This window comes from Lysinibacillus sp. GW821-FHT14F06 (assembly GCF_058803665.1).
In genome coordinates this window covers 1-57,671 of sequence record NZ_JBXAPF010000018.1, presented here as the reverse complement: position 1 = coordinate 57,671, position 57,671 = coordinate 1, and the positions used below count along the sequence as shown (strand labels likewise).

Sequence of the window (57,671 nt, the reverse complement as noted above, 5' to 3'; positions counted from 1 at the left end):
AATTTCAGCACTACCAGAAAATAGTAAAAGGATTTTTTATATGCTTATTTTTTGCATCACGATTATTGTAATAATTATCGGCGTATTCGTTGTTTCAACAACAATACACATTAGGAAAAAACGTCAAGAAAAAAAGAAAGTATTAGAAGAGCGTCTTAAACACCTTCTGCTCACCAATATTGTAAAGCCTAAAAAATAGTTTGCTTCTCACGTTACGTTAGCTTTTACAATAAAGGTAACATGTAATAGGGAGGTAAAATAATGTCCACTCAATATTCAATTGGAGAGTTTGCAAAAAAAACAGGCATGACCATTCGAACTTTGCATTATTACGATGAAATTGATTTATTAAAACCATCCTTTATCTCTACAACTGGCAGAAGATTTTACTCAGATGAAAATATTATACAGCTTCAAAAAGTCGTATCCTTGAAATTTTTAGGCTATCCATTAGAAAAAATTCATGCATTAATCCATTTAAAAGAATGGGATTTAAAAGAATCACTTGAATTTCAAAAGCAAGAAATGCTTCAAAAAAAGGAACATCTTCAACAAGTCATTCGTGCCCTAGACCATGCCTTATATATAACGGAAGATCAAGGCACTATGGACGCTAATATCTTTATGATGCTTATTCATAATATACATAAGGAAGAGGAACAGAAAGAATGGCTGTCCAATTATTTTCCAAAAGAAATGGTCGAGAACATGTTTAAAGTCCCTGAGATAAAGCTTAAGGAGCTAAACCTTGAAATGGCTGAGCTTTTTAGTCAGCTGAAGGCAGCATATGGTCAGGATCCAGCTAATCCAAACGTTCAGGCGCTATTGGAACAGTATTTTGATCTATCTCTTGAGTTATACCCAGGTGCTATTGAGCTTGTCGAAAATGTAAATGATGAAGATATTAAAATAGAGCAGGATATACAACTCTTCCCCTCGCCTCTATCACCTGAGGAGGAAATATGGCTTGGTCAGGCTATGCAAATTTATTGGAACAATAAGGCTATTAATCTCCATGAATAGCTGATTCAAATACTAAAAAGGTCGATTTACAACACATTTTTTGTGGCAAATCGACCTTTTCTTTCTAATCAATGAGATTTTTCTAATGCTAGTTTAATACCAAAGCCAATTAACACAATGCCAGTTAATCCTTCTATGACAGCCTTTGTAGTTGGCTTTTTCATAAATGCACTAATTTTATCCAACAAGTAAACATAGAACACAAACCAAATTCCTGTTAAAGCAGTGTATATTAGCCCCATTATAAGAAACGGCATGAATGTACCGCTCGTGCCATCTACAAATTGAGGTAAAAATGTTAGGAAAAATACGGCCACCTTAGGATTAGTAACATTTGTAAGAAAGCCTTGCTTAAAGCAAGATTGCTGTGCGTATTTATGATCAATTGCCGTTTCATCTTGAACTACAGGAGATTGCGTGCGGATTGTCCGTAAAGTCCATAATGTTTTGACACCTAAATAGCATAAATACACCGCCCCAACATACTTCAAAATGGAAAACACATAGGCGGACTTCACAATAATGGCGGACAAGCCAATCACCGCTGCAAAGGTATGAATTAATAATCCACAACAGGAACCAAGTAAAGTTTGTAAGCCTCCCTTTCGACTTACAGTAAGTGTATTTTTCGTGGCTATTGCCGTATCTGGACCTGGTAAGATAATTAATAAAATACACATTATCAAAAAGACTGATATGTTCATCATTTCAAGCCCTCCTCTTTCGTCTGAAAATTATAAAAATAATTCTACCATAAGGACAATATTATAGAAAAGGTCATTTATTATGAAATCCAATCCATTTTTCTATTGTAAAGTAAAAGGATATACATTCAATGGTACACTTTGAATCTAGTCAACATGATTATTCATAAGCAATTTAAATAGAGCAAATAAATTAAGTATCCATTTTTGAAAAGATGCGAATCATATTAAAAGGATGTTCCATAAATCAATTGACATACAACCATAAGGTGTTATATATTTATAACACCTTATGGTTGTATTTTTAAAAAGGAGTTATGTGGAAATGACTGAAAAGCTAGAAAATATTGTGAAGATAATTAAACTTAATGCACCAATTGAAAAGGTGTGGGAGTCAGTTACAGATGCTGAAAAGATAGCTACGTGGCTAATGCCAAATGATTTTAAGCCAACTGAAGGGCATGAATTTACGATTCAATCTCCATTTGGTCCTTCACCATGTAAAGTGGAGCAAGTGAATGCTCCCTATTTTGTACGTTTCGTTTGGGATACTGATGGCTGGTTTGTTACATTTGAGCTAAAAGAGCTTGGTGAGCAAACAGAATTTACGTTAACACACGGTGGCTGGAAGGAAGCATCACATATTATTCCAAAAGCGAATATACCAGCTGAAGCTGTTCGTAAAAATATGGATGGTGGCTGGACAATGATTGTTAATCAAAAATTAAAAGAAACTGTAGAATCACAATGACGCAGCCTGCAGTAAAGTATGATGTCTTTCAAGCAATCGCTGATCCGACAAGACGTCATGTCCTTCAGCTGCTTGCCTTAAGTAATAAACCGATCTCACTAATTGCTGAAAATTTTACGATTAGTCGTACCGCTGTCGTTAAGCATTTAACTATTTTAGAGCAAGCGGAGCTCGTATCGTCTCAGAAAAAGGGACGAGAAAAAATTTATACACTGCATGTTGAGAAGCTGAAGGAGCTAGAGGATTGGTTACAGTACTTTGATTTATTCTGGGATAATAAACTGGCACAGCTACAAAACATGGTGGAAGAATAAAGTAGTACGGAGCTGTCTACTCTATTTAGACAGCTCTTACTCAATATAGATAAAATAACCCACCATTAATGATTTCTATTTTAATCTTTGTCTCATATTGTTCCTCTAACGCTTTTACTTCTATAGCATAGCATTCTGGCTTGTCATCAATATCCTCGTAAAAATAATCTAAAACTCGTTGATCACGCTGCCATCTCTTTTTTGCTTCTGAAGCCCATGAATGATCATCTTGTTCTATGAGTGCATCAATGGCTGCATCTAGTCTTTGCAATGCTCGAATCGGCTTAATAATGTGTTGCACATGAAAAACATTATCTCCTGGAGCTGTATCTAGCGCCGTTTTACATAAGGCTTCTTGAAAATTCTTTTTAATAACCCCTGTTAAGAGATTTATGCCAAAGGAGTAGAGCATTTCCTTAGTTCGATCACAGCAATATGATACTTTATAATTTATGCCTAACCACGGTGTTAAGATAGCCTGCCCGATTGTCGGATCAACCACCTCATACATCTCCACATAAGCCCCTAGCTCTCTAGTTGCTTGAAAAACCTGATTGAGTCTTGGAGAACCGAAATGAATGGCCTCACCATATAGATTCGTAGCAGATGTTGTTTGATTTGTGATAAATGTTACTTGTGCAGGATTTGGCTCACTATTTGTCGCCTCTATATATTGCCAATAAAAAGGCCTGTTCATAATTTTTTTATCAATATCTACTGTTAATTGAACAGTAAGATAATGACGATCCTCATTCAAAATAGTACAATCATTCTCGGTAAAAAACTCTCGTAAGTAACTATGAACTTGCTGTGGATACATAGCTTTTCCTCCTACATCAGACAGATTCTTTAAAGTTTGTTAAAATGGCATCTAAATCCCCTACTACTTTTTCAAAAACATCAATTTTCGTATGCAATAATGCTAAGATATTTTCTTCAATCGTATTTTCAATAGCAAGATTATAAATATGCACATCATGCTCCTGTCCTAAACGATGAACTCGGCCAATACGTTGCTCTAATTTCATAGGATTCCATGGCAAATCATAATTAATGACATGATGACAGAATTGCAGGTTTATCCCCTCACCACCTGCCTCTGTTGCAATAAGAACCTGCGCTCTTTCTTTAAATAAATGCTTCATATAATCACGTTTACTTTTATTAAATTTCCCATTAAATAGTACGCTCGTGATTCCCTTAGAATGTAAATACCACTGCAAATACAGCTGCGAAGCTCTATATTCTGTAAAGATAATTACTTTCCCCTGTGCTTGTTCAATAATTTCTAGTGCTTTCTCCGCCTTCGTATTTACTTCTAAAGCCATCAATTTTGCCAGAATACCTTCAATTTTTGATGACTCCGGGTGGTCTTCAAGCATTTTCGATAACGTTAATGCTGTTGCCTCTTTACTACTACACATTTCTTTCTGTAACGTAATTTTAGTGAACGAGCCAGTATTTTGAAGTGTTCCGAGCAAATCATATACTTCCTTCTCTTCCTTCGTAAATTGGATCGGCACTATTTGAACTTGACGTTGTGTCCATTCGATGCCAGTGTCTTCCCGCCTATTCCTCACCATCACCTGATTCACTAATTCTTTTAAATAATCATCATGCTCTAAATCATGCTTACTAGCCGAGAAGGCAGATTGGAATGTTTCATAGCTGCCTAGATGACCAGGCTTTAATAATGAAATAAGATAATATAATTCAAAAACATCATTTTGAATGGGTGTAGCCGTTAATAATAGACAAAACTTTTTCTTTAAGCTTTGTACAAATTCATATATTTGTGTTTTATGATTTTTTAATTTATGTGCCTCGTCAATAATAATCATGTCATAATCCTGCTCATATATGCGCTCTCTGTGTGGGCTCTTCTTTGCCGTATCCATACTCATAATAAGTACATCATAGCGCTCTATTGGACAATTTTTTTTATAGGCTATAGCTGGAATATGAAACTTACTATTTAACTCTTCCACCCATTGATTAATTAGAGAGGCTGGTGCTAATATAAGTGCTCTTTTGACAAGTCCCCGAATAAGATATTCCTTTAAAATCAATCCTGCTTCAATTGTTTTACCAAGTCCCACCTCATCACCTAGAATTGCTTTCCCATTCATGCGTTCAATTACTGTTTTAGCCGCTTCTAGTTGATGAGTCAGTGGTTTTAAATTAGGTAAATATTTTGTTGCCTGTAATCCTGTAAATTCAGGAATCAATTTCATTTGCACAATGTCATAATTCATCTTATATAATGTCCAGCTATCCCATTTCTCAAGATGATTTAATCGATTGATGAAGCCATCTTCCCATTCGGACGATTTCTCGATTTTCATAGCCATCACCTCATACCATTTTTTCTAACTTAGGTTGTCCCAAAAAGTAAAAGCTATGTTTTTTTATGCAAAAAACATCTGACGAAAATTAATTTTCATCAGATGCTTGTTATTTCATATGCATACGAAATTCAGTAGGTGATAAACCCGTAACCTTTTTAAAGACACGACTAAAATAAAAATAATCTGTGTACCCCACCTTTTCAGAGATTTCCGATAGCGATAAATCCGAGGTTCTTAATAAAAGCTTGGATTTTCGAATACGTAAATCTGTTAAATAGGTTGTTGGACTGACACCCATTCTTTTTTCAAATACATATGTAAACTTACGGCGCTCTATATTAAAGTGATTAGCAATATCAGGAACAGTCATATTATTTGCATAGTTTTCCTGCATATACTCAATAATAGATGACATCTTTTCTTTTTTATCTTGATAGTCCAATAATTTTACTGATAACACAATTTCCTCTAAGATATTTAAGAAAAGAGCCTTCGATTGAAGAAAGGACAGGTTACTACGCATAAAATAATTTTGTATTAATTGCTGTAGCATACTCATTAGTTTCATATTATCGCCAATTTTAAACGTAAAATGCCCATTATAAAGAGGATACATCGCCCTTGCTTCATCTGGTAGCTTAAAATGAATAACCGCATACTCTTGCTTTGCATTATTAGTAACAATACGCTCAATAGGCAAATTAGGACCAGCATGAATAATATATCCCTTTTCTAAAACATAAACTGTCCCATCAATTCTTACTTCAAATTCACCATTTATCGGAAACATCAATCCTCCTACATGACTCATTGTCTTATATTTTGTAAGGACTGTTTCAGATGATATTTTTTCTGTTATGACATCAATAAATGTTAATGGTGCCATTGTATATAAATGAATAACTTCATGCATCTCCACTGCTTTTTTATCCTTTCTTTCTTAAATTGAAAAAATAAAAAGGAACACTAAATAGCTATTAGTGCTCCCATGATGTATACTCGCCTACTTTTAAAATAATACATTTATCGCTTTAAGCTTTCCTTAAAGAGCAAACGATTACGTTGTTTGAAAATATCATTATGTGAGGAAACAATGCCACCCTCTGAGGCATCTGGTTGAATGTATTTTTTCGCACTATTTACTGCATGAAGGGCATCATGGAAAGTAGCTGCAATTAAATGAATTTTACCATCATGCTGCAAAATATCTCCAGCAGCATAAAGACCAGGAATAGAGGATTCACTATGAATCGTTCCAGCAATAAAATAATCATTTTTTCGCTCAATATCTAATGGACTATTATCCAATAGCTCCTTATCTCTAACATAGCCGTGACTAATGACTACTTCATCAACTGGAATTTCATTCACTTGCCCTGTTTCATAATTTGTTAGGGAAACAGCTTTAATCATGCCCTCTTCATCGTCTGCAATAAGCTTCGTAATTTCAGAATTAAAATGACATTCTATTGTGCTAGTTAATAGCTCAGTAATTTGAGCCTCATGTGCAGAAAGTGTATCCTTGCGATACGTTAAATATACTTTAGAGGCAACTTCCATTAATTCCAGTGCCCAATCTACTGCCGTATTGCCACCACCTGAAATAATAACAGCCTTATCCTTAAATTTTTCATAGGATTTAATCGTATAATTTAAATTGTATACCTCAAATCGCTCTGCTCCCTCAATCTCTATTCGTTGAGGATTTAAAATGCCACCACCGATAGCGACTATTACTGTCTTTGAATAATGAATATTGCCAGATTCGGCAGTAATAACGAAATTTCCTTCTTCATTTTTAGAAATGGTAGTTACTTTCTCATTTGTGTACACAGAAGGATTGAAGGTCATTGCCTGTTCGATTAATTGTTCAATTAACTGTCCTCCTGTAATTGGTGTTACGCCACCAACGTCCCAAATCATTTTTTCTGGATAGACATGAATTTTCCCACCAAGCTGAGGCTGTGATTCAATAAGCTTTGTTTTCATCTCACGTAAACCACTATAAAATGCTGAATATAAACCCGCTGGACCACCGCCAATTATAGTTACATCAAATAATTCTTGTTCTAACAATTACGTACACCCTTTCCTCTGTGTCACAACATATTTCGATAAATGAAATATGCTAACTTATTTTCCTTACTATCTATTTTCAATTTCTTTAATGAATACAAGCACCCTTTGCCAATTTCTCTAAAGATGCTATAAATCCTCTATATTACTCATTATACGATAATGATAATCATTATCAAATAAAATGATAGCAAATCTTTATTTTAGAGTACATGTATTTTTTGCTATTCTTTTTATATTTTTTTGTTCATCAGTCGTAAAAAATCCATAATTAAATTTTTATCCATTGTCTGATGTGATTAAATAAAAGGTCCAAAGTAGTATGCTAATGATCAGCATACTACTTTGGACCTTTTATTTATTCTTTTTTAAATTGTTTATAATTCACTAGACCTTAAAGTGCTAGTTATTTAAGAAAGGCAACCGCTCTAACTGGTGAGGCTGTTGCATTTTTTAATTTAAGTGGTAATGCCATAAAAGTAAAATGATCATGTAAAGGTAGTTGCTCAAGATTGACTAGGTTTTCTACTATATATATAGGTACACTTAACAGCTTTAAATGGACCTCACGTTTCATATTATCATGTACATCAATATTGGCTAAATCCAGACCAATACATTTCACCTGCTTCTCAAGCAACCAATCACCTGCCCAGGTTGCGAATGCATGCTCTGCAAAAAAGTCCCCCTCTCCCCATTTTTCAGTTCGAGTACGCACAATAACAATATCACCGGGATTTACAGAAATACCCTGTGTTACTTCCGCATGTTTTAACAACTCTGCTGTTACTGGCTCATATGGCTTTTTAATAGTTGATACATCTAATAGGACTGCTTCACCGAATGTCTTGGTTAAGTCCATCTCAGCGGTCGACTCACCGTTTCTAATAAAGTGTATCGGTGCATCAATATGTGTTCCACTATGGTCCGACATACGTAAAAAGCGTGATTCGAAGCCCTCACATGGTTCTATATAACGGTGACCGGAGTTTTCAAAGGTAGATTCCTCTTGAATAGCAATTGGTGGATGGGATGTGTATGAAACTAAGCCGTCATAAATTTCTAAAGTTAAATCAACAATCTTCATCTATATCTCCTCCTTAAACTCAATCACGACCTTGCCACTTACCTTATTTAACGCACTTTCAAAACCCTGTATGCTGTCTTTAAATGGTACCGTACAAGCAACCAATTGTTGGAATGGGAAGTTCGGATTTGCTGCCATCTGCAATATAGCTTCGTAATTCTCCTGTGTAATGCCATAGCTTCCTTTAATCATAATCTCACCACGTACAATTTGATCCATGGGCACAGAAAACTCAACTGAATTAATACCTACAAGTACAAGTTGTCCACCTCGCTTGAGTAAACGGATTGCCTCAGTAGGAATAGTTGGGTGACCTGAACAATCAATAATCGCATCATAACCAGAAAACATATCATCAATAAATTCATTTGAAGAGGTGAACGTTGCTTGTACCCCTATATTTTTCGCTAATTGTAGGCGGCTTTGATCCTCTAGTATGCCTAGCATATGAACTTCTTTATTTCCTGACCCAACTAATATAGCTGCTGCACCTAATCCTATCGGTCCTGGTCCAACTACCAGTATGGATTTCTTCTCAAACTCTGGAATCTTTAGCACTGCGGTATAACTTACTGCCAATGCTTCTGAGATTGCTGCTACCTGATCGGATACTGCATCACCTATAACAATAATGTTATGGCTATCTACTACCATATATTCTGCCATACCGCCATCTTCACGGAATCCATAACGCAATGCCTCAGAGGGTGTTTTTACAAATTTATAGTTATTAAAGTCGCAACAATTTGTGTCACCGTTCTTACAAAAGTCACAAACACCACAGCTTTTATAAGGATTAACAACTACTCTTTTATTTAAGAGAGATGATTTAACATCATCACCTAGTTTCATAACCACGCCTGTTACTTCATGTCCTAGTACTAATGGATAATTGACCCATTCATATCCACCATGGCCATCATACATATGAAGATCACTACCACATACTCCTACCGCATTTACCTTTAATAAACACTCATTGTGTTTTAATTCTGGAACTTTATATGTTTTAAATTGAACATCCTTTTTCTCTGATGTACATTTTACTAATGCTTGATATTCCATATCTTCAGGTCACACCCTATTCTACTTTTAACAGCTACTACTGAATTAGATTAATTATATCCCTCAATGTCTTTTCCTTTTTTGCTAAGTATTGTTGTTTATCAATGGATGACCAATTATAAAAACCCTGCTCTGTTTTCATACCTAATTGCTTCGCATTGATTTTATCTTGATGGATTGTTAAAGGCTCTGTCCCATTCTCCAACGTTGGGTAAACGTAATTGACAATAGCATAATGTGTATCTAATCCGTTAATGTCTCGTTGCTCGAGTGGTCCCGTATCCGCTAGGCGAACGCCTAAGCTCATTTTAGCGATAAAATCTAACTCCTCGGCAGAAACGATTCCTCTCTCAACTAATGACATTGCCTCTCGTGCAAGTGCACTTTGTAAACGGTTCGCTACAAAACCTTCAATTTCTCGTTTTAGTAGTACTGGTTTCTTCTTGGTACTTTGTAAAAACAGCATTATATCATTTGCTATTTCCATTGCTGTATAAGGGCTAGGAATGACCTCTACTAAAGGCGTAATATGAGCCGGTGAAAAGAAATGTGTTCCTATCAAACGCTCTTTATGCACCATTTTTTCTGCAACGTCACTAATAAGATAACTCGATGTATTGGTACAAAACGTTATATCTTTTGAAAAGAATGAATCTAATTGTTCGAATAAAGTTTGTTTGACCTGTAAATTTTCTATAATGGCTTCTATGACATAATTTAAGCCATCTATTTTTTCAAGTTTATGCAGAAAAGTAATGTTTTGTAATTCAGGCTGTTTCTTTAACTGTTGTAATCTTTCTACATCTGGCTCATATAGGAATACGCTTACATTATTTTGTTCTAAATATCTTGCGACTGCAGAGCCCATAAAGCCCCCACCAATGATTAGAACTCGTTTCATGGTTAAATCCCCTTTTTAAGCTTTTCTATCAGTATCATTCCAAATGGCTTTTAAACCAACTGCATAAATACATAGTGCTTTGATCTCGTCAAACATAGCTGCATTTGCTCCAAGTACTAAGGCATTTGTTTTATGGATTGAAATCCCCTTGTCATATGCATCACAAACATTAATGGCATATAATAATAATTCCTTTAACAAACGTGATACTGCCCCATCACGTAGAGAAGTCGTACGAAGATTGCTATACTTCAACAATATATCTGGTGCATATTCAATTAAATATTGAATCCAATTCGGCACAACCTCAAACTCTGATTGATAGTAGTTTATACATTCCAGTTGTGAAGAAAATGTAGTCACATCACCCTTACCCTCTAGAGGGATTGTGCTTTCATCTGAAAGACTAATTGCATAGGCAATCGCCTCTATACCAGACAACCAAGTTGGAATACCTCTTGAAATGATAGCTGATGCAATAAGCTCCGCAATTTCAACAACGCTATTCCCTGCTTCAACTGCTAACTCTACACAATACATCATTTCCCTTTCTTCACGTCTAGCTGCAAATAACCCTACCATTATTAATGCTTTATTCTTTTTTGTTAAAGCCCCTTCTACTAAGATGGCTTGATACATGATAGACATTCGTACTCCCCCTTGTTTGGAGAGCCTTCAAATAAAGGCTCTCTGTCTACTAGAATAAGTATGACCAAGCTAAAGTTGCAATAATATAGATGATTCCAACAAAGAACATAATCATGACAAGGAAGCCCATAATATCTTTTAGCTTTAAACGAGATAGTGCTAGTGCTGGTAATATCCAGAACGGCTGTACTAGATCGTTCCAAGCATTCCCTAACATAACAGACATGGACGTTTCTGCTAAAGATGTTCCTAATTCTTTTGCCGCATCAATCATAAATGGTCCTTGAACCGCCCAGTGTCCACCAGCAGATGGTGCAAAGAAATTTATAAAGAAGGAACTAATTAAGCCCCAAAACGGTAATGTTTGTTCATTTGATAAATCAACAAATACCTTGGCAATCGTATCTACTAAACCAGAAGCAGCCATAATAGCCATGATACCTGCATAGAATGGGAATTGAAGTACAATCCCTGAAATCGTTTTAATACCATCTGCTAAATGCTCAACATATCTTGCAGGTGTACCTAGTAAAATAATTCCCACGAATAAAATAATGAAGTTTAATATATTTAAATTTAGCGAACTGCCATTTGTAAAATAAATAACAATGTAAATGAGTCCAAGAATACCTATTGCATATGCTAAAATACGGCTATTATTTAATTTATTAGCCAGTGTATTCTCTTCTAATAGATTTAACTTTGCTTTAGGCTGATCCGCATATAATTCAGGATCAATTTCAATCACATTACTTGGATCTTTAGGATGTAGCATCGCATTAAATAAAGGTAATGTAATTAAGAGAACAATTGTAGTTAAAATCATCGGTACACTGAAAATAGTCTCAGAAAGTGTAACTAGGCCCATTGAATCCTCTAAAAAATGCCCTGGTGTTGAAATGAGGATTGGGATAGAAGCTGATAAACCTAATCCATAAAAAGTAAAGCCAGAGTATGCTGCGGCAATAATTAACGGATAATGAACTCCCTTAACCTGTAATGCTAATTTTTTCGCAATAATCCCACCAATTACTAAACCAAAACCCCAGTTTAAATAACTACCAATACCGCCTACAAGTGTTGCCACGATAATTGCAGTTTTAGGCGTATGAACCATACTAGCAATTTTATTTAAAAATTTATCAGTGATGGGAGCTGTAGCTAGTACATAACCCATAGCCAGAATAACGGCCATTTGTGTTGTGAATGCTAGTAAATCCCAAAATCCTCCACCCCAAGCAGTCGTTAAATCTACAAAGCTAATATCCTCAACAACTAATGCTAAAATAAATGTTACTAATGTTAACCCAATTGCAAATACAAAAGGATCCGGCAAATATTTCCTCATGATGTTTGTGAAAAAATTCGTTAACTTTTCCATACTATTCTCCCCCTTGTTGTGTACGACTAAGTAATTTTTGGGAAGTGGCTCATAAACGATAAAAGATGATAAACTATAATCACAATCTATCCATTTTGGAGGTCATTTCCTTGCAAAAACTAACTAGTATTTTAGTGACTGCTTATGCAAAAGCTCCCCAAGGCACATCCATGTATGAAATGTACAAACATGCTGGCATTGTGTTAGAAATTGATAAAGAAACTCATCAGATTATTAATGCAGAATTTACATTTATCACTGGACTTGCCCAAGATTTCTTTAAACGTATGTTAATTGGCTTTAATCTTACAGCCAATATTGACGAGTTAATTGCTCGTGTAGATGAACACTATTATGCTCCGTCAAGCGGCTCTGTTGTAGTGGCACTAAAATCTGCTCAAAAACGATACCTAGAAAAAATACAAAAGGATCACTAAATATCTAGCACCGAGTCAAAATTACTCGGTGTTTATTTATAGCTGGCAATTTTCAACAATAGTTGTTATACCAAGGCCCCCAGCTATACATAATGTGACAAGCCCATATCGTTTACCTGTTCTTTCTAGCTCATGAATAAGCTTTGTCATTAGAATGGCACCTGTTGCACCAATTGGGTGTCCCATTGCAATTGCACCACCATTGGGATTAACACAATTGATATCTAATCCAAGTTCCTTAATTACTGCGATTGATTGGGCAGCGAATGCTTCATTTAATTCAATGACATCAATATCCTGAATGGTTAAGTTCGCCTGCTTTAAAGCTTTGATGGTTGATGGGACTGGACCAATTCCCATGATTGCTGGGTCTACACCCGCAGCAGCCTGGGCAAGAATTTTAACCTTTGGTCGATATCCTAGCTCTAATGCTTTCTCTTTGGACATTAGTAACAATGCAGATGCACCGTCATTACGTCCACTACTATTTCCAGCAGTAACAGATCCCCCTTTGCGGAAAACAGGCTTTAGTGTACTTAACTTCTCTTCACTTGTTAAAAATGGATGCTCGTCTACGTTAAAAATCTCCACTAATTTTCGTTTTTTCACTTCATATGGAACAATTTGTTCTGTAAAATATCCTTCTTGCTGAGCATAAGCTGTTCGCTCCTGACTTCGATGAGCAAAGGTATCTTGTTCATTACGGGTAATAGCATATTTCTCGGCTAAATTTTCTGCTGTTTCGCCCATTGTAGTAATACCATATACTTCAAAGGGCTGAGACCCTGGCTGACTTTCTGTATTCGGATCTAAAATCGAAGCATTTCCTACACCATAACCATAACGAGCATTACGTAAATAATATGGCGCTGTACTCATTGATTCTGTCCCACCAGCAATAATGATGTCACTGTAGCCAAGGGCAATCTGTTGGGCAGCATTATTAATGGACTGTAACCCAGATCCACATTGACGATGTACTGTATATCCCGGTACAGTGATTGGTAAATCAGCTCTTAATGAAGCGACACGTGCCACATTCGATTGATCAGCACTTTGCTTGGCTTGTCCCAAAATTACCTCATCAATAATGGCTGAATCTAATTTTGTTCGTTCTAGTAGACCACGAATCACTTTTTCAGCAAGATGATCTGCTGTTTCATTGACTAATGAACCACCCAATTTACCAATAGCTGTACGAACGCCATCTATAATAACAACTTCTCTCATGTTTCCTCCCCCTATTTCAAAGCAATTACAAAACTTGCTTCTGTACTTTTTTGCACTTGCTCTAATGTAACACCTGGCATTAATTCGACTAAATGTAATTGTCCTTCAATAAACTTAAAAACAGCTAGCTCAGTAATAATGGTATCCACGCTTCTTGTTGATGTGATTGGGAATGTACAATTCTTTAATATTTTACTTTTCCCATCTTTTGAAGTATGGGACATCGTGACAATGACCTTTTTAGCTCCGATTAATAAATCCATTGCACCACCAACACCAATAATATTTTTTCCTGGAACTGCCCAGTTTGCGATATGTGCCTGTTCATCTACCTGAAGCACTCCTAATATTGCGACATCAACATGACCTCCACGGATCATGCCAAATGACTCAGCACTATCGAAAAAGGAAGAACCAATTGCCTCTCCAACAGGCATTTTTCCTGCATTCACGATATTGGGATCAACATCCTCCTCATCCACACCTACTACGCCAAGCATTCCATTTTCTGTATGGAAGAAGACGTTGTTATTGTCAACGTACTTAGCCACCAATGTAGGAATACCAATACCTAGATTTATAATTTGTCCATCCTGTACTTCTTTTGCCGCTCTTTGTGCTATTTGCTCTTGAATTGGATTAATCATTTTCTACTACACCCTCCCTCGTTAAAACCTTTTTCGCTAAAATAATGCGATCTATAAATAAATGCGGAGTTATAATTTCATCACTATTTAATTCACCAGGCTCTACTAATTCATCCACTTCAACAATTACAGTGCTAGCAGCTGTCGCCATTAAAGGATTAAAGTTTCGTGCAGTTTTGTAGTATACTAAGTTTCCTAACTTATCTGCCTTATGAGCACGAATAATAGCTACATCTGCCTTCAGCGCTCTTTCAAATACATACTCCTCACCATCAATCATTTTTGTTTCTTTGCCCTTTGCTAAGTCAGTCCCTACGGAAGTTTTGGTATAGTAACCACCAATCCCCGCACCACCAGCTCGGATTGATTCAGCTAAAGTGCCCTGAGGTAGTAAATCAATTTCTATTTCACCTCGTTGGAACGCCTCACCGACATCCCGATTCCCAGTAAAATAAGAGCCAATAGCCTTTTTAACCTTCTTTTGCTCTAATAATTTACCGAGACCCTTTCCTTTTTCCCCTAGATTATTGCTGATAATAGTTAAATTATTTACATCCAATTCCACAAGAGCATCAATTAATGTTAGAGGACCTCCCACTAGACCAAATCCACCAACCATAATTGTTTGCCCACTTTTCACGCATGTTAATGCTTGCTCTACAGAATCATAAATTTTCATTGTACTCACTCCGTTATTTTTGAATAAGGGCATCACTTAGCTCAAACCAAGAAGGTATGCCCGCTGTCAGTAGGCAAATATAGCCTAGCTCTGCTAATTCAGCTTCCACTACACCTACATCCCTCGATTTTTTAGCCCAATCATCTGTTTCTTTATTTTGTAGTGTAGCTGTATAAATCCCTGTCATTAGGATGAATTTCATTTGAGTTGATACCACATTACTGTTAAGAAGTTCTTGCTTTAAAGCGTTTTCATCATTTGCTGTCAAGAAAGACAGTAATTTTTCAAAATATGCTTCACTTTTCTCTGTTGAAGCGAATGTACTGTAGTAACGTACAATATCAATGGCTGATGCTTCATGAGAAATCTTGTCTGCATCCATATTTGTTAGCTCTAAGGCATATTCAAAGGATTGCAAGCCAAGTTGTAATGCTCTTTCTCCACCATAGTTAAAGGCTACAAGTAAATACTCAATTAGCTCTTCTAATGTAGCTCCACCATCTACAGCCCCCTTTGTGTGATATACCATGCTCCGTGCATAATATCTTGCGGCATTTATACCAACTAGCAGAATATCCTTCTCTTTCACTGAAAGAGCTCCTGGTGCCATCGCTGCACCTCGAAGCGCAGTATAATGATCAAGCATTGCTGGATTATAATCGTGCATTTTTTGTACCCATCCAGGTACAACACCATAAACTTTTTTAAAATACGCTAAGCCTGTTGTCATCTAGTAACTCTCCTTTTAAGGTTGAATAAAAAAAGGCCACACTTACCTAAAGCACGGACTTACCCGCACATTTAGAAAAAGTGTAGCCAACAGTCAAGCAGGGAAAATAAAAAAAGGTCATTTTTCTATAGCTGCTCGATAGGCATTTATTTTAGTTATTTAATTATTTGCACAAAATTTAAAAATCTGCAATAGTTTTTTATAAATTCTCTAAAAAACATTGAATAACTGGATTGACATCTTTTCTTTCTTCAAAGACTAATGTGTAATGATTGCTGCTAGATGTGTATTTCCAAATATTTTTTGCATTTTTCAATGTTTCAGTATAGGATTCTGCTAAAAATAATGCCGGCATAGTGCCAATTTCACCTGTAGAATGTATTAAAAGAACTGGGCACATTATATTTTTGAAAACTTCCTCTGGTTTATAGGCATAAAAACTTTGAAAATCTTGACGTATTTTCTCTTCATCAGATTTATTTTCCCAATGACCATCTTTTTCTGCAATCTCATAACGACCTACATTTTCTAAATGATCAGTCCACTCAACACCAAGTCGACCATAGATTTCTTTAATTTCTTGAATATATGCATTGGCATTTTCATAATGCTTACTAATACGACCAAGTGAAGGTTCAACAATTTTACGCTGGTGATCCGTACAGGTTGCTGCCCCATCAAGTAAAACTACCCCTTTGACATCGGTACGTTTACTAGCAACATTCGCCATGATAAATGCTCCCATTGAATAACCCATTAAAATTGGTTGTTCAATGTTCAATGCGTCTATTAAAGCTAAAACATCCTGTGTATGTAACTCTATTCCTGTGTTTACCGCAGCAGGAGCACTTTTGCCACGCCCCTTTAAATCTATCGATATAAAACGATATTCATCTTTTAGCAGTTCTGCATAATAATGCATTTGCATGTGATTACCTGTGAGACCATGTACCGCGATAATTGTACCTTTCTCTCCTGGGTAATCAGCAAAATGTAACTCACTACCATTCACATTTATTGATTGATATTTCACTCCACTCATCCTCCTTGTAAAAGATAAAGCTAGTTTTACCACCCAAAATAAAAAAAGTCAAAAAATTTTTTATTTTTCCAGAGCTTGTATATTTAATTTTTACCCCAAAATAATTTTTCTACAATAATAAATACAAGCCTAAAATTTTCTAAAATATACACTATAATTTCTTTTTGGTACACTATTATAAAAAGTCAAAATGAGGTCAAAATGAAGAGAAAAGTATTTATTCTACATGAAATATATGGCATTAATGCTTTTATAAAAATGCAAGCTAAAGCATATGAAAACTCTAGCACTAAGGTTGAGTGTATTTCTTTATATCCAGAAAATAAAACATTTACCTACAAACAAGAACAAGAGGCATATGTACATTTCATCAATAATGTTGGGTTTGAAGCTCCACTTAAACTACTTACTCACAAATTGCTAGAATCGAAGAAGCAATATGATGAGGTTGTGCTAATAGGATATAGTGTCGGAGCAACATTAGCTTGGAGGCTATCCTCTCTCTCCTTACATAGAGTCATTTGTGTCTATGGATCACGTATTCGTCAATATCTTGATGTCATACCTGCTTGTCCAACACTTGTTATTTTCCCTAGTAATGAGAGCAGCTTTAATGTACATGAAATAAAGGAAACGCTTAAGCAATTACCAGCAGTTGAAACGAAGCAATTTATTGGTCTACATGGTTTTATGGATTGTTATAATCCGAACTATTGTCATGAAAGCTATTTGCAAGCGCATTTCGATATCATCCAATTTTTAGAAAACCAACAATATCAAGGGGGACAACAAAATGAAGCAAAATGAGGAAATAATGATTGACCCTTATATTGAAGGAGGCAATGTTATCTATCCAAGTTTCCGTCTCTCCCTACAATCTGATAGTATTATAGGTATTTATACAGATGTTTCTAAAATACATACTTTAATGAATTGGTTTATGAAACACAATGAAGCTTTTACACATTTTCGTGAATGTGCTTTGTATGAGCGACTTACAGTTCAAGAATACATCCGATTTTGCATAAAGCTTTTTAATGCTCCTTCTAAAAAAACAGAAGATTTATTAGGGTTGTTTGCTTTAGTGGAGCAAAAAAACAAAAGAATTGACAAGCTTTCAAATGGAGAAAAGCAGCGTTTAAAACTAATTCATACATTTCTCCATCCAGCACGAATACAAGTGTTAGAAGAGCCATTTCAAAATCTTGATGAATTTTCTAAGCAAAATGTTCAGCAATTATTGGATGCTCTTCAAAAACAGCAGAAAAAAATTATTTTGCTATCAAATAACATGGAAAATTTAATTATTTCGAGTACAGAAATATATAGATTAGATACAAATGGCTTACATGCATTAGATGTAAAAGATGATGAATCTGAAACGATTGTTCCTTCAATTGAAAATACACCAATTCGACTTGATAAAATTCCAACAAAAAAGAATGATAAGATCATTTTATTTAATCCTCCAGAAATTGATTACATAGAAAGTGTTGAAGGGTCTGTTTCTGTATATGTTGCAGGTGAAGCTTATCCATGTACATTATCCTTAAATGAACTTGAACGGAAACTGACACCATTCGGCTTCTTCAGAAGTCATCGTTCATATATTGTCAATTTACAAAAGGTGCGTGAAATCATTACATGGACGCGTAATAGCTACAGTCTTTCCCTTCACAGCACTGAAAAAACAGTAGTACCATTGTCGAAAAATAAACTAGCAGATTTAAAGGAAATACTCGGAATTTAGGAGATTTCCCAGGAAATAAACGACTCCTGTCAGATGAAGTATCTCTCCACTAAAGATCATTTTTCTGCCTTTCACCTTTAATTTACTGCTGTGCTTTTGATTGTTGTTTATAGTGTAGACATCAACAACACACAGGAGGTTAACACATGAACACAGTGATTGAAGTTCAACATTTAAAAAAGATATTTCATAAGGAAACAGCATTACAGGATGTTTCCTTTAAGATTCAAAAAGGAGAAATCTTTGGATTCCTAGGACCAAGTGGCTCTGGAAAAACAACTACTATTAAAATACTAACTGCACAAACTGATAAAACAGATGGCAATGTATTATTATTTGGTCGTCCAGCAAATGAAATGAAAAAAAGCCAAAATCGTAAACGCTTTGGCATTTTAACAGATAATAGTGGTTTGTATACTAGGTTATCAATCGAGGAGAACTTACTTCTATATAGTGATTTATACCAATTATCTAAAACAGCTGTAAAAGAGGCTTTGGAGTTTGTTAATTTATACACTGAGCGTAAAAAGAAGGTTAGTCAGCTTTCTAAAGGCATGATTCAACGAGTAACACTTGCACGAGCAATCATGCATAAACCCGATTTATTATTTTTAGATGAACCAACTTCCGCACTCGACCCTGTTAATACACAGCATATTTATAATGGATTACGTAAATTAAATGAAATGGGTACTACAATCTTTTTAACAACACACGATATGAGTGAAGCAGAAATACTTTGTGATCGTGTAGCCTTCTTACACAAAGGGAAAATTCGTGCAATGGGCTCACCAAAAGAATTGAAAAAGGAATTCGGCGATGAATCCATCACAGTCGAATTAAAAAATGGTGAGGTTGCCGTTATTCAAAATGGCTCAGAAGATGCATCAAAATTGTATAAATGGATGCAATCTAACGAAGTTTCTCGTATTTATACAAACGAACCTACACTGGGTGATATTTTTATGCAAATAACAGGGAGTGATTTAGTATGAACATTTCAATGACACGTATTCAGGCTATTTTTATGAAGGATTATAAGGAGTTTTCACGGAACTATGCAGTATCTCTTATGATATTTGTACCATTTGTTTTAGCATTTTTTTATAACAAAACTGGAGTCACTTCTATTAGTGAGTATTTTCTACCAATTAATATAGGTTTTTCTATGGTTACTGCCTATGTACAATGCTGTTTAATTGCTGAAGAGAAAGAAAAAAATACGCTTCGTAATTTAATGCTTTCCCCTGCTTCACTTGGAGATATTTTAATTGGTAAAAGCTTGTTTGTCTTTATTGTTACACTGATAGTAGTGGGAATCACTATTTTTCTTGTGGGCTATAATCCTGCCAACATATTCATCATAGCTATTGCTTTAATGCTTTCATCTGTGTTCTATATTGCACTTGGAACATTGTGTGGATTATTTGCGAAGTCTATTATGGAAGGATCTATAATTATTCTACCTGTTATTCTAATTTTCCCATTAGGCTCTTATGCTTCACCATTATCAACAATTTACCCAGCTTTGAAATTTATGGAGTGGTTACCAAGCTCCCAGTTGGTACTATTAGCAGAGGCTTTAGAGGGAAGCTATTCAACAACAGATGTGATTATCCCGATTGTTACAATCATTGTATGGTCAATTTTTGCTTGGATAATCACAGCATTTATCTATAAAAAAAGAATGGTCGACTAACGACCATTCTTTTTCTAATATAATATTTCTTGTTCATATGTTTCAATTTTCTCTAAAGTATCAGCATACCAGATTCCCACAAATCTCGATTCAACAGACTCAGAAAAATAGTCTCCATCATAGAAGGATAATGGAAATAGGACACCTTGTGCTATGAATTTTTTGATCGTTTGATAAAAGGATTCATTTTGTCGAGGATTTTTTGCTACATAGGAGGCAAATTTATTTATGGGCTTGCCTAGTGCATCATGAAACATTAGCATAGAGGTTGAGCCGTTCTGCCTGAAATTCAAGTCAATTGCCTGAACGTCTCCAGCCTCGGTAACTATTAAATCAAAGCCTGCTATTCCTACAAAGCCTTCCGCTACCCCTCTTTCCATAATATGTCGTCCCACTTCGATAACCTTATTCGGTACTTTATCAATGATGATATTTCCTTCATAGATACCATTATCATCTGTTATTTGCTGAGAGGCTCCTAAAAACTGAATACCTAGCTCTTCCGAATAAACAAACTGACAGCTATAGTTATCCTTTGTCTGTAATAGCTCCTCAATAATAACGCTCTCCGTACCTGTCATACGAAACTGTCGTAACCCATCTGTGAGCTCATTTTTATTCTGGCAAATAATGACCCCATACCCTCCGGAAGTGGGAGAATCATCACCCGGCTTCAAAACGACAGGTGGCTGCCAATTTTTAATAGCATCTGAAAGTCTATACGTTTCCACATTTAAGCGACTGGGGACAAATTTGCTATCTATTAAGTGATCAATATATGCTTTTGTATTTAGCTCATTAAATTTCTCCGCGTCCATCCAATAACAATCCCGATTCATATGCTCTGTATCATGAATATATTGACAGACAATTGTCTTCCCTTCTTCACACCAAGATTGAACCTGTGCAATATATTCCTCTTGCGTTTCATAACTATAAGGCTGTTCCACCCACGGTATCCCTGCTAATTCATGAAGCTCTTGTGCTTTTGCTGTTTGCGTGGCACGATGTACTAACACAGGTATATCCGCGATTGCCACTTCCCTAGATGTTAAGGCATCTAGTTTATGTGGATCATCCATCATCCAGGGATTATCACTGTATGGCGTTCTTGGTGTATACACAGCATGATTACCGTAAATTTGCCTTAGTGTCAATTTTGGTTTCAAGTAGATTACCCTCTTTCAAGTTTTAGGTATTCTACCCTTCCATTTTATTTTCAACACTTTTTAAGATAAAAATAGATATATAGCGTAATTAAATACTATATTTTACCTAATTAATAGGAGATTAATCCAATAATTGCTGTAATTTCATTTTAACCTCTGGCCAATCCTCCTTTGTTATACTGTACATAACTGTATGGCGAATCGTACCGTCTTTACGAATCATATGATTACGTAAAACCCCCTCTTTTATTGCTCCAATGCGCTCAATTGCCTTTTGAGAACGGTAATTTTCATGGTCTGTTTTAATTTGTACACGTTGAAAATTTAAAATCTCAAAACAATATTGTAATAACAAATATTTACAATTCGTATTAATAGCAGTCCTCCAATAAGCGGGTATCAGCCATGTTGTACCTATTTCGAGCCGTTTATGTTTATCATCTATATCCATAAATCTAGTTGAACCGATAATCTGTCCAGATTCCTTATCCACTATGACGAATGGAAATTCTGTTTTCTTCTCTTTTATCGCTAAGGCATTATCCACAAAGCCATTCACATCCTCTATATTTTCCATAGCAGTAGACATGTGCAGCCATATTTCTGGAAAATTGACAGCCTCTAAAATACCCTGTACATCCACTTTATCCAGTGGTCTTAGTAATACTGTTTCATTTTCTAATGCTATAAAATGCATGTGACCTCACTCCTTTTTTTACTATTAAACGGCAATTTTGATATGATAGACAGAACCAAATATCAAAAAATACACCATACCAGGGAGAGGTGCATGATGGAGCTTTCCATTTCATTTACTAAAGATATAGCAAAATATGTTCAAATTTATGAAGAAATCAAAGTAGCTATCATCAACAAAAAGCTTTGTGCGCAGGATAAGCTCCCTTCCAAGCGAGCTCTTGCTAAAACATTGAATGTTAGTATCCATACGGTACAGGAGGCCTATGAGCAATTGCTAGCTGAAGGCTATATCTATAGTAAGGAACGCTTAGGCTATTTTATTGCTCCCTTTGAATTTGAATGGGATCAGCATTTACAGAAACACACCTCCCCAGCCTCATCAGCTATTTCACATACGATTAATTATGACTTTCACAACGGGCATGTGGATAAAACGGCTTTCCCTTTTACCAGCTGGCATAAGTTGTTGAAAAAACACTTGAATATGGGAAATTTAACGACTAGTCCGTGGCAAGGTGAATGGACATTGCGTGAAGAGATTGCAAGTTATGTGGCACGTTCAAGAGGCGTGCAATGTGAGGCATCTCAAGTGTTTGTGTATAGTGGTACACAAAATCAACTTCAGGCATTATGCCATTTCTTTGGCTCAAAAACACATGTAGGCATTGAAGACCCTGGCTTTAAACGGGTATGTTCAACAGTACAGCAATGTGGATTGTTCGCCCATGCTATTCCTGTTGATAAATCGGGTGTTACAATCCCTACTGAATCTCTACACTTGTTATACACAACGCCTGCACATCAGTTTCCACTTGGAATGGTCATGCCTATTGAGCGCCGCGCTGCTATTCTGCAATGGGCTACATCTAAAGGGGCCTTTATTATTGAAGATGATTATGATTCAGAATTTCGCTTTAAGGGACTTCCCATTCCCTCTTTAGCGAAAATGGATCAGCTTCAGCGTGTTATCTATTTTGGCACATTTTCTAAAACTCTTATCCCATCACTGCGTATAAGTTATATGATTTTACCTCATTCTTTAGTAGATGATTATCAGCTTTTTCATCAAGATCAAAAATCGGTTGTATCAAAAATCGATCAGCTTGTTTTAGCCGAGTTTATTGGACAGGGATTATTCGATAAGCATCTAGCTAAAATGCGTACGATTTATCGTAAAAAGCAACAGACCTTGCTAGCAGCTATACATGCGCATTTTTCAGAGGAGTTCAAGATAATTGGTGAAAAGTCAGGGCTTCATATTGTTATCAAATTACCCTCATGGCTTTCCGAGCAAAGAGCCATACAACTAGCCATACAAGTAGGAATTGCTGTCTATCCATGCTCAGCCTCATATCAACAGAGTTCTCAACATGCAATGGTCATTATAGGCTATGGTGGGCTAACACTTGAACAGATCACTGAAGGTATTGCTTTGCTTGCAGCCACCTGGAAAGCAGGCTGCACCTAAAGAGGCATATGAATCACTGGTGTGTAACTGTTATCAAAGAGTTCTCTGGAGTAAGATAGGAACCATTTGCTACCGAAATATCTGACTGATGCCTATCAATTTCAGAGTATAGAACAATCTTCTCTTTGTTCACATAAATAATTAAATAAATATCATCACTGGTCTCTATTCTGCTATCACCTATAAATTTCAAACCTAGCGTATTATTTATGCTATCCTTCGAAGTATACGGCGAAAAAAGATATGCTTTTTCCCAATCAAATTTTGCAATTTCATTCAAATCTATAACTGTATTATTTTTATTATTTATCATTGTATGAAAAGACTCTTGTAATTCTGTATTTAACAAATCTGTATTTGAGCTACACCCATCTAAAACAACTATTAATAAGATAATAACCATTATTTTCTTCAATGATAACATCCTCTTTTTATACTATATTTTCCGTTCGACGCTTTTTGATTTATTAAGTTCCTTATCTTAAAAGTTTTTCTACCATTTTAGTAAGCAAGCTTCTACTTCAAATGTAAAGCTATTTAAAATTTAACAAAACTATCGAAACCTTTTACCAAATTTCCTCGTATTGTAAATAAAGAGGACTTCATTCAGTAAGGATTTTCCTCATCCCTACTGAATGGTAGTTAAACAAATCGAGCTATCACTGGCAGTTCATCTCTTAATTTTTGAAGTGGTGGTCTTACTGTCCGTTTTATGCAGGATAATGCATACCAAAGGGGAATCGACAAAATGGAAAATCGAGAGCAATTAGAAAAGCATTTGCAAGAAATTCAAGCTTGGGAAAAGGATCAAAAGGATTTATGGTTTTGGGAGAAGCTAGGACGTATTCCATTTAAAATTTTAGACAAGATGACTCCTTCTTTTCTTCAAAATAAGATAGCCTTACTTGTCGATGAATTAGGGAGCTATGTTCAATCAGGCGGTAAATATTTAATTAATGAACAGGCAATGATGCAAAAAATTCGTAGCACTTCTTCGTTTCAGCATATTTTTGATATTTCCGATATTGGACAAATGCCTTTAGAGGATATGATTGCTCTTAGTGATAAATTACAGGAAGAACGTGTGAAATTAGCAACAGTGCAAGGTGCTTCTACTGGCTTTGGTGGTATCTTTACATTAGCCATTGATATCCCATTTATTTTAGGAATGGCTTTAAAAACCTTACAAGAAATAGCCATTATTCATGGCTATGATCCAAATGATAAAATGGAGCGTATTTTTATTGTTAAATGCCTACAATTTACTTCTGCTGATATCGTGGGCAAGGAGGCCATATTAAAGGAGCTGTCTTCTATGCATGATACTAATCATGCATCTGAAAACATGGTTTCACAGCTTCAAGGCTGGCAGGAAGTATTTTTTACGTATCGAGATCAGCTAGGCTGGAAGAAGCTATTTCAGATGATTCCTATTGCTGGAATGATTTTCGGTGCCTATGCTAATAAGGGGATGATGCAAGATGTATCTGAAACAGGAATTATGCTCTATCGCAAGCGAAGAATCGTTGAAAAACTTAATACACTGAATGATATATGAAAGTTCTTTTACCTTCAAAATACGATCAAGGAGTGAAATCATGACCACAAAATTGACATTAGACGAAGCTATCCGATTTTTTAATGAGCATTTCCCTGAAGGCTGTTGCTATAATGAAAATTATTCACAAGTAGCTGCCATTCGTTCTGGAAGTAATGGTCAAGAAGTAAATCTTCGCTTTCAGCGTTTGGGCAATCAATTACAGTTTTTAGCAAGCTTATATGATAAAATTCCTTCCTCTTCCATAAAGGAACAGGTGAAAATAGCAGTTTTAGCTACCTTAACGGCTATGGAGGGATTACAGAATAACTCTGGCCAATCGCTTTTATTCAGCAATGCTACTTTAGGAGGCTCTCCATCTGGTGGTATTGTGTTAGCAGGCTTAGTAATAGCTTACGAGCGAGTTTACAATGATTTGGATACTATCGACCAAAACCGTCTACTGCTTGCAACAGAATCTTTAGCCAATCAAATTGCCTCTTGGATGGATAGCATAACAAATCCAAGTTTCAATGCTTTAGAAGATACTGTTGATTGCTGGAGAAATCAAAAATTTGCTAATTTCGCTGTCAATGGTCCTATTCTGCATGTTGGTGGACTTGGTTTATATTTAGATGTTTTGTCAAGTCATGCTTCCGCTACAGATTATCCAAAATATGACGTTTTATATAAATACGGAACATATGTAATGGACAGATGGTCAACCTTGGACTCCTCAGAAACAATGGCCTCTGTAGCTATAGGTGGCTTAGTAACTATAAATTCCGGTCGCAAGTTTTTCCCTTCGTCAGGATATAATGCATATGTTGGTATGGGCTTGGCTTGGTTAGCTCATGGAATTTCCTATACTGGTTCTACTGGAGTCATGCCTGATTGTCGCTTAATCAATGACTCACAGAAAATAAATAATTTTTATAGAAGTACTTTTGATTCTCAGCCTGATATGAAGGCTTATGAAATAAGTGAGCCGGCAGATTTTACAGGTGAGCAATTAAAAGAGGATACCATTCTAGCAGTTGTAGAACAAGGTTATACTAGAACAGAAATTGATCAATTGCGCTCAGGTCATCTTGATAGCTCTACAGGTTATTTATATACCCTTGCTTGGAATGGCGATGCGGCTTTTCTAATAGCTTTGGACAAGGCTGTTAGAACTACAGGTGAAACTGTCTTTTTAGCAAATGAGGCGAATGACGGCTCATCCGTAATTGTCGCTTATGCACGTGTAGGTGAGGCAGCAGCACATAGAGCTATGGCTGGATTTGCCGGTATGCTTCAATGCGGCATCTTGACCGTCACTGACGGAAAATAAAAACAATTAACCCTCTGTACAATCATCTTACAGAGGGTTGAATATTTTATATTTTTATTAAAATCTTTCCCTGATGCTGACGACTTTCCATTAACCTATGTGCTTCTTGCATATCCTCTAATGCGAAAACTTTAGCAACTGGTACTTGAAAGCTCTTATTCTTTAATAGAGTAAAAATATTTTGGGCAACCTGTTGTAATAACTCAGGCTTAAGCTTTCGGGTTGTTCCTAGACTAAATCCCTTGATATTACGGCAGCTACTATGTAAATCTGAGGTCATGATTTGCCCCGCTTTACCACCGCTATTCCCAAATTGCACAAGGGTACCATATGAGGCTAAACAGCTTAAGCTTTCTTCCGTTACATTGCCTGCAATGGAATCAAAAATGATGTTTACACCATGTCCATCTGTATAGTCATTAACTTGCGTACTAAAGTTCTCATAGGTCACTACATGATGCGCACCAAGCTCATAAACAATACTCGCTTTCTCTATATTGCTAACCGTTCCAATAATTTTTCTTGCCCCTAGATTTTTGGCCATTTGAATAAGCATTGTCCCTACTCCTCCAGAGGCAGCATGAATTAATACATCTTCATTTTCTGGAATGGGCGCAATTTGGTGTGTCAGCAGATAGGATAAAAATAAAACTGTTGGTGCTGCAGCTGCTTTCTCCACTGGGACATCATTAGGAATACGAAATACAAGCTGCTCCTTTGCCACTACATATTCTGCGTAAGCTCCATTTTTCGGAAATGCAATAACTAGATCTCCTTTTTTAAACATACTATTCTCATCAAATACATCTTCAACTACACCCGCTACATCTAAACCTAAAATCATTGGAAAATTTGCTTTAGCCTTATTCCCTGTTCTGTTTTTAATATCAGCAAAATTTACACTTGTGTAGGTTGTACGTATTAATACCTCCCCAGAACTTATACTAGGAATTGGACATTCTACATACTGCAAAACATCAGCAGAGCCAAACTCATTCATAATAATAGCCTTCATAAATGTTCTCCTCCTTGTTATGGTAACATTATAAAAGAGAATAATTTGTATAAAAAGAGACAAAAGGAGATAGTAAATGTCCACCTTTCTATCAAAAAATAAAACACTTTTCCATTTACTTTCACTGTATTGCCACAAAAAAAACGGTACTTTCAATCAACAGCAATTAGCTGCTTTATTACATATTAGTACGAAGCAATTAAATCGTTATCTTAAATTATTTCAGCAGCACAATTGGCTAAGTTATCAGGCTGGAAATGGGCGCGGGCACTTATCCAAAATTCAATGGCACCAAGATATTGAAAAAATGATTGTAGATGCAATGAAACCTCATATTTCAGTAATGACGATGATGGATTGGGAAGAGTTATTTGCATTTCCCCATATAACAGATTCTCTAGCTATAAGCTTAAAGCAACTATATCAACAAAACATTACAAATAACATCGTATATAATGAACGATTGATAGTGCCAATCTACCACCCTATTTATAATCTTCAACCCGATCAAGTGAATGATGCTTATAGTGCTGCACTTTTATCCAATATTACAAATCGTTTGGTCGAAGCAGATACTGTTGGTACTATTATTCCGTCTCTCGCCCATCACTGGAAAATGAACGATCAAAAATTGCGTCTTTATTTGCGAAAAAATGTTACTTTCCACAATGGTGATTTACTAACAGCAAAAGACGTCGTTTGGTGTTTACGTCAATTACTTCACCTTCCTCTATGGAAGCCTATCCAAGAAATTAAAATTGTGGATATGTGGACAATAGATATTATTCTTTCGGAATCTTGCACATACGTGCTATACTTGCTGACCGATATTCAATCAAGTATCTACAAAACTGTAGATACTATCATTTATGGAACAGGTTCATTTGCAATTTCAACATATACGACCAATCAAATTGTTTTAAAAGCTTATGATAATTATTTTGGCATGCAGGCTTTATTGCAAACAGTGGAACTGAACTTACTACCAAAATCACTAAATTCATTTTTTCAAACAAATTTTTTAACTTCTATTCATCATAAAAAAATGAATATCCAAAATGGGATTTGTGCCATCATATTAAATAAAAATACAGAGGTTTGTTCAACTAAAATTAAAAGACAGCACATAAAAAACATTATACATAAGCATTTATGTAGATTCCTTCAAAGTAATCCATCATTAAAGAATCATTTAAGGGATTTTAATAGTAGTATTCCACCACTAGGTACAAATGAAAATTTTAAAATTGCTGTATCTAAAGGAAAGAGCAATTTGAACCAGCACTTAGTTTCAGCTTTTAAACAATATGGTTATCAACCACAAGTGGATACATTAACACTATCTCAATATATTAAATATAGTCTACAACAACTTCATCATGATGTACTTGTGTATACGAATGTTATATCTATACCTACAGCCTTTAATAAATTACAGGCTATGTTTAGCCCAGACTCTCCAATTTATAAAGTCTGCAAAGATGATATATATTTTAACAATCTACTTAACCAATTCAAATGTACTTCAAAATCTGAATGGCCATTACTGTATGATGCACTATACGACTATTTAATGGAAGAAGCTATTTTGATACCACTATTTACACATCTCGATGATATACCGTTTGCTCATGATATATTAGAATTAAGCTTTAATTACTTAGGGTATATTGATTTTTCAACGATTTGGTATGATGAGGAGGAATTTTTGTGAAAATTAAACAAATAAAAGCACAACACAATAATATCCCATACAATTTTTTTGATAATACGAGCAGCAAAGTATGCTTTATGTTCTCTGGCACAGGTTATACCTATGAAAAGCCACTCCTTTATTATTCTACTCAGCTAATGCTAGAGCTAGGCTATGATATTGTACAGGTGTGCTATGCATTTGAGCAGCAGCAGTTTGAGCAGGACCCAAAAGCTATATCAGAAATGGTTTATCAGGTAGCAGATCCTATTGTAGAATATATTTTACATACAAAACCTTATCAGGAGGTTGTATACATAGGTAAATCACTTGGAACATTACCGATTATCGATTTTTATATGCAGCAATGTCCAGCTGTATTTTCTCGTTATGTTATTCTCACACCATTATTGTCATTCGAGCACATTGGACAAAACCTTGTAGAAAAAAATGCATTTCTAGCAATTGGTACAGCTGATCCTCATTATTCGAAGGAAAGGGTCGAGCCACTATCCTCCCATCATCTTTCTATTATAGAAAATGCGAATCATTCTCTTGAAATAACAAACAACACTGTAGAATCCATAATTATATGCCAAGCAATATTAACAGAGCTTAAGAAATACCTACAGAAAACTAGCAATTTACTAGAATTATAGACTTATGCATACAATGAAGAGAAGAGTAAATAAGGCTGTTCTTCCCAGAGAGCTCGGGATGCTGAAAACGAGTAAGAACGAATTATTGAAACAAGTCTCGGAGTAACGCATTGTATTTCTGCATGAATGATGATGCGACGGGAGCTCCCGAAGGATTGTAAGTAACAGGCAACAGTAATTCAAAACTGAAATATCACTCTTTTGATGAAAAAAATTAACCATCTAATGTCGGCTTAATATTGACACTAGATGGTTATTAAAAAGTTTTTATATATATCCTAATTCATGTGATAGTTGCTGTGCCGTTTTAATGACTTCTTGAGCTATACTCTCTAATTTTTCAGCATCTGTATCATATTCAAAACACTCTGCACTAATGGCTGCAATGGGTTGTTTATTTGAATCAAATATAGGTGCTGCTATGGATACTGTTCCCTTTGTTTTTTCCCCGAAGCTTATGGCAAAGCCTTTTTCTCTCACACCATTGAGGTCCCCAATCAATTCTTCTTTCTCTCGTTCCTCAAGTTGTTTCAAAAATTGCTGCTGTAGATCACTTTTAGAAAATGCAAGCAATACTTTATTAGGAGCTCCAATAGGATATGGGATTTTCTCGCCAATCATATCAATAATCCGAACATTTTTAGGACTATCAATTCTATCAATAATAATGGATGCGAACTGCTTGGCAATACTTAAGTAGATGGTTTCACGAACATTATAGGCAAGGTTTTCTAAGAGAGGATGCGCTTTTTCTCTAATATCCGTCTCGTGATACATTTTCATGCCAAGTTGCAACCATGTATAGCCCAGTCGAAATTCCTTTTTATTATCATTTCTCTCTACTAAATCAAAATTTTCTAATGTATATAATATTCTGTAAATTGTGCTAGTTGGTAATTCTGTTTCATTAAAAATTTCCTGCACAGAAAAAAAACGTTTTGGATGTCTTGCCAGCATATTTATGACTACCATTGCTCTTTCTATTGATTGAATCATTTCATTTTCTCCCTTCCTTTATCCTATATGACCTCTATCTTAAAGTTTTTATAGATTCAATGCTTTTAGGGGAATCATTATTATTCATGCAAATTATCAAATTTTTATGTACCTACAATTATTTTCATGTAGCCCCTGCTTTTGAATGTAGTTTCATTTATTTTAACTAATTTTTAAGTATATAAATAGATGCTAGATGAAATATGTGCATAGGATCCACTCAATTAGTACGGAAAATTACAAGTATTCATAAAAATTAAAATTGACAATTTTATATTTTCCCTTTACGATAATTTATATTCCATTATGCAGATTAAATTTCGTATAGTGGAATATTTAGTAATCAAAAATATCTTGCTTAATGATTAATATCTAAAAAATTCACAGTTTACTATAAAAGGAGCAATATAATGAATACTTATATGTGGAATACACCTGAAAAACTACGTGCCCTACTATGTGAAATTGTTAGCTGGGAAAGCAGAACTTTAACAAAGGGAGAAAATGAATTTGCCTATAAATTAAAAGATAAATTGTTAACGCTTCCATACTATAAAAAACATCCTAAGTTCATTGAGTTACACGATGCAGGACTTGGAAGAAATGCTGTTACAGCATTCTACAAACATCCAACTGCAACAGAAACTATTGTGTTAATTAGTCACTTTGATACAGTGCATACGGAGGAATATGGAGAACTTGAGCCATTAGCATTTTATCCTGAAGAATTAACCAAAAAGCTAATGGAGCCTAAGTACAAAGAAGATTTACCAGAAGCGGCTCGCATTGATTTGGAATCAGGGAATTATTTATTTGGACGCGGCACAATGGATATGAAAATGGGTCTTGCGTTACACATGCAGTTGATTGAAAAGGCAAGCTTTGAACAATGGCCCATTAATTTGATTTTAACTACCGTTCCTGATGAGGAAGTCAACTCAGCTGGAATGAGAGCAGCAGTGGTGGAGCTTGTGAGACTTCGTGAACAACATGGTTTAACCTATAAATTGTTTTTAAATAGTGAACCTTCCTTTTCGCAAGGGCCATCTGATACGAATGAATATATCTATTCAGGGACAATTGGTAAAATCATGCCTGCTGCATTGTTCTATGGAAAAGAGACACATGTGGGTGAACCATTAAAAGGGATGACGGCTAACTTTATTGCTTCCTATATGACACAGCATATGGAGTGGAACCCACTTTTCCGTGAAACAGATCTAGGCGAAAGCACGCCACTACCAGTATCTCTACAATTAAAAGATTTGAAAATGGAGTATTCTACACAAACACCTTATCGAGCTGCGGCACTTTACAATGTCTTTTTGTTAAAGCGTACGGCTGCAGAAGTCATGGCTATTTTTGAGCAAGTCGCGTTACAAGCTATGGCTGCTTGCAATGAACAATATCAACACATTTGTACACGAGAAAAAGTACAGGGTGTAGGCAAAGTAAAGGTATTACGTTACGAGGCACTTTTGGAGCATGCCATCGATAAATTAGGTGCTGAAGAAGTACAATCTATTAAACAGCAGGTTCTTCAACATAGTGCATGGGATGATCGTGAAAAATCAATTCGTATTGTGGATCAGCTCATGATTCGCTGTCAGGAATTAGCACCCGCGACGGTACTGTTATATGCACCACCATACTACCCTGCGATTAATTCATCCAATCATCCACTAGTGAAACAGTCGATTGAATTGATGAAGAAAACGGCTCGAACATTTGATATTGAGGTGGAGCAGATCCATTACTTTAACGGAATTTGTGATTTAAGCTATGTTAACTATTCAGATGAATCCAATGAGTGGCTAGTATTTGAACGGAACACACCAGTATGGGGCGATACGTATAGTATTCCATTTAAAGAAATGACTGCATTACAAGGCCCTGTATTAAATGTTGGTCCATTTGGCAAAGATGCACATCAAAAAACAGAAAGATTGCATGTGGATAGCGCTTTTAAAGAAATGCCTATCATGATTGATACATTAATTAAAAGTTTATTTTAAATAAAGAGGAACTTCATTCAAAATGGGGTTTTCAAATCCTCCAATTTCAATTGTTACCTACTAATTTTAGAAAGACACATAACAAAATAGAAAGAGGTTGTTATATGGATTTTGCCGCTTTAACAGGAAAAATAGCTGGAATTATATGGAGTAATGCTTTAGTTTATCTTTGTTTAGGAGCGGGAGTTTACTTTTCGCTTCTCATGAAGTTTCCACAGCTGCGTCTCTTCAAAGATATGATTAAACAATTATTTAATAGAAAAACTTCAGCAAATGGCGTTTCATCTTTTCAAAGCTTTGCTATGGCATTAGGTGGACGTGTCGGTATTGGGAATATCGCAGGTGTAGCTACAGCTATTTATTTTGGAGGACCAGGGGCTATCTTTTGGATGTGGGTCATCGCCTTTTTAGGAGCTGGTGCTGCCTATATAGAGTCAGCGTTAGCACAGGTTTGGAAACAAGAAATCGCAGGAGAGTATCGTGGAGGACCGGCATACTATATCGAAAAAGGGTTAAAAAATAAGCCATTTGCTATACTTTTCGCCATCGCTACTATTTTAGCAACGGGTTTCACTGGCTCTGGTGTCCAAGCCTTTAACATTGCAGATTCTACAAAAAATGCATTCGGTATTTCACCAATAATCACAGGTATTATTGTTTCTGCAATATTTGGATTTGCAATTTTTGGCGGTATTAAAAGAGTTGGTAAAGTTGCTGAGTATGCTGTACCGTTTATGGCAACTGCTTACATCCTTCTTGCATTCGTCATTTTATTTATCAATATCAAAGAAGTACCTGCTATATTTGCTTTAATTTTTAGCTCGGCCTTTAATTTAAATGCTGCATTCGGGGCTGTGTTTGGGAATGCAATAATGTGGGGAGTAAAAAGAGGTGCTTATTCAAATGAGGCAGGTCAAGGTACAGGAGCACAAGCAGCAGGTACCGCAGAGGTATCTCATCCTGCCAAACAAGGGCTTGTTCAAGCATTCTCTGTCTATGTAGATACATTACTTGTTTGTACAGCAACAGCCATTATGATTATTTCCACAGGTAGTTACAATATTGCCCATCCTAATGGTGGATTTATAGTCGAGAATCTTCCAGGAGTTGAAGCTGGTACTGCTTTCGCTCAAGAGGCAATCAACTCATTTATCCCTGGCTTAGGAAGCCCGTTTGTAGCGATTGCTGTATTTTTCTTTGCGATTACTACTATGCTTGCTTTTGGGGTATATACAGAAAGTAATGTTGCTTACTTATTTAAAAACAATAAAAACTTTCCGACTATTGCAGTTGTTGTAAAAGTATTATTGGTCATTTCCATCTTTTTTGGAACTATTCGTTCATCCTCAACTGCTTGGAATCTTGCGGATATTGGTGTAGGTACGCTTGCTTGGCTAAACCTAATTGCTATTATCCTCTTAACAAAGCCAGGTATTGCTACCTTAAGAGATTATGAAGAACAAAAGAAAATGGGCCTTGATCCAGTCTTTATTCCAGAAAGATGCGGCATTAAAGATGCAGAATTATGGACTGAAATTACTGAAAAAAACTATCCAGATCAATTAGCCGCATTGAAAGAAAAGGTTGGCGATTTGAAATAATTAAATGACCCTGTAGAAGTCACTAAGAAGTTGAAAAGGTGCTATACAGGGTTCTTTATTAAACTTCTATTGAATGAAGTACTATTATTTATCTTTCAGTTGGGAAATGCTTTACTTGATCTACTGCCTCTAATAATTTTTTCGTCACGATTTCTGATTCATCAATATGGCTTGTTAGTACGCGATTTGTTTTATCAAATAAGGCTGTAGTCGTATTAAATTTATGAATAACATCTTCGTTCGATAGCTTTTGATCTTTTATTGAGGCTAATAGCTCATTAATTCCCGTTTGAACATTCGTCATAATGTGCAGTAATTGATCAATTTTTACCGAGGTTTTAGCGCTTTTGTCAATACCTTCTGATACTAGCTGCATATTATTTTTATTATCCTCGTAAGCAAGTCCAATTTGTTCTTCAATTTTCTTTGTTAAATTAGCAATATCTTCTGTGCTAGTTTTCGTGTTTTCAGCCAATTTGCGAACTTCCTCAGCAACAACTGAAAAGCCCTTACCATGCTCCCCTGCTCTTGCTGCCTCAATCGATGCATTCAAGGCTAGTAAATTTGTTTGATTTGAAATTTCCCCAATAACATTTACAATTTCCGCTATTTGTTTCGAGCGCTCACTTAAATTACTCATGCTTAAAGATGTTTTTTGAGACTGCTCTCCTAACGTATCAATAAGCTGTTCTACTTCCTGGACAGCCTGCTTGCTTTCAACCGATAATGTCATCATTTGATCCGAGGAAGAAATTAATAAATTACCTTTATCTAGCGCGTCTTCAGAAATTTTATTGGATTGAATTGTGCTATCCTCAACTTTATTAAATTCTCCTACAATATCAGCAACCATTTCTCCTAAAATAACATGCTGATCATTTACCTTGTTATGTTGTTCAATGGTTTCAATGATATCCTTATGTAACTCATTTAAAAAAATTTGAAATTCATGATCTTTCTTATCCAGCTTTCCATTCAGTTCATCAATTTTAGCCTTAAATTGCTCTATATCTACTTTTTTTGATTGAAACATTGTTAACACAGCCCATCACCTCAGAAAATAGATTATTGAATCTTATTTATTTTACTGGATTTAAAGTGATTAATATACATTTTTAGAAAAAAACACTCACTACTATCAGCGTAATAGTAGTGAGTGTTATGTTTTTAATATGCTAAGCCGAATAGTGCTTTAATATGTGTTAAATAGCGAATGTTAGACGCTTCCTTCATAAGTGTTGCTGGAAGACCTTTAAGCTCTGTGTTGCTAGCACCAATCGTAGCAACTGCGTCTTTGCGGCCTAAGCTTGCAAGTGTACCAGAGTTCACAGCTGAGAATGATTTCATCTCTTGGTTTTTATATTGTGCGAATACGTTGTAGCCAGCAAATTCACCCATTTGCCACGCAACTTGAGCAGTTGGAGCGTACAGTGGACGACCACCATCAGCTGGTAATGCTACAGATGCGTCACCAATAACAAATACATCTTCGTGAGATGTAGATTGTAAAAATTCGTTGATTGTTGCTTTACCGCGATCTGCTGCAAGACCAGATTCGCCTACGATTGGTAGTGGAGCTACCCCACCAGTCCAAACAAGCGTGTTTGCAACGATTGGTTCACGGTCTTTAAGAGAAATAACATTACCATCTACACCAGTTACAGGCGTACCCGTAATAAATTCTACTCCGCGTTTTGTTAAGCTTTCAGTAGCACGTTGGATAAGTGCATCTGGAAGTACTGGTAAGATTTTCGGACCAGCTTCAACAAGTTTAATTTTAAGATCAGCAAAGTTAACACCGTGTTTTGCAGCGATTTTCGGGAAATTATCCACGATTTCACCAACAAGTTCGACACCAGTTAAACCGCCACCACCGATAACGATTGTTGCATCTGCTTCATCTTTAGATTGTGCATATGCTTTAATGCGGTCCTCAATATGTCTGTTAATTTTATTGGCATCATTTACTGATTTTAGTACCATTGAGTTTTCTTCTAATCCAGGGATACCGAAGAATCCAGTTTGGCTGCCTAAAGATACTACAAGTGTATCGTAAGTTAATGTATAACCAGTATCTAGGTCTACTTTTTTAGTGTCTACATTGAATTTTGTTACTTTCGCAATTTGTAAATCAATATCTAAACCTTTAAAGATTTTTTTAAGTGGTAAAGCAACAGCACCTTCTGCAATTGTACCACCAGCTAAGCGGTGAAGCTCAGTGATAATTTGGTGTGTTGGGAATTGGTTTACTACAGTAATTTTAGCTTCATCAGCTGATAGATACTTACGTGCTGTTAATGCAGTTAAAACGCCAGCGTAACCAGCACCTAAGATGACGATTTCTTTTGACATGATTAATTAATCCTCCGTCCTTACGAATTGAATTTACCTTGAGTCTTATTTAGCTTTGCGTTCTGAGCTTACTTGTAAGAAAGCATTAACAAAACGGAAAACATTTTGAACTTGAGGGTCTTTTAACATTTTCACAAGACCGAATAAACCAATTACTTCATGGCTTTCAGATGCACGGTCTTTCGCTTCAATTGCAGTTGCTGCAAGGTTTTTTGCAGAGCCTACTACAGGACCAGCCATTTCTGTTACTGCTCCAACTGTATCGTTTTTAAGCACTTCGTCTGTTGCAACAGCTTGAGCAAACTCGTATGATTTCGTTAATAATGTCATCATTTCAGTTAACTTCGGTAATTGCTCAACTAAAGTTGTAAGAGATTCTTGAACTTCAGGCTTTAATAATTGATCTAGGACATCTAATTGTTCTTTACTCACAGTTACTTGCTCAGCCTGTGTTTGGTTATTCGTTTCTGACATGTTGAACTCTCCTTTGCCATCACTAATACTATTTTTTATTACTTACATGTAAAAAAGACCATTAAGGTAAAACTTAACAGTCGTTACAGCGTATATCTTCCACATTCACCAGTCACAAGGGCTGGATAACGATTCGTATGACTTGTTATTACAATGTTAACTTTAATCCGCAAAAAGCGCATCATAATTCCATCCTTATCTTGTCTTGGTGACATTACAACCTTCATTATAAGACTGTTTGTCCATTATTTCAATGAGCTAAATCACAATTTCGACAATCTTTTCAAAATTCATTGTTTTAGTCAACTATTAACTGTCTGACTATAATAAATTTTCCAAAGCAGCAAAATTAAGAATCGTAATTTTTTTGCCAGTCATCATTATGTACCCCTCTTTTTGGAATGCAGATAAACGTCGACTTAATGTTTCACGAGTTGTATTAAGATAAGACGCTAAATCTTTTTTACTCATGGTTAATAAAAAAGAATCACTCTTGGCAGTTGCCCCTGATTTCAGAATAAAAGCAGCAAGTCTTTCGCCAACCTCTTTATAGATTGCTTCACTTAGATGATTCTCTGTTTCCTCTAAACGCGTAGAAAGCTGGGCAAGCATATGAAATAAAGTAACAGGTGTTCCCGCTAATATTTTCATTAGCGCCTCACCATCTAGAGAGCAGATTTCTGTTTTCTCAAGTGCCTCAACCGTGGATTTTTGTGGCTCATCCTTGAACAAGGTCACATCTCCAAAAAAATCACCCTTTTCCAATACCCTTACAACATATTCACGCCCGTCCGTAGATATATGTGAAACCTTTGCTCGACCATGCCTTACGATAAATAGTTTTTTCTTATGATCACCAGCCAATAAGATAATATTCCCTTTATCAAAATGTTGATGTGTTATAATATGTGAAATTTTCTCCATCTCATGTGTTTTTAAATGTTGAAATATCGGTACCTTTGAAAAACAATATTCTTTTTGACAGCTCACATGTATCCCTCCAAATTTGACTTATATCACAGAATGAATCGTTCTTCTACCTATATAATAGTGAGAATAATAATCATTTTCAATATAAATGAGGATATCAATTTTGAACTCACATATTGTATGTCTATGAAAAAATTCATCGTGGCACGGTTACCTAAATAACAGCATCGTCTAAAACATAGAAAAAGCTCCTTACGCGGAGCTTTTTCGTTTATTTTAATTTAATGACGATAATACGAGTATCTGTTATTGCCTCTAAACTATGACTCTCAAGTGGTTTTAAAGCTAATATTGTATCTGCCGTTAACATTTCTTCTACTTCTTCAATGATAAAGCGAACTTCGCCAAATTGAACAATAATTAATACCTCATTATCAGTATGATGCGCTGGAATTTTTTCACCTGCACGTAATTGAATATTTAGTACCTCTGCACCATCAACACTTCCTAGCTTTCCTACATGCTTTGCCTTTTCTTCTAGCACGGTCTGTATATGAATAATTGTCATAGTTATTCCTCCATATTCCATTTCATCATTTTTACTTTTAACGGATTTAATATAAATATATCAATGGCTATGATGGTTAATACACTGATAAATGTCCAAGCAAATACTTTATCTGTATTGATATTAATACGAGCCATTGTTAATGCTGCACCAACCCCATTACTTGTCCCTAATAACTCTGCCATGATTGTAATTCTTACTGCACCTCCCCTGCCTCCTCGTAGTCATGTGTTACATAAAGCATACTTACATGCTCATTGTCGATTAAATCAATAACATCCTGTATAAGCTCTTTTTTTATCCAATAATCTAACGCCGAGAAAGGCTTATCCATCATAATAAGCTTTGGTTTACCAGCAAATGCTCTAGCAATGGAAGCCCGTTGCTTCATACCGCCAGATAATTGCTTTGGAAACGTAGCTAGTTCATTCTCAAGTTTGACACGATTCAGTAGATTGATAATCTGAGCTTTATCTACAACACCATTACAGCTAAAAGCAACATTTTCGTATAATGTGCACCACGGTAATAGCCTCGGCTCCTGAAATACGTAACCTAATCGATCTGCAAAGCATGTGACTTGTCCTGATGTTGGCTGCAATACTTTTGTGGCTAAATGTAAAAAGGTCGTTTTCCCACACCCTGAAGGTCCGATAATCACAGCTACCTCACCTTCTCGTAAGCTCAAATTGCAATTTTTAATGATTTGTTTAGCACCAAAGGATTTTGATACCTGTTGAAATTGGATGATTGTTTCCATACGTTATCCTTGCTTTTTTGCTACAACAGTGATGTGTCCAAAATGCTGACGAGCCATATCGAAATGTTCAATAATTTCAAGGAAATATTTTTCATCCTCTGGTTTTTTTCGAGCATTCTCAATCATATGAGCTAAACCATCCAAGCCTTCATCACGAACAAGTCCTACTAAGGATATTAGATGGAGCTCACCTGTCTGTGCATCAATCTGTTGAAAACCTACATTTTCAAACAATGTCTGCCAATGCTGTTTAGTTAATGGCTGCGCCTTTACGATGATGACATCACGCAATGCCTGTATTTCTTCTAACACATTTTCCTCGTTCACTGCCTTTATAACTAAATCATGTGTTGCTAAAATACCACCTGGCTTTAAAACACGCATATATTCAGACAATGCCTGTTCCTTCATTTCTTGAGGAAGCATTGTGAGCATGGCTTCATTGATAACTACATCAAATGATGCATCCTCAAAGGGTAATTGTGTTGCATTACCTTGTTGAATTTGAACAAGATGCTGAATGTTTTCACGAATGATATTGTCATTTGCCTTTTGAACCGCATCCTTGTTGATATCTATGCCAATTACTTTTGCTTTATATGTTTTAGCTATGTGTATCGCAGTAGTGCCCATATTTGTTGCAACCTCTAGAACTTGACTTCCTTTATGTAATTGGCAAGCCTCGAGTATTCGATTCGTTGCTTCTTTCCCACCTGGGCGTAAAACCGTTTTCCCTAATTTCGCTAAAAATAAATGTGTTGGTAGACGTTGTTCTGATATTGCCATTCCAGTTTCTCCTCTTTACTTTATATTCAACACTATAAATGAGAATTGTTATCAATTAATGTGACCTGCATCACAAAAAAAGAAGTTACCTCAATATTTGAGATAACTCCTTATCCATTATGCCTCGGTATAATTGCGTCCGGAATCGGCTTTGAGCTTAGGCCTGCGTGATGGAGGTCAGCTAGCTGTTATCGCATGGATGCGATGATTTTAGGCTAACATCCTTTATTAATTCCTTTTCGATTCCATGACAGGTGCTTATTCATTATTACGAACAGATTGCCAAAAGAAGGTGGTCACTTCTTTGGCTGTTTCTTGTACTGTGTTAAACAATCGCTTTCCTTCCCCATCTTTGAAATATCCAATGGACATCATCGCCATAAATGTATGCGCAAAAAAGGTAGCATTTCCTTTACGAATTGTACCCCTCTCCATCTCTAGCTGCATTGCTTGCTCAATTGTTTGATAGATTTTATTTTCTGAGACATGTACTTCTTTTAACTGAGATTCCGATAAATTAATTGTCGCCTCTCTCATAAAGTTTTTCATGTCAATATCTACTGTAGCTGATAAGTGAACTTCAACAAGTTGCTCCAGACGTTCTTTAAAGGGGCTTGGCTGCTCTAAAATTTGTAGAATAGCTAGTCTAATTCTATCCATCATTGCCATTAATGCAGATGTATATAGATCGCCTTTTGTTGGGTAGTAATAATAGACGGTTGCCTTTGTCACGTTACAAGCTTTTGCTACATCATCCATCGAAATATTTTTGTAGCCCTCTTTAATAAAAAGCCTTGTGGCCGTTTCAAGGACAATATCTTTTGTCGGTTTTGCATTTTCATTATGGCGAGGTCTTCCGAGAACACGCGGCGATTGTTTCATCATATTCGCCTCCTTATAAAGCATTGTTTTTAAACATAGTATAACATATTAGTATTTCGCAATTGATTAATTAACCTACTAGTATATATAATTAATAATACTTATACCGAATGGAGGTCTTCTTGTGAAAAAACATCCGCTTGAGCAATGGGGCTCAATAGTAGCAAGTAAAAAGGGGCGAGTCCTAACACTTATCTTTTGGGTTTTACTTGTTGTTGTACTATCCTTTGCTTGGCCACAAATCAATAGCATTGAAAGTGAATCAGGTAAAAATTTACCTAGTACAGAAATGTCAGAACAGGCCGCTGCCATCATTGCAGAGCAATTCCCTAATGATGCAGGCACACCCTTATTACTTGTTTGGCATCGAGAAAGTGGGCTAACTACAGACGATTTTGGTATTATCCAAAAGATTTATGGAGAACTAAACGAAAAACCTTTAGCTCATCAAACGCTCGTCCCACCCTACGATCAAATGCCTACGCAGGCCATTGCCGCATCCGCATCTGAAAACAGTACAACCATTGTCACTCCTGTTTTCTTTGAAAAAGGGCTAGCAACTGATATTTTGCAAGAGAGTTTAAATGCATTGACGAAAACAATGGATCAATATAATGTCCAATCAAAGAAGGACTTAGGCAGTGATGCACTTCATGTCCGTTATTCTGGACCGGTTGGCATTGCAACAGACGCCGTCAGCCTTTTCTCAAAAGCTGATACAAAATTATTAATGGCTACTGTACTCCTTGTTTTAGTGTTATTAATTATTATTTATCGTTCACCACTATTAGCTATTATTCCTTTACTCGTTGTGGGCCTTGCTTATGGAATCATCAGTCCAACACTTGGCTTCTTTGCCGATCATGGGTGGATTGCTAAGGATTCACAGGCTGTTTCTATTATGACCGTACTACTCTTTGGTGCAGGTACAGATTATTGTCTATTTTTAATCTCAAAGTACCGCGAAATCTTATTTGAGGTTGAGGATAAAACAACTGCCATGAAGCTTGCAGTAAGGGAGTCTGGTGGAGCAATTTTAATGAGTGCCTTAACAGTTGTGATCGGTCTAGCTACTCTTAGTCTTGCCCATTATGGTGCATTCCAACGCTTTGCAGTTCCATTTAGCTTTGGTGTCCTTATAATGGGAATTGCGGCACTTGTTGTCCTACCAGCAATTCTTGTCTTAATAGGTCGCGTAGCCTTTTTCCCATTCGTACCTAGAACAGAGGACATGGCTCAAAGGAAAGGGAAAAAGCAACACAAGCCTTCCCATAAAACAAGTCATAAAATCGGGCATTTTGTGACACATAGACCATGGATTGTAATTGTTGCAACTTTATTATTACTAGGTGGTTTAACCTTATTCGTGCCACGTATTCAATATACTTTTGATTTATTATCATCCTTCCCTGAGGATATGCCGTCACGTGAAGGCTTTACTTTAATAGAAGAAAACTTCTCGCCTGGTGAATTAGCACCTATACAGCTCGTCATTGACACTAAGGGAACAGATATTAACCTACAACAGCAATTAGCATCTATCTCTTATATTGATAGTGTTACAGATGTTCAAATTGGAGAAAAGAATAATCACATACAATTGTATGAACTAACTTTAAATATAAATCCTTATGCTAAGGAATCATTAGCACATATTCCAGAGCTCAAAGCAGAAGTAGTAAAAATGCTAGAAACTGAAGGCATTAAAGAGGCAGACCATCATATATGGATTGGTGGAGAGACAGCTAGTCAATATGATACACAACAAATTACAGTAAGGGATGAAACGGTCATTATGCCAACGATGATTGCCTTAATCGCTCTATTATTATTTATCTATCTCCGCTCCCTTACAGCGACAGTTTATTTATTAGCTACTGTTATTATTTCTTATTTTGGTGCACTTGGGGCTGGCTGGCTTATTTTACATCATCTTATGGGAGCTGAAGCCATTTCAGGAGCAATCCCACTATATGCCTTTGTCTTTTTAGTAGCACTTGGAGAAGATTATAATATCTTTATGATTTCGGAGATTTGGAAAAAACGTAAGACTACTTATCATTTAACTGCTGTAGAGGAAGGTGTTGTACGAACAGGCAGTGTCATAACATCCGCTGGCCTTATCTTGGCTGGGACATTTGCAGTTCTTGCAACACTTCCAATTCAAGTATTAGTACAATTCGGTGTTGTTACAGCCATTGGAGTACTCCTAGATACATTCATTGTTCGTCCTTTACTTGTCCCAGCAATTACTACCGTTTTGGGTAAATATGCTTTTTGGCCAGGGGCATTATTTAAAAAGGACATTTAATATCATCATGCAAAGCAAGAATCCGTTTTGTAATCGCAGCTAGTGCTACAAAACGGGTTTATTTTTATTGCTACTAAGAGAAAAAACCTGCCAGTAGAGAGTTGCTTCTGGCAGGTTATAAATTATTTAGTTGGTTTTTTTAAATCCATATGTGCAGCTGCACTTTCAATGTTTACGCGTTTTAAGAAGAACGCAAGTACAAAGGCAATTACTGTAACACAAGCTGCTATAAAGAATGAGTGTGTAATCCCATCTAATAAGGCATTTTGCATGATTTGGTCCTGCATTTGTTGCATTTGATCAGGCGTTGGAGCTGCCCCTGATTGCGCTGCATTTGCTTTTGCTTCTGCAATTAAATCCTGGGCTGTAGCTTTTGTACGGTTATTCATAAACGTCACCATTACAGCACTACCAATTGCTCCTGCCACTTGCTGTACAGTATTATTAATGGCTGTACCATGTGGGTTCATCATTTGTGGTAATTGGTTTAGACCATTTGTCATAATCGGCATCATAACCATTGATATACCAAACATACGAATTGAGTACATCGACACGATAAATGTATAGCTTGAATCTAGTTCTAATTTTGTTAACCCGAATGTTGCGACCGTTGTAATGGCTAACCCGATAATGGCTAAGATACGCGGTCCAAATTTATCAAAAAGTTTCCCTGTAATCGGCGACATAATCCCCATTACTAGTGCCCCTGGAAGCATCATTAAACCTGCTTTAAATGGATCAATTCCACGAATCGATTGTACATAAGCAGGAGTTAATATCATACCAGAGAACATAGCCATCGACACGATAATTGAGATAGCTGAACCCAATGCAAACATTGGATATTTATAAATACGTAAATTTAGCAAAGGTTGATCCATACGTAACTGTTTAAAGATGAATATCAGTAAGGCAATAAAACCTACTGAAATCGGTCCATATACCCAAGGACTTGACCAACCTTTATCCCCCGCAGTACTGAAACCATATAGAATACCACCGAACGCAATTGTTGATAATAGTACTGAAAGTAGATCTAAATGAACCTTACGTGTCTCCATCACGTTTTCTAATTTCCAAATACCAAACAACAAACTAATAACAGCGAACGGAATAATCATTTGGAATAGCATACGCCAATCATGGTGCTCAACAATATATCCTGATAATGTAGGACCTATTGCTGGCGCAGATATCATTACTAGACCAAAAATCCCCATTGCTGTACCGCGTTTTTCTTTAGGAAAACTAAATAGCATTACATTCATTAAAAGCGGCGACATACTTGAAGCCCCTGCTGCTTGCACCATACGACCTGCTAGTAATACTTCGAAGTTAGGTGCAAATCCAGCCATAATTGTACCGATAGTAAAGACTGACATCGCTGCAATAAACAAATGTCTATTTTTAAAGCGTGTAACAAAGAATGCTGAAGCTGGCACTAGAATACCACTAACTAGCATATAACCTGTTGCGAGCCATTGTACCTTTGAATACGTTATACCAAAATCTTTCATGATTGTTGGTAGTGCAACATTTAACAATGTGTTGTTTAGAAAAGCAACAAAAGCACCCACAAATAAAATCGAAATCATGCCATATGGGGGCTTTTTCATTGTTTGCTCACTTTCCATATATATCCCTCAATTCTTTCTTGTTTTTCGATAAAACTTATTTTATACTCGCAGTCTACTTTTTTCAAGAATTAAGTCTATAAAAATTTTAAACGTTGATATATAAGCGTTTTAGCTATAGAATAAGAGTATAATATTGATAAAAAGGTGAGGTTATGAATAAAAGAAAAAGACAAATTATTTCTGCTGCAAGGGACTTATTTATTGAAAAAGGATTCGTTGATACATCCATTAATGACATCATCGGTGCAGCTAAAATTTCAAAGGGCACATTTTATAATCATTTTTCTTCTAAAAATGAATGCTTAATTGCCATATTGGATGAGGGGCGTGAGGAAGCAAGTAATCGTCGACACGAACTTCTATACGGGAAAGATCCTACTGATCTGGAAGTCTTAACACAGCAAGTGGCAGTACTTATGTATGTCAATCGTGAGCATAATTTAATTCAAATTTTTGAGTCTATATTCCATTCCCGGGACAATGAACTTAAAAAAATCATTATAAACTATCACTTACAAGAGCTGGAGTGGCTTGCAAATCGGCTTGTTCAAGTATTTGGAGAAGAAATTAGTCCAATCAGCTATGAATGTGCCGTGCAAACACTTGGTATGATTAATCTGACATTGCGAGCTGTTTTAATTGCTGATTATAAATATATAAATCGCGAAGCAATTGTACGTGTAGCATTACGCAATATTAGCGTCATTATACCTGCTATGCTTGAATCAAAAGAAATCATTGTCAGTGTTGAAATGATTAACACCATCCAAAATGTTGTGAATTATAAAGCAGTTAATAAAGACACAGTTATTGAGCAATTAAGAGGCTTTAAAAAGGGTTTATCTAAGAATGAAACAGTAGAAGGCTTAGAGTACGTGGAATTTTTATTAGAGGAACTACAGCATGAAAAACCAAAGCTTTTTATCATAGAATCACTTCTTACACCTTTCCGTAAAGCTTTCGTTGGAACGGGGCACGTAGCAGAAGCACGTGATATTGCCAATAGCCTTTGGCGATATGTAAAAATTGAGCAGCCATCTGAGAGATGCAAAAAATAAAGCAGAGAAAGGGCTATATGGGAAGCTACACATCCAAGCTTCCTATATAGCCTTTATTAATCCATAACATTAATTTTGATTTGTCATAATAAATCAATCCAAATTTTTATGGCTGTCGTTACTATTAGTACAGCTAAAATACCTTGTAGTATTTTTGTATTTATATTTTTGCCTACTTTTGCCCCTAATGGAGCTGCTATTATACTAGAAATAATCATGATGATTGCTGAATAGTACTCTACCTGTCCAGTCATGATTTTACCGATTGTACCTCCAATTGATGAAATCAATGTAATAGCAAGACTTGTGGCAATGGTCATTCGCGTTGGTATATTAAGAACAACAAGCATAATTGGAACAAGTAAAAAACCTCCAGCAGCCCCTACAATTCCTGAGCCTGTTCCAACGATAAAGGCTAGGATGACTGCTAATGGCTTGTTAAAAGTTATTTCATTCATCGGCTTATCATCGTTTTTTTTCTTTGGCATAAACATCATAATCGCCGCAATCAAGGCTAGAATACCATATACAATATTAACGCCGTCTTCGGATAAAAATTTCGATCCATAGCTACCTACAAAACTACCCGTTAATATTGCTCCTCCCATATAAAGAATGAGAACCTTATTTAGATAGCCATCTTTTCGATATGCCCAAACTCCTGCAATGGATGCAAAAAATACCTGAACCGCACTAATTCCTGAAACTTCATGTGCTGAAAATGCAGCTATCCCAAAAAGCGGTGGAATATATAAAAGCATTGGATACTTAATAATTGAACCGCCAATTCCTAGCATTCCAGACACAAAAGAGCCAACGAAACCAATAAGGAAAATAACGATTATAAATTCTATATCCATTGTTTTTACATCTCCTTCATGCTTTATATGTGCTTATAGTATAATCCCTCCATTTTTTTAGACATATAGGGGTTTTCCACTAATCGCCTTTATCATTGTGACAAAAAAGAATTTATAACTAAATTCGCATAGTATTGAAGGTGATTTCCATTCCAGGCTACTCGCTTTCCAGCAACATGCTCATTCTTATAAATAGCTATTCGCCAATCCATACTGAATAAGCTCTGCCTTGCTCTTCAAATGTAGTTTTTGCATAATATTTGACTTATGATTTTCGACTGTTTTACTACTTATAAAAAGTTGCTCAGCAATTTGAACATTAGTAAAACCAAGCACTGTGAGTCTAACGATTTCCTTCTCCCGAACAGTTAATATACATTTTCCCTTTTGTCCCTTATACTTAAATAATTTAGTGATTAGCTCCTGTGGAATACCTACATGATAAAAAATACGCCCATTATAAACGGCATGAATCGCCTCATAAAGTACTCCACCCTGACTATTTTTTAAAATATAGCCATGAGCATCTAAAGAAATTGCCTTTTGAATATAAGCGACTTCATTATGCATTGTTAGCATAATAATTTTTACATTAGCCACTTGCTTTAAAATTTCCTCTGTAGCAGTAAATCCATCTAGCCCATTTGGTATGGAAACATCCATTAACATGACATCCGGCTCTAAAGCGATTGCTTGAGTAATGGCTTCCGCCCCATCACCAGCCTCACCAACAACCTCAACATCTTTATAATTTTCCAATAAAAGAACAATACCCTTACGGATTAAAACATGATCATCTACCACTAGTATACGAATCATTGATAGTCATCCTTCCAGTTAGGCACTGAAATTTTAATTTTTGTCCCTTGGCTATGGGCAGAAATTATATTAAAGCTTCCACCTAACAATGTTATTCGTTCCTCCATATGCTTTAAACCAAGTCCTACTTTTTTTACCTCTTGCAGATTAAAACCTATACCATTATCTTCTATATAAAGAGTTAAATATTCTTCTTTCTTTTCTAATCGAATAATCACCTTTGACGCCTTGGCGTATTTCACAATATTATGCAGTGCCTCTTGTACTACACGATAAATATTGATTTCTACAGATGGATGACAACGCTCTCGAAAATCTGCATCTAACGAGATAGAAATTTCTGAATGGACCTTTTGCACAGAGTCTACAAGTGTACTTAGTGTAGGAGTAATCCCTAATTGATCGAGACTATGTGGACGGAGTTGATAGGAATATGATTTAATATCATTCATCACTTTTTCAAGTTCATTCCGAACCTCTTCAATATAGATATGCAGTTTTTCATGTTCTTTTACATAGGCTTCAACCGCTTGCAGAGCAACTGAAATAGTAAATAATGATTGCCCGACACCATCATGTAATTCCTGTGCTAGTCTTTTATGCTCCTCTTCCTTTGCTTCAATTAATTTTTTAATAATAAACTTAGAAACTCTTGCCTCTTCTTCCCTTAATTGAAGTGTTTGATCTCGTAGAACTAGGAGAAATTCCTGCTCCTTTGTTTTACTGTCTGTATAGATCAATGCCGTACTCATTTCAACGTCTATCTTACTGCCATGATATGTTGGCATCTTTGATAAAAAATAAGGAACTTCATTGCGCTCTATTAAATAACATGTCTGTTCTCCTGGAGATTTTTTTCGTTTTTCACAAAATGAACAATAGGGTACTCGCTCCCCCATTTTCCAACCAGTTAATCGCTTAGCTGAAGGATTCATCATTAAAATTTCTCTATTGTGATTCATAATAATGATTCCATCTTGAATATATTGAAAAATTTGCTTTAAATATTTATTTTTAAGCTGTTCTTCCTCCAAGACAAGCATTCCTCCTAACCTTTTCATGTTGAACTTCTTTACTTTCTTAAAAATCTCAAAAGGGCATGATAACCATATTTTACTTACTTGTTTAGAAAAAAACCGCTATAAAGCATTTGCTTCTAGCGGCTTATATAAATCTATTTATTCATAACATCTTGTACCCAGGCTGTATAACCGCCTGTTAAATTAGTAATATCATGAATTCCATTGGCTTTTAGTACACTACAAGCAATAGCTGAACGAGCACCTGCTTGGCATTGTACTATAATTTTTTTATCTGTTTGTAGCTCATTTAAACGGTTTTTTAGTGTACCCATCATAATATGTTGGGCATTTTCAATATGTCCAGCCATATATTCTGTTTGATTACGAACATCTAGTATATGAACGGTTCCATTCTCTATTAGTGGCTTCGCTTCCAATGGCGTTATATTCTCATAGGTATCCTTGGATGTTGCCTCTTGTATAATTTTGTCTATATTTGCATAGCCCTCAACATTGTCAATACCAATTGAGCGCAATGCTGTTAATATATCATTTAGTTGGTCAGGTGCTATAAGCATATATAATGGCTTTGAATAATCAACTAGCCACCCAGCCCAATTTGTAAAAGAATTATTATAAGGTATATTCAATGTACCTGCGATATGCTCTTTTGAAAAATCAGCTGCTGATCGCGTATCAATGACTTGCTTTCCTTCGGTTATAAGTTGAGAAAGCTCTACATAACTAGATACTACTTGTACTATAGGTAAATTTTTAATAAGCTCAATTCCCACTTTATTGACTTGCTTCATTATAGCGAAATAGTACGGGGGCTCTGGCTGTCCATCAAGCAATGCATTGATAAATTTCTGTTCATCATCAAATTGCAAAGCCCAATTAAATTGCTTTTCGTATCCAACTGTCGATGATGGAACAGCACCTAATGCTTTACCACATGCACTACCCGCACCATGCGCTGGCCAAATCTGCATATAATCAGGTAAGTCCTTAAAGCGTTCTAAAGATTTAAACATTGCCTTTGCTCCTACTAATGAGGTTCCCTTCATTCCAGCAGCCTTTTCTAATAAATCAGGACGTCCAATATCTCCAACGAAGACAAAGTCACCTGTAAAAATCCCCATTGGTTTATCAGCTACACCACCTCGATCAGTGAGTAAAAAGGAGATACTTTCAGGCGTATGTCCTGGTGTATGCATAACTTTAAAAATCAGATTACCAATAACAAACTCGTCTCCATCTTTTAATAGCTGATGTGGAATTCCTTCAAGATTCTTATATTTCCAATCATTATCACCTTCATCAGAAATATACATTATCGCTCCTGTACGATCTGCTAGCTCACGAGAACCTGCAACAAAATCAGCATGTATATGTGTTTCTAAAGATCCTATAATTTTCATTTTCTCTTTCTCTGCTAGCGCAAGATACGGTTCAATATTACGCATTGGGTCAATAATGACCATTTCCCCTTTTGCCTGACAACCTACTACATATGAAGCGTGAGCTAATTTTTCATCATAAAAATAGCGTAATAACATTTGTTCTACTCCCCTTTATTTTTTTCTTTTAAAATATCTAATGTAGCCTGAACATAATTTAGTAGCCTTTGAACAGAAGGATCCTTCATCCATTTAATCATTGAAAAAACAGTAAGGTTTTGAGGTTTTTCCTCTGCCCTTTGCTGCACTATCTTTATAAAGCCCATACCTTTTTTCCCATTCTCAATCAATGGATCTATATATTCCTTAGCATTATTAATGGCATATGTTGTTGTCTGCTTATCTTGAAGAACCGCTGTAATAAAATCCGTTACATCCTCTAACTGCTGTAAAATATGAACTAGCTTTGGCATTTTCTCAATGATCTGTACAATGGCAGAAAGTGTATCAAGGCTTATATTATAGGTAGAAACTAAATCCTCATATCGACTTATCGTTTTTTCATCTTTTAATACGGATTTTCCAAATTCCATTACTTCACCAACAGATTCTATTGTTTCTTGTATTTCTGGTAATTTCTCTAATAATTGTTGTAAAGAGTGTCGAATTTCTGGTTTCTCAAGCACTTCCATTAATTGATGTATTTCCTCGTTCATGCTTGTCGTTGCATTAGCCATTCATATCGCCTCCCCTCATTCGTACTTACATAGTGCCTTTTAGCATGCCATCCCAATACAAAACAGGGAGTAACTCTTTCTTCATAAAATACATACTTGCTCTTTCTACTGCCTGATTAAAAGGCATGGATTCAACAGGTTCCTTACTATAATCAAATTCTGCTAAAATTAACTTGTTATAGCCTGTTACGATTGGACAGGATGAATAGCCACTATACTTTTGTGTCATCGGCTGCTGTCGCATTAAAGCCATTAAATTATCTATTAATACTGGTGCTTGCTTACGGATAGCCGCTCCCGTTTTAGATGTTGGTAGATTTGCGTTATCCCCCAAACCAAACACATTCTGGAATCTTGTATGTTGTAATGTATATGGATTAACATCTACCCAGCCATTTTCATCTGCTAAAGGACTTGTTCTGATAAATTCAGGGGAACACATATATGGTGTGACATGGATCATATCGTATTTAATTTCCTCTAATACACCTGTATCTAAATTTTCAAAAACAGCAACCTTTGCATCAGCCTGCAATTCAATTAAATTTATTCGGAATCGTGCATCTATTTTTTTCCGCTCGATAACTTTTTCAAGTGCCTCACGATATTTCAGTACGTCAAAAATTGCAGGATTTGCAGAACCAAAAATGATGCTAATATTGTCTCGAACATTTCCCCTATTAAAATAATCCTCTGCGAGATGCATAATTTTTTGTGGTGCACCACCACATTTAACCGGGGAATTAGGATGTGTAAAGACCGCAGTACCAGATTTAAAATTACGAATTGTTTCCCATGTATAATTCACATGTTCAAAAGAATAATTACTACATACACTATTGCTACCAAGCGATTCCTTCAATCCTTTTATAGCATTCCAGTCAATCTCGATACCTCCTGCAACCACTAAAAAATCGTATGTATAGGTTGTTCCATTATTCGTAAACACCCGATTTTCTGTTGGTTTAAAGTCAATAACAGCCTCCTTTAACCAAATCGCCCCTTGAGGAATAACCGAAGCCATTTTACGTTCAGAGTCCCACTTGTTGGCAGCACCACCACCGACCAAGGTCCAGAGTGGCTGATAATAGTGATTTTCGGCAGGGTCAATAATAGCAATCTCCCCTTGAAGAGCATGAGATTTCCGGAGAAAACGTGCCGCCACAGAAATGCCAGCCGTTCCTCCTCCAACAATGATTACTTTGAAAGAAGTTTTCATATGGATCCCCCCTGATTATTGCCATTTTTTCGAATACCTTTTGTAACTTTATACTAATTGTTAGAAAATAGACTTCATATAGGGGGAATCCCCTAAAAAATCACACTTTTCACAAAAACTTCAGTTAGAATGACAACAAAGGGTAGTACAAAGTGAATCATCACCTGCACTACCCTATTTTTTATAGCGATTGACATTGAAATGTTAAAACAAAAACTGTGCCATCTGAGTCTGAACGAACGTTGATTGATCCGTTATGCAGATCAATTAATTGTTTTGTAATAGCTAATCCCAATCCTGTACCAGTAATATCATCTGTTGTATTAGTACCTCGATAATAACGTTCAAATAAATTATCTAACTCTTCCTGTGGTATGCCAGGTCCTTGATCAGTGATTGTCATTACTATCGATTCATTAATTTGCTGTGCCTCCACCATTACCTTGGTGTCTTTAGGTGTATATTTTTTAGCATTGGTAATCAAATTATCTAAAATACGTTTTAATAAAAGTTCATCAGCTTCTAGCATAACTTCTCCATAGACATTTACAGATACTTGCTCATCTACGAACTTCGGCAGCCATGAGGCAAGTGGTAACAATACTTTTTCAAGTTGAATAGCTTTATTTTTCAATTGATACGTATAGGTTAAATCTTGAATAAGTGCGTCCATATATGTTGCCTTTTCCTGCATTGTACTTGCAAAAATACGCATTTCCTCCATTGACCAATGATAATCCTCTGAAGCAAGCATAGTGGAGTAACCATAAATTGAGCTGAGAGGTGTTTTTAAATCATGTGATAGTCCCGTAATCCACTCTTCGCGTAACTGCTCTGCTTGTTTAATTTGCCTTTCGTTAAAGGCAAGTCGTTCTGATAAATGGTTGAGAGATTCATCCACAGGTTGAAATAATTTAAATTTCCTTTTTAGCTTCCCTGTCTTCCGATGGTGAATATTCTTGTCACTTACCTCACTATAATCAAACTGAGTAAGTCGATCGATTCGAGATAATACATAAACAAGTGGTCGTACAAATTGACGAGAAATGCTTATAGATAAAAAAATAACACCTATTAACAAAATAATATGTCCACCAAAAAAGATGGAGATAAATAACAGCATTGCTTTATTAAAGGGCTCTTCAAATGGCTTATACGATGGATTGGGCATTCGCACAACCAGTGTTGACCCATTCTCTAAAGCGGCACTTTGTGTTAACTCTGCATGCTCAAAAATATCATATTTTTCTTCCAGTAACTGCGGTCTATGGAGCTTTTTATAACGCTCTCCAATAATTTCTACACGATCCCATTGCTCATTATAGACTTCAATAGCTGCCTTTTTATCCTGAATACGTTGGAGTAGTTCTGTTGGTATCTCACCTTTTTCTTTCCAGCTTTGAAGTGCGTCCTCAAAAAGTGGCTGTACAGGTGATACTGGCAGAAATAATAAATAATAATTAGGAATTTCCCATGTATGCATACCTGGTTTCTTAAGATCCATTATCTCACTATCGGTCATACCACATAGCTCACATAAGTCTCCTGTGTAATCAACAATGTTCATGGATTGATCGAATAAGTATAATTGTCCCGCATTCTCTTTCGCTCTCTTTACTAAATAGTCAGCAATTTTAATGGATGTTCCCTTTTCTACAACAGCATCATCTTTAATTTCATAGGAGCTCATTACATGAATATTGTCACCCACTCGATTATTAATAAAGATCCCGAAGGACACCAAACTAATGATAAAACCCGAGATAATTAGCAAATAAAATACAATGAAATAAGACACAAAGCGAAGTGTTAATTTTCTAGCAGGCTTCATGAAAGAACATCTCCAACAAGTTTATAACCAATACCTCTAACAGTTATAATGCACGTTGGTTTACCTGGATTTTTTTCTATTTTTTCTCGTAGTTTTCGAATATGCACCATCACAGTATTATCATCGAATAAGCAGTCGCCCCATACACGCTCATAAATTTGCTCCTTTGATAATACCTGCCCAGCATTTTCGCATAAATATTTTAATAAATGAAACAATCGGCCACTAATAATTTCCTTTATTCCATCTACGGTTATCTCTGCCGCATCAATATCAAATGTAAATCGACCACATGCAAAAAGATTGTTTTGTGGTACATCCTTCTTTTTCAGATAGCGTCCAAGCTGTACCTTCACCCTCGCTACCAGCTCAAGTGGATTAAATGGCTTCGTAATATAATCATCTGCACCGTTCATAAACCCCCGAAGCTTATCTGCATCACTGCCCTTGGCAGTTAAAAAGAATACAGGTGCATCGCTACGCTCACGAATTAGATTCGCCATATCTATACCACTTCCATCTGGTAGCATTATATCTAATAAGTAAAAATCAAAGCTTTTCATCTCTAAGTTCTTTCTCGCCTCTTGTACGGTGCTACATAATGTGATGTTTAAAAATCCATCTTTTCTTAATATAATTTCAATCATCTCCGCAATAGCACGTTCATCCTCTAACACTAAAATTGACGCATCTTGCATTCTATCACCTACTTTTAAGATTACTTTAAGGCTGTCATTATTTCACCATAAGCTTCACTATGTACACTATGTATAAGATAACCAATTAAGGAGATAAAACGCAATGACAACAAACCGTGTAACCTTCATTGATACAATGCGTGGGTTTAGTTTATTTGGCATCTTAATGGCGAATTTACTGATTTTCCAATTTGGCATGTATGGTAAAGATGAGCTTCAACACCTTTCAGCCATCGATAATGGTGCTTTATATTTCGTTAAAATCTTTATCGAAGGATCATTCATGCCTATTTTTACAATTTTATTTGGCTTCTCTCTTATTAAAATGATTGAATCCATTCGAAAAAGAAAAAATAAAAGTCGCTGGTCCATTTTACGCCGTGCCACTGGGCTTATCGCACTTGGTTGGCTTCATTCAACACTGTTGTGGGAGGGAGATATTCTTCTATCCTATGGCTGTATGACTCTATTTTTACTCCCTTTTATTAACCGTAAGCCAAAAACACTTTTTATTTGGGCTGGAATTCTTTTTGTACTGACAACTGCTTTAACATTCGGTCATATGGATCCAAATAAAAAAGAACAAAAAGAGTTAGCAACTTACATCGAGCAAGCCGATGATGTGTATGCAAATGGAAGCTATTTAGAAATTTTTGATTTTCGAGCAAATGCTTTACCTCCTGGAATGGATGATCCTGCATTTATTTTTATCATGCTTATATTTGCACCTATCTTCTATGCCCCATTGTTCCTACTTGGTATGGGACTTGCTAAAAAGCAAGCATTTGTGAATATGGAGGACGAGAAGAAATGGTATAAGCTAGGTGCATTACTCGTTCCGATAGGGCTCGCTTGTAAAAGCTTTAGTTTTATAGAAAATAATTTTTCGAATCTCTTGATAATGGGAGGCTCACAGCTTTTAGCAATTGGCTATGTTTGCCTAGCAGCACTATTATTTAAATCTCGTCCTGTTCAATTGCTCTCTCCTGCCTTTGAAAGTGTTGGGAAATTATCACTTACCAATTATCTAATGCAAACCATTATTTGTACAACAATCTTTTACGGATATGGGATAGGCTTATATGGCAAACTGGGCGTTTTTGGTGGCATTGTATTCGGAATTGTTGTTTATAGCTTGCAATGTGCGTTTAGCATTGCCTATTTAAAGAAATTTAAACGCGGACCATTCGAAGCTGTACTACGTGTATGGACAAATTGGTCATGGAATGGACAGATTAAAAAGAAAGGACAGATAACACATGAATAGTGACACCAAAGAGGACTTTACAGACACATGGTGGTTTTTAGGCATCTGTGCTGCTGTAGCTACAGTCCTAACACTATTTGCATTTTAAACAACTGTAAAGAACAAAGGAATTCGTTTTCAGTTGCCCCCTACTGTATACTATTACTACTATACAGATTAGGGGGCATTTTATTGTTACAACGACTCATTATCACTGGTTATAAGCCTCATGAACTCGGAATTTTCAATGACAAGCATCCAGGTATAGCCATTATCAAAAAAGCGCTCGAAAACCGTCTACGTATACTAATCGATGAAGGTTTAGAATGGATTATCATAAGTGGACAGCCAGGTGTAGAAACTTGGGGAGCAGAAATTGTCTTGATATTGAAAAAGGAGTTCCCTCATTTAAAATACGCTGTCATTACACCCTTCCTTGATCAGGAGAAAAATTGGCAGGATCAGAAAAAGGAAAAGTATCAAGCCTTAGTAGCTCAAGCAGATTTTGTGACAAGCGTTACAAAAAAGCCATATGAGGCTCCATGGCAATTTATCGAGAAGGATAAATTTATCATTCAAAACACAGATGGTCTGCTACTAGTTTACGACGAAGAAAACGAGGGCTCCCCAAAATATATGAAGCGTCTAGCTGAAAAGTATATGGACACTAACGATTACACACTTTTAACGATTAATGCCTACGATTTACAAGTAATAGCTGAGGAAATACAGCAGCAAGATTGGTAGAAAAATATTGATATAATTTTCTGACAATTATATACTTAATTATAAGGTTAACTCATTAAAAACCATCTTTGAATTTCAACTAGTCATATTGCTAATATCCTAAAAGGAGCTGTTGACATTTGAATAAAAAAATCGAAATGATTCTTGAGCCTTCTCCGGTCAATGTTTCCCATGATACGTATCGCAGAGAATGCAAATATACGCGCGGGATTCATATTGAAGAACAAGAGTTTAAAGCTATTTTGGATACAATGTGCCACGATTCACGCTTATATTTTGATTTCCATAATCCACGTAAGGAAATTATCAAGGGAACATATTTAAATGGTCACTCCGGGTTAGCACGCAATATCTATGATTACTATAAAATCAATTATGCCATTGAGCTTAGTGAACTAATTAACGGCAAGGATTTTTATGTCAAAATAATTTAAATTCTAAATTTAAAAAGAGGCTACTCTCAAATGAGAATAGCTCCTTCATGTTGTTGAAATACTATTAAGTCCATGAAATCAAGGTGACAAATTAAAAAGTATAGCCCTTTTTCAAAACGAGGAGTTGATCTCCGTTCCGACTGAGTGCTTTCCTGGGGGCGTCCGATGAGCCGCTTGGGGCAACAGGAGGTTGGTCACGA

The 57,671-nt window shown here is 36.0% G+C and carries 59 protein-coding genes; 20 read left to right on the top strand and 39 right to left on the bottom strand.

Annotated elements, in window-relative coordinates:
• The first annotated feature begins 261 nt into the window (after window positions 1-261).
• On the top strand, window positions 262-1,023 hold the full coding sequence (locus tag AC1RNS_RS16100; protein WP_492994082.1) for a MerR family transcriptional regulator: 762 nt from the start codon (window positions 262-264) through the stop codon (window positions 1,021-1,023).
• A 68-nt stretch (window positions 1,024-1,091) separates the two neighbouring features.
• On the opposite strand, the gene AC1RNS_RS16095 is transcribed toward AC1RNS_RS16100, so the two are convergent.
• Entirely contained in the window at window positions 1,092-1,730 is a 639-nt protein-coding gene (locus AC1RNS_RS16095) for a LysE family translocator (protein WP_492994081.1), read from the bottom strand.
• A gap of 322 nt (window positions 1,731-2,052) precedes the next feature.
• Here AC1RNS_RS16095 and AC1RNS_RS16090 point away from each other — a divergent pair, with 322 nt between their 5' ends.
• The gene (locus tag AC1RNS_RS16090) at window positions 2,053-2,478 is read left to right on the top strand and encodes an SRPBCC family protein (RefSeq protein WP_492994079.1); all 426 of its coding nucleotides are present in this window, start codon (window positions 2,053-2,055) and stop codon (window positions 2,476-2,478) included.
• Entirely contained in the window at window positions 2,475-2,792 is a 318-nt protein-coding gene (locus AC1RNS_RS16085) for an ArsR/SmtB family transcription factor (RefSeq protein ID WP_492994077.1), read from the top strand. The genes AC1RNS_RS16090 and AC1RNS_RS16085 overlap by 4 nt, the downstream gene beginning before the upstream one ends.
• 40 nt (window positions 2,793-2,832) lie before the next feature.
• Here AC1RNS_RS16085 and AC1RNS_RS16080 read toward each other — a convergent pair whose 3' ends face one another.
• The 9 genes from AC1RNS_RS16080 to AC1RNS_RS16040 form a co-directional block, all read right to left on the bottom strand.
• Window positions 2,833-3,612, bottom strand: a complete 780-nt coding sequence (locus AC1RNS_RS16080) for a YqhG family protein (RefSeq protein WP_492994075.1) — start codon at window positions 3,610-3,612, stop codon at window positions 2,833-2,835.
• 16 nt (window positions 3,613-3,628) lie between these two features.
• Complete coding sequence (locus AC1RNS_RS16075; protein ID WP_492994073.1) at window positions 3,629-5,143, bottom strand: DEAD/DEAH box helicase; 1,515 nt, start codon at window positions 5,141-5,143, stop codon at window positions 3,629-3,631.
• Window positions 5,144-5,246: 103 nt separating this feature from the next.
• Window positions 5,247-6,053 (bottom strand): AraC family transcriptional regulator, encoded by an 807-nt coding sequence (locus AC1RNS_RS16070; protein ID WP_492994160.1) that lies wholly within the window; start codon window positions 6,051-6,053, stop codon window positions 5,247-5,249.
• Between the two features lie 110 nt (window positions 6,054-6,163).
• Window positions 6,164-7,216 (bottom strand): NAD(P)/FAD-dependent oxidoreductase, encoded by a 1,053-nt coding sequence (locus AC1RNS_RS16065; RefSeq protein WP_492994072.1) that lies wholly within the window; start codon window positions 7,214-7,216, stop codon window positions 6,164-6,166.
• Window positions 7,217-7,622: 406 nt separating this feature from the next.
• Window positions 7,623-8,303 (bottom strand): cyclase family protein, encoded by a 681-nt coding sequence (locus tag AC1RNS_RS16060; protein WP_492994071.1) that lies wholly within the window; start codon window positions 8,301-8,303, stop codon window positions 7,623-7,625.
• Window positions 8,304-9,368, bottom strand: a complete 1,065-nt coding sequence (locus AC1RNS_RS16055) for a zinc-dependent alcohol dehydrogenase (RefSeq protein WP_492994069.1) — start codon at window positions 9,366-9,368, stop codon at window positions 8,304-8,306.
• 37 nt (window positions 9,369-9,405) lie between these two features.
• Window positions 9,406-10,269, bottom strand: coding sequence for a 3-hydroxyacyl-CoA dehydrogenase NAD-binding domain-containing protein (locus tag AC1RNS_RS16050; RefSeq protein WP_492994067.1), 864 nt, complete (start codon window positions 10,267-10,269; stop codon window positions 9,406-9,408).
• A 15-nt stretch (window positions 10,270-10,284) separates the two neighbouring features.
• A complete protein-coding gene (locus tag AC1RNS_RS16045; protein ID WP_492994066.1) occupies window positions 10,285-10,917 on the bottom strand; it encodes a carboxymuconolactone decarboxylase family protein in 633 nt (210 codons plus the stop codon).
• Window positions 10,918-10,966: 49 nt separating this feature from the next.
• Window positions 10,967-12,298: a short-chain fatty acid transporter gene (locus AC1RNS_RS16040; RefSeq protein ID WP_492994064.1), complete on the bottom strand. Its 1,332-nt coding sequence runs from the start codon at window positions 12,296-12,298 to the stop codon at window positions 10,967-10,969.
• 110 nt (window positions 12,299-12,408) lie between these two features.
• On the opposite strand from AC1RNS_RS16040, the gene AC1RNS_RS16035 reads away from it, so the two are divergent.
• Entirely contained in the window at window positions 12,409-12,735 is a 327-nt protein-coding gene (locus AC1RNS_RS16035; protein ID WP_492994063.1) for a DUF3870 domain-containing protein, read from the top strand.
• Between the two features lie 36 nt (window positions 12,736-12,771).
• Here AC1RNS_RS16035 and AC1RNS_RS16030 read toward each other — a convergent pair whose 3' ends face one another.
• From AC1RNS_RS16030 to AC1RNS_RS16010, 5 genes are all read right to left on the bottom strand, one after another.
• Window positions 12,772-13,965, bottom strand: a complete 1,194-nt coding sequence (locus AC1RNS_RS16030) for a thiolase family protein (RefSeq protein WP_492994061.1) — start codon at window positions 13,963-13,965, stop codon at window positions 12,772-12,774.
• 11 nt (window positions 13,966-13,976) lie between these two features.
• Window positions 13,977-14,612, bottom strand: coding sequence for a 3-oxoacid CoA-transferase subunit B (locus tag AC1RNS_RS16025; RefSeq protein WP_492994059.1), 636 nt, complete (start codon window positions 14,610-14,612; stop codon window positions 13,977-13,979).
• Complete coding sequence (locus AC1RNS_RS16020) at window positions 14,605-15,291, bottom strand: CoA transferase subunit A (protein WP_492994057.1); 687 nt, start codon at window positions 15,289-15,291, stop codon at window positions 14,605-14,607. Before AC1RNS_RS16020 ends, AC1RNS_RS16025 begins: the two co-directional genes overlap by 8 nt.
• Before the next feature lie 13 nt (window positions 15,292-15,304).
• Entirely contained in the window at window positions 15,305-16,021 is a 717-nt protein-coding gene (locus tag AC1RNS_RS16015; RefSeq protein WP_492994055.1) for a carboxymuconolactone decarboxylase family protein, read from the bottom strand.
• Window positions 16,022-16,220: 199 nt separating this feature from the next.
• A complete protein-coding gene (locus AC1RNS_RS16010) occupies window positions 16,221-17,063 on the bottom strand; it encodes an alpha/beta fold hydrolase (protein WP_492994054.1) in 843 nt (280 codons plus the stop codon).
• 201 nt (window positions 17,064-17,264) lie between these two features.
• On the opposite strand from AC1RNS_RS16010, the gene AC1RNS_RS16005 reads away from it, so the two are divergent.
• From AC1RNS_RS16005 to AC1RNS_RS15990, 4 genes are all read left to right on the top strand, one after another.
• Window positions 17,265-17,870, top strand: coding sequence for a dienelactone hydrolase family protein (locus tag AC1RNS_RS16005; RefSeq protein ID WP_492994052.1), 606 nt, complete (start codon window positions 17,265-17,267; stop codon window positions 17,868-17,870).
• Entirely contained in the window at window positions 17,857-18,813 is a 957-nt protein-coding gene (locus tag AC1RNS_RS16000; RefSeq protein ID WP_492994050.1) for a LytTR family transcriptional regulator DNA-binding domain-containing protein, read from the top strand. Before AC1RNS_RS16005 ends, AC1RNS_RS16000 begins: the two co-directional genes overlap by 14 nt.
• 146 nt (window positions 18,814-18,959) lie before the next feature.
• Entirely contained in the window at window positions 18,960-19,808 is an 849-nt protein-coding gene (locus AC1RNS_RS15995; RefSeq protein WP_492994049.1) for an ABC transporter ATP-binding protein, read from the top strand.
• Complete coding sequence (locus AC1RNS_RS15990) at window positions 19,805-20,512, top strand: ABC transporter permease (protein WP_492994047.1); 708 nt, start codon at window positions 19,805-19,807, stop codon at window positions 20,510-20,512. Before AC1RNS_RS15995 ends, AC1RNS_RS15990 begins: the two co-directional genes overlap by 4 nt.
• 14 nt (window positions 20,513-20,526) lie before the next feature.
• Here the strand turns inward: AC1RNS_RS15990 and ldmS are convergent, their stop codons facing one another.
• A complete protein-coding gene (ldmS, locus tag AC1RNS_RS15985; RefSeq protein ID WP_492994045.1) occupies window positions 20,527-21,681 on the bottom strand; it encodes an L-aspartate--L-methionine ligase LdmS in 1,155 nt (384 codons plus the stop codon).
• Between the two features lie 121 nt (window positions 21,682-21,802).
• On the bottom strand, window positions 21,803-22,378 hold the full coding sequence (locus tag AC1RNS_RS15980; RefSeq protein ID WP_492994043.1) for a GNAT family N-acetyltransferase: 576 nt from the start codon (window positions 22,376-22,378) through the stop codon (window positions 21,803-21,805).
• Window positions 22,379-22,474: 96 nt separating this feature from the next.
• Between AC1RNS_RS15980 and pdxR the strand changes: the two genes are divergently transcribed.
• Window positions 22,475-23,848: a MocR-like pyridoxine biosynthesis transcription factor PdxR gene (gene pdxR, locus AC1RNS_RS15975; protein WP_492994041.1), complete on the top strand. Its 1,374-nt coding sequence runs from the start codon at window positions 22,475-22,477 to the stop codon at window positions 23,846-23,848.
• A 13-nt stretch (window positions 23,849-23,861) separates the two neighbouring features.
• Here the strand turns inward: pdxR and AC1RNS_RS15970 are convergent, their stop codons facing one another.
• Window positions 23,862-24,263, bottom strand: a complete 402-nt coding sequence (locus tag AC1RNS_RS15970; RefSeq protein WP_492994039.1) for a hypothetical protein — start codon at window positions 24,261-24,263, stop codon at window positions 23,862-23,864.
• Between the two features lie 333 nt (window positions 24,264-24,596).
• On the opposite strand from AC1RNS_RS15970, the gene AC1RNS_RS15965 reads away from it, so the two are divergent.
• Entirely contained in the window at window positions 24,597-25,406 is an 810-nt protein-coding gene (locus AC1RNS_RS15965; protein WP_492994037.1) for an EcsC family protein, read from the top strand.
• A gap of 40 nt (window positions 25,407-25,446) precedes the next feature.
• The gene (locus AC1RNS_RS15960) at window positions 25,447-26,718 is read left to right on the top strand and encodes a hypothetical protein (protein ID WP_492994036.1); all 1,272 of its coding nucleotides are present in this window, start codon (window positions 25,447-25,449) and stop codon (window positions 26,716-26,718) included.
• A gap of 46 nt (window positions 26,719-26,764) precedes the next feature.
• Here AC1RNS_RS15960 and AC1RNS_RS15955 read toward each other — a convergent pair whose 3' ends face one another.
• A complete protein-coding gene (locus tag AC1RNS_RS15955; RefSeq protein WP_492994035.1) occupies window positions 26,765-27,733 on the bottom strand; it encodes a quinone oxidoreductase family protein in 969 nt (322 codons plus the stop codon).
• Window positions 27,734-27,809: 76 nt separating this feature from the next.
• Between AC1RNS_RS15955 and AC1RNS_RS15950 the strand changes: the two genes are divergently transcribed.
• Both AC1RNS_RS15950 and AC1RNS_RS15945 read left to right on the top strand, forming a co-directional pair.
• A complete protein-coding gene (locus tag AC1RNS_RS15950) occupies window positions 27,810-29,447 on the top strand; it encodes an ABC transporter substrate-binding protein (protein ID WP_492994033.1) in 1,638 nt (545 codons plus the stop codon).
• A complete protein-coding gene (locus AC1RNS_RS15945; protein ID WP_492994031.1) occupies window positions 29,444-30,085 on the top strand; it encodes a hypothetical protein in 642 nt (213 codons plus the stop codon). The genes AC1RNS_RS15950 and AC1RNS_RS15945 overlap by 4 nt, the downstream gene beginning before the upstream one ends.
• 267 nt (window positions 30,086-30,352) lie before the next feature.
• Here AC1RNS_RS15945 and AC1RNS_RS15940 read toward each other — a convergent pair whose 3' ends face one another.
• Entirely contained in the window at window positions 30,353-31,081 is a 729-nt protein-coding gene (locus AC1RNS_RS15940; RefSeq protein ID WP_492994029.1) for an IclR family transcriptional regulator, read from the bottom strand.
• Window positions 31,082-31,491: 410 nt separating this feature from the next.
• Between AC1RNS_RS15940 and AC1RNS_RS15935 the strand changes: the two genes are divergently transcribed.
• Entirely contained in the window at window positions 31,492-33,096 is a 1,605-nt protein-coding gene (locus tag AC1RNS_RS15935) for a M20/M25/M40 family metallo-hydrolase (protein ID WP_492994028.1), read from the top strand.
• A 104-nt stretch (window positions 33,097-33,200) separates the two neighbouring features.
• A complete protein-coding gene (locus AC1RNS_RS15930) occupies window positions 33,201-34,697 on the top strand; it encodes an alanine/glycine:cation symporter family protein (protein ID WP_492994026.1) in 1,497 nt (498 codons plus the stop codon).
• An 88-nt stretch (window positions 34,698-34,785) separates the two neighbouring features.
• On the opposite strand, the gene AC1RNS_RS15925 is transcribed toward AC1RNS_RS15930, so the two are convergent.
• The 10 genes from AC1RNS_RS15925 to AC1RNS_RS15880 all read right to left on the bottom strand — a co-directional run bounded on the left by AC1RNS_RS15925 (window position 34,786) and on the right by AC1RNS_RS15880 (window position 41,452).
• On the bottom strand, window positions 34,786-35,730 hold the full coding sequence (locus AC1RNS_RS15925; protein ID WP_492994159.1) for a methyl-accepting chemotaxis protein: 945 nt from the start codon (window positions 35,728-35,730) through the stop codon (window positions 34,786-34,788).
• A 134-nt stretch (window positions 35,731-35,864) separates the two neighbouring features.
• A complete protein-coding gene (locus AC1RNS_RS15920) occupies window positions 35,865-37,049 on the bottom strand; it encodes an NAD(P)/FAD-dependent oxidoreductase (RefSeq protein WP_427543194.1) in 1,185 nt (394 codons plus the stop codon).
• Window positions 37,050-37,094: 45 nt separating this feature from the next.
• Entirely contained in the window at window positions 37,095-37,523 is a 429-nt protein-coding gene (locus AC1RNS_RS15915; protein WP_205446557.1) for a helical membrane plugin domain-containing protein, read from the bottom strand.
• An 83-nt stretch (window positions 37,524-37,606) separates the two neighbouring features.
• Window positions 37,607-37,738 carry a hypothetical protein gene (locus AC1RNS_RS15910; RefSeq protein ID WP_492994023.1) on the bottom strand — a complete coding sequence of 44 codons (132 nt, stop codon included), beginning with the start codon at window positions 37,736-37,738 and terminating at the stop codon, window positions 37,607-37,609.
• A 106-nt stretch (window positions 37,739-37,844) separates the two neighbouring features.
• The gene (locus AC1RNS_RS15905) at window positions 37,845-38,513 is read right to left on the bottom strand and encodes a Crp/Fnr family transcriptional regulator (RefSeq protein ID WP_492994022.1); all 669 of its coding nucleotides are present in this window, start codon (window positions 38,511-38,513) and stop codon (window positions 37,845-37,847) included.
• Between the two features lie 211 nt (window positions 38,514-38,724).
• Window positions 38,725-39,021: a cupin domain-containing protein gene (locus AC1RNS_RS15900; RefSeq protein WP_492994020.1), complete on the bottom strand. Its 297-nt coding sequence runs from the start codon at window positions 39,019-39,021 to the stop codon at window positions 38,725-38,727.
• 2 nt (window positions 39,022-39,023) lie between these two features.
• On the bottom strand, window positions 39,024-39,206 hold the full coding sequence (locus AC1RNS_RS15895) for a hypothetical protein (RefSeq protein ID WP_492994019.1): 183 nt from the start codon (window positions 39,204-39,206) through the stop codon (window positions 39,024-39,026).
• 11 nt (window positions 39,207-39,217) lie between these two features.
• On the bottom strand, window positions 39,218-39,781 hold the full coding sequence (locus AC1RNS_RS15890; RefSeq protein ID WP_492994018.1) for an ATP-binding cassette domain-containing protein: 564 nt from the start codon (window positions 39,779-39,781) through the stop codon (window positions 39,218-39,220).
• Window positions 39,782-39,784: 3 nt separating this feature from the next.
• Complete coding sequence (locus AC1RNS_RS15885) at window positions 39,785-40,567, bottom strand: class I SAM-dependent methyltransferase (protein WP_492994016.1); 783 nt, start codon at window positions 40,565-40,567, stop codon at window positions 39,785-39,787.
• A 258-nt stretch (window positions 40,568-40,825) separates the two neighbouring features.
• Window positions 40,826-41,452 (bottom strand): TetR/AcrR family transcriptional regulator, encoded by a 627-nt coding sequence (locus AC1RNS_RS15880; RefSeq protein WP_492994014.1) that lies wholly within the window; start codon window positions 41,450-41,452, stop codon window positions 40,826-40,828.
• 121 nt (window positions 41,453-41,573) lie between these two features.
• Between AC1RNS_RS15880 and AC1RNS_RS15875 the strand changes: the two genes are divergently transcribed.
• Window positions 41,574-43,760: an MMPL family transporter gene (locus tag AC1RNS_RS15875; RefSeq protein ID WP_492994013.1), complete on the top strand. Its 2,187-nt coding sequence runs from the start codon at window positions 41,574-41,576 to the stop codon at window positions 43,758-43,760.
• A gap of 122 nt (window positions 43,761-43,882) precedes the next feature.
• Here AC1RNS_RS15875 and AC1RNS_RS15870 read toward each other — a convergent pair whose 3' ends face one another.
• On the bottom strand, window positions 43,883-45,397 hold the full coding sequence (locus tag AC1RNS_RS15870; protein ID WP_492994012.1) for a DHA2 family efflux MFS transporter permease subunit: 1,515 nt from the start codon (window positions 45,395-45,397) through the stop codon (window positions 43,883-43,885).
• A 155-nt stretch (window positions 45,398-45,552) separates the two neighbouring features.
• On the opposite strand from AC1RNS_RS15870, the gene AC1RNS_RS15865 reads away from it, so the two are divergent.
• Window positions 45,553-46,458 carry a TetR/AcrR family transcriptional regulator gene (locus AC1RNS_RS15865; protein WP_492994011.1) on the top strand — a complete coding sequence of 302 codons (906 nt, stop codon included), beginning with the start codon at window positions 45,553-45,555 and terminating at the stop codon, window positions 46,456-46,458.
• A gap of 83 nt (window positions 46,459-46,541) precedes the next feature.
• On the opposite strand, the gene AC1RNS_RS15860 is transcribed toward AC1RNS_RS15865, so the two are convergent.
• The 8 genes from AC1RNS_RS15860 to AC1RNS_RS15825 form a co-directional block, all read right to left on the bottom strand.
• Entirely contained in the window at window positions 46,542-47,318 is a 777-nt protein-coding gene (locus AC1RNS_RS15860; RefSeq protein ID WP_492994009.1) for a sulfite exporter TauE/SafE family protein, read from the bottom strand.
• 186 nt (window positions 47,319-47,504) lie between these two features.
• Window positions 47,505-48,137 carry a response regulator transcription factor gene (locus AC1RNS_RS15855; protein WP_492994007.1) on the bottom strand — a complete coding sequence of 211 codons (633 nt, stop codon included), beginning with the start codon at window positions 48,135-48,137 and terminating at the stop codon, window positions 47,505-47,507.
• Window positions 48,134-49,198: a PAS domain-containing sensor histidine kinase gene (locus tag AC1RNS_RS15850; RefSeq protein ID WP_492994005.1), complete on the bottom strand. Its 1,065-nt coding sequence runs from the start codon at window positions 49,196-49,198 to the stop codon at window positions 48,134-48,136. Before AC1RNS_RS15850 ends, AC1RNS_RS15855 begins: the two co-directional genes overlap by 4 nt.
• Window positions 49,199-49,311: 113 nt before the next feature.
• Complete coding sequence (locus AC1RNS_RS15845; RefSeq protein ID WP_492994003.1) at window positions 49,312-50,718, bottom strand: MBL fold metallo-hydrolase; 1,407 nt, start codon at window positions 50,716-50,718, stop codon at window positions 49,312-49,314.
• Window positions 50,719-50,723: 5 nt separating this feature from the next.
• On the bottom strand, window positions 50,724-51,296 hold the full coding sequence (locus AC1RNS_RS15840) for a helical membrane plugin domain-containing protein (protein ID WP_492994002.1): 573 nt from the start codon (window positions 51,294-51,296) through the stop codon (window positions 50,724-50,726).
• Window positions 51,297-51,321: 25 nt separating this feature from the next.
• Complete coding sequence (locus tag AC1RNS_RS15835) at window positions 51,322-52,515, bottom strand: NAD(P)/FAD-dependent oxidoreductase (RefSeq protein WP_492994000.1); 1,194 nt, start codon at window positions 52,513-52,515, stop codon at window positions 51,322-51,324.
• A gap of 181 nt (window positions 52,516-52,696) precedes the next feature.
• The gene (locus AC1RNS_RS15830; RefSeq protein ID WP_492993998.1) at window positions 52,697-54,346 is read right to left on the bottom strand and encodes a sensor histidine kinase; all 1,650 of its coding nucleotides are present in this window, start codon (window positions 54,344-54,346) and stop codon (window positions 52,697-52,699) included.
• Window positions 54,343-55,044, bottom strand: a complete 702-nt coding sequence (locus tag AC1RNS_RS15825; protein WP_492993996.1) for a response regulator transcription factor — start codon at window positions 55,042-55,044, stop codon at window positions 54,343-54,345. Before AC1RNS_RS15825 ends, AC1RNS_RS15830 begins: the two co-directional genes overlap by 4 nt.
• Window positions 55,045-55,147: 103 nt before the next feature.
• On the opposite strand from AC1RNS_RS15825, the gene AC1RNS_RS15820 reads away from it, so the two are divergent.
• From AC1RNS_RS15820 to AC1RNS_RS15810, 3 genes are all read left to right on the top strand, one after another.
• Window positions 55,148-56,311: a DUF418 domain-containing protein gene (locus AC1RNS_RS15820; RefSeq protein ID WP_492993995.1), complete on the top strand. Its 1,164-nt coding sequence runs from the start codon at window positions 55,148-55,150 to the stop codon at window positions 56,309-56,311.
• A gap of 171 nt (window positions 56,312-56,482) precedes the next feature.
• Window positions 56,483-57,037, top strand: a complete 555-nt coding sequence (locus AC1RNS_RS15815) for an SLOG family protein (protein ID WP_492993993.1) — start codon at window positions 56,483-56,485, stop codon at window positions 57,035-57,037.
• A gap of 119 nt (window positions 57,038-57,156) precedes the next feature.
• Window positions 57,157-57,471 carry a hypothetical protein gene (locus tag AC1RNS_RS15810; RefSeq protein ID WP_492993991.1) on the top strand — a complete coding sequence of 105 codons (315 nt, stop codon included), beginning with the start codon at window positions 57,157-57,159 and terminating at the stop codon, window positions 57,469-57,471.
• Window positions 57,472-57,671: the final 200 nt, after the last annotated feature.

What these genes read in the sequence shown, in the direction of transcription:
- AC1RNS_RS15820 (WP_492993995.1), top strand. Translation starts at nt 55,148, where the DNA reads ATGACAACAAACCGTGTAACCTTCATTGATACAATGCGTGGGTTTAGT.
- AC1RNS_RS16100 (WP_492994082.1), top strand. Translation starts at nt 262, where the DNA reads ATGTCCACTCAATATTCAATTGGAGAGTTTGCAAAAAAAACAGGCATG.
- AC1RNS_RS15925 (WP_492994159.1), bottom strand. Translation starts at nt 35,730, where the DNA reads ATGTTTCAATCAAAAAAAGTAGATATAGAGCAATTTAAGGCTAAAATT.
- AC1RNS_RS16050 (WP_492994067.1), bottom strand. Translation starts at nt 10,269, where the DNA reads ATGAAACGAGTTCTAATCATTGGTGGGGGCTTTATGGGCTCTGCAGTC.
- AC1RNS_RS15955 (WP_492994035.1), bottom strand. Translation starts at nt 27,733, where the DNA reads ATGAAGGCTATTATTATGAATGAGTTTGGCTCTGCTGATGTTTTGCAG.
- AC1RNS_RS15990 (WP_492994047.1), top strand. Translation starts at nt 19,805, where the DNA reads ATGAACATTTCAATGACACGTATTCAGGCTATTTTTATGAAGGATTAT.
- AC1RNS_RS16010 (WP_492994054.1), bottom strand. Translation starts at nt 17,063, where the DNA reads ATGAGTGGAGTGAAATATCAATCAATAAATGTGAATGGTAGTGAGTTA.
- AC1RNS_RS16000 (WP_492994050.1), top strand. Translation starts at nt 17,857, where the DNA reads ATGAAGCAAAATGAGGAAATAATGATTGACCCTTATATTGAAGGAGGC.
- AC1RNS_RS15915 (WP_205446557.1), bottom strand. Translation starts at nt 37,523, where the DNA reads ATGTCAGAAACGAATAACCAAACACAGGCTGAGCAAGTAACTGTGAGT.
- AC1RNS_RS16045 (WP_492994066.1), bottom strand. Translation starts at nt 10,917, where the DNA reads ATGTCTATCATGTATCAAGCCATCTTAGTAGAAGGGGCTTTAACAAAA.
- AC1RNS_RS15965 (WP_492994037.1), top strand. Translation starts at nt 24,597, where the DNA reads ATGGAAAATCGAGAGCAATTAGAAAAGCATTTGCAAGAAATTCAAGCT.
- AC1RNS_RS15950 (WP_492994033.1), top strand. Translation starts at nt 27,810, where the DNA reads ATGTCCACCTTTCTATCAAAAAATAAAACACTTTTCCATTTACTTTCA.
- AC1RNS_RS16085 (WP_492994077.1), top strand. Translation starts at nt 2,475, where the DNA reads ATGACGCAGCCTGCAGTAAAGTATGATGTCTTTCAAGCAATCGCTGAT.
- AC1RNS_RS15835 (WP_492994000.1), bottom strand. Translation starts at nt 52,515, where the DNA reads ATGAAAACTTCTTTCAAAGTAATCATTGTTGGAGGAGGAACGGCTGGC.
- AC1RNS_RS15850 (WP_492994005.1), bottom strand. Translation starts at nt 49,198, where the DNA reads ATGAAAAGGTTAGGAGGAATGCTTGTCTTGGAGGAAGAACAGCTTAAA.
- AC1RNS_RS15870 (WP_492994012.1), bottom strand. Translation starts at nt 45,397, where the DNA reads ATGGAAAGTGAGCAAACAATGAAAAAGCCCCCATATGGCATGATTTCG.
- AC1RNS_RS15860 (WP_492994009.1), bottom strand. Translation starts at nt 47,318, where the DNA reads ATGGATATAGAATTTATAATCGTTATTTTCCTTATTGGTTTCGTTGGC.
- AC1RNS_RS15855 (WP_492994007.1), bottom strand. Translation starts at nt 48,137, where the DNA reads ATGATTCGTATACTAGTGGTAGATGATCATGTTTTAATCCGTAAGGGT.
- AC1RNS_RS15980 (WP_492994043.1), bottom strand. Translation starts at nt 22,378, where the DNA reads ATGCATTTTATAGCATTAGAAAATGAAACAGTATTACTAAGACCACTG.
- AC1RNS_RS15825 (WP_492993996.1), bottom strand. Translation starts at nt 55,044, where the DNA reads ATGCAAGATGCGTCAATTTTAGTGTTAGAGGATGAACGTGCTATTGCG.
- AC1RNS_RS15880 (WP_492994014.1), bottom strand. Translation starts at nt 41,452, where the DNA reads ATGATGAAACAATCGCCGCGTGTTCTCGGAAGACCTCGCCATAATGAA.
- AC1RNS_RS16060 (WP_492994071.1), bottom strand. Translation starts at nt 8,303, where the DNA reads ATGAAGATTGTTGATTTAACTTTAGAAATTTATGACGGCTTAGTTTCA.
- AC1RNS_RS15900 (WP_492994020.1), bottom strand. Translation starts at nt 39,021, where the DNA reads ATGACAATTATTCATATACAGACCGTGCTAGAAGAAAAGGCAAAGCAT.
- AC1RNS_RS15865 (WP_492994011.1), top strand. Translation starts at nt 45,553, where the DNA reads ATGAATAAAAGAAAAAGACAAATTATTTCTGCTGCAAGGGACTTATTT.
- AC1RNS_RS15940 (WP_492994029.1), bottom strand. Translation starts at nt 31,081, where the DNA reads ATGATTCAATCAATAGAAAGAGCAATGGTAGTCATAAATATGCTGGCA.
- AC1RNS_RS15885 (WP_492994016.1), bottom strand. Translation starts at nt 40,567, where the DNA reads ATGGCAATATCAGAACAACGTCTACCAACACATTTATTTTTAGCGAAA.
- AC1RNS_RS16030 (WP_492994061.1), bottom strand. Translation starts at nt 13,965, where the DNA reads ATGAGAGAAGTTGTTATTATAGATGGCGTTCGTACAGCTATTGGTAAA.
- AC1RNS_RS15845 (WP_492994003.1), bottom strand. Translation starts at nt 50,718, where the DNA reads ATGTTATTACGCTATTTTTATGATGAAAAATTAGCTCACGCTTCATAT.
- AC1RNS_RS16080 (WP_492994075.1), bottom strand. Translation starts at nt 3,612, where the DNA reads ATGTATCCACAGCAAGTTCATAGTTACTTACGAGAGTTTTTTACCGAG.
- AC1RNS_RS15830 (WP_492993998.1), bottom strand. Translation starts at nt 54,346, where the DNA reads ATGAAGCCTGCTAGAAAATTAACACTTCGCTTTGTGTCTTATTTCATT.
- AC1RNS_RS15935 (WP_492994028.1), top strand. Translation starts at nt 31,492, where the DNA reads ATGAATACTTATATGTGGAATACACCTGAAAAACTACGTGCCCTACTA.
- AC1RNS_RS15995 (WP_492994049.1), top strand. Translation starts at nt 18,960, where the DNA reads ATGAACACAGTGATTGAAGTTCAACATTTAAAAAAGATATTTCATAAG.
- AC1RNS_RS16020 (WP_492994057.1), bottom strand. Translation starts at nt 15,291, where the DNA reads ATGAAAATTTATGATTCTGTAGAGCAAGCATTAACATGCGTGAAAAGT.
- AC1RNS_RS16040 (WP_492994064.1), bottom strand. Translation starts at nt 12,298, where the DNA reads ATGGAAAAGTTAACGAATTTTTTCACAAACATCATGAGGAAATATTTG.
- AC1RNS_RS16015 (WP_492994055.1), bottom strand. Translation starts at nt 16,021, where the DNA reads ATGACAACAGGCTTAGCGTATTTTAAAAAAGTTTATGGTGTTGTACCT.
- AC1RNS_RS16070 (WP_492994160.1), bottom strand. Translation starts at nt 6,053, where the DNA reads ATGCATGAAGTTATTCATTTATATACAATGGCACCATTAACATTTATT.
- AC1RNS_RS15840 (WP_492994002.1), bottom strand. Translation starts at nt 51,296, where the DNA reads ATGGCTAATGCAACGACAAGCATGAACGAGGAAATACATCAATTAATG.
- AC1RNS_RS16090 (WP_492994079.1), top strand. Translation starts at nt 2,053, where the DNA reads ATGACTGAAAAGCTAGAAAATATTGTGAAGATAATTAAACTTAATGCA.
- AC1RNS_RS16055 (WP_492994069.1), bottom strand. Translation starts at nt 9,368, where the DNA reads ATGGAATATCAAGCATTAGTAAAATGTACATCAGAGAAAAAGGATGTT.
- AC1RNS_RS15920 (WP_427543194.1), bottom strand. Translation starts at nt 37,049, where the DNA reads ATGTCAAAAGAAATCGTCATCTTAGGTGCTGGTTACGCTGGCGTTTTA.
- AC1RNS_RS16005 (WP_492994052.1), top strand. Translation starts at nt 17,265, where the DNA reads ATGAAGAGAAAAGTATTTATTCTACATGAAATATATGGCATTAATGCT.
- AC1RNS_RS15890 (WP_492994018.1), bottom strand. Translation starts at nt 39,781, where the DNA reads ATGGAAACAATCATCCAATTTCAACAGGTATCAAAATCCTTTGGTGCT.
- AC1RNS_RS15960 (WP_492994036.1), top strand. Translation starts at nt 25,447, where the DNA reads ATGACCACAAAATTGACATTAGACGAAGCTATCCGATTTTTTAATGAG.
- AC1RNS_RS16025 (WP_492994059.1), bottom strand. Translation starts at nt 14,612, where the DNA reads ATGATTAATCCAATTCAAGAGCAAATAGCACAAAGAGCGGCAAAAGAA.
- AC1RNS_RS16075 (WP_492994073.1), bottom strand. Translation starts at nt 5,143, where the DNA reads ATGGCTATGAAAATCGAGAAATCGTCCGAATGGGAAGATGGCTTCATC.
- pdxR (WP_492994041.1), top strand. Translation starts at nt 22,475, where the DNA reads ATGGAGCTTTCCATTTCATTTACTAAAGATATAGCAAAATATGTTCAA.
- AC1RNS_RS15910 (WP_492994023.1), bottom strand. Translation starts at nt 37,738, where the DNA reads ATGTCACCAAGACAAGATAAGGATGGAATTATGATGCGCTTTTTGCGG.
- AC1RNS_RS16095 (WP_492994081.1), bottom strand. Translation starts at nt 1,730, where the DNA reads ATGATGAACATATCAGTCTTTTTGATAATGTGTATTTTATTAATTATC.
- AC1RNS_RS15895 (WP_492994019.1), bottom strand. Translation starts at nt 39,206, where the DNA reads ATGGCAGAGTTATTAGGGACAAGTAATGGGGTTGGTGCAGCATTAACA.
- AC1RNS_RS15930 (WP_492994026.1), top strand. Translation starts at nt 33,201, where the DNA reads ATGGATTTTGCCGCTTTAACAGGAAAAATAGCTGGAATTATATGGAGT.